This is a genomic window from Stutzerimonas sp. KH-1, from assembly GCF_054483855.1.
On sequence record NZ_CM137011.1, the window covers coordinates 2327532 to 2382718 of the forward strand.

Annotated in this window: 60 protein-coding genes (1 of these 60 only partly in view); 24 read left to right on the forward strand and 36 right to left on the reverse strand. The window is 62.4% G+C overall.

Features of this window, described 5'->3' with window-relative positions; all coding sequences use genetic code 11:
* On the reverse strand, window positions 1–1648 hold the 5' portion of the coding sequence (gene putA, locus ACX1DW_RS11205; RefSeq protein WP_458993364.1) for a bifunctional proline dehydrogenase/L-glutamate gamma-semialdehyde dehydrogenase PutA. The gene continues 1514 nt to the left of window position 1, outside the view; 1648 of the gene's 3162 nt are visible here — the first part of the coding sequence; it begins with the start codon at window positions 1646–1648; its stop codon lies off the left edge, out of view.
* Between the two features lie 263 nt (window positions 1649–1911).
* The gene (locus ACX1DW_RS11210; protein ID WP_102840703.1) at window positions 1912–2667 is read right to left on the reverse strand and encodes a helix-turn-helix domain-containing protein; all 756 of its coding nucleotides are present in this window, start codon (window positions 2665–2667) and stop codon (window positions 1912–1914) included.
* Between the two features lie 125 nt (window positions 2668–2792).
* Between ACX1DW_RS11210 and lon the strand changes: the two genes are divergently transcribed.
* The 4 genes from lon (at window position 2793) to cmoB (ending at window position 7505) form a co-directional block, all read left to right on the forward strand.
* Window positions 2793–5180 carry an endopeptidase La gene (gene lon, locus ACX1DW_RS11215; RefSeq protein WP_458993365.1) on the forward strand — a complete coding sequence of 796 codons (2388 nt, stop codon included), beginning with the start codon at window positions 2793–2795 and terminating at the stop codon, window positions 5178–5180.
* Between the two features lie 147 nt (window positions 5181–5327).
* Window positions 5328–5729, forward strand: coding sequence for a protease inhibitor I42 family protein (locus ACX1DW_RS11220; RefSeq protein WP_133456062.1), 402 nt, complete (start codon window positions 5328–5330; stop codon window positions 5727–5729).
* A gap of 73 nt (window positions 5730–5802) precedes the next feature.
* Window positions 5803–6546, forward strand: a complete 744-nt coding sequence (cmoA, locus tag ACX1DW_RS11225; protein WP_458993366.1) for a carboxy-S-adenosyl-L-methionine synthase CmoA — start codon at window positions 5803–5805, stop codon at window positions 6544–6546.
* On the forward strand, window positions 6543–7505 hold the full coding sequence (gene cmoB, locus ACX1DW_RS11230) for a tRNA 5-methoxyuridine(34)/uridine 5-oxyacetic acid(34) synthase CmoB (protein ID WP_458993367.1): 963 nt from the start codon (window positions 6543–6545) through the stop codon (window positions 7503–7505). The genes cmoA and cmoB overlap by 4 nt, the downstream gene beginning before the upstream one ends.
* Window positions 7506–7520: 15 nt before the next feature.
* Here cmoB and ACX1DW_RS11235 read toward each other — a convergent pair whose 3' ends face one another.
* Window positions 7521–7808: a hypothetical protein gene (locus ACX1DW_RS11235; RefSeq protein WP_458993368.1), complete on the reverse strand. Its 288-nt coding sequence runs from the start codon at window positions 7806–7808 to the stop codon at window positions 7521–7523.
* A gap of 132 nt (window positions 7809–7940) precedes the next feature.
* Here ACX1DW_RS11235 and ACX1DW_RS11240 point away from each other — a divergent pair, with 132 nt between their 5' ends.
* Complete coding sequence (locus ACX1DW_RS11240) at window positions 7941–8894, forward strand: LysR substrate-binding domain-containing protein (protein ID WP_458993369.1); 954 nt, start codon at window positions 7941–7943, stop codon at window positions 8892–8894.
* A complete protein-coding gene (locus tag ACX1DW_RS11245; protein WP_110777849.1) occupies window positions 8879–9085 on the forward strand; it encodes a DUF2905 domain-containing protein in 207 nt (68 codons plus the stop codon). The genes ACX1DW_RS11240 and ACX1DW_RS11245 overlap by 16 nt, the downstream gene beginning before the upstream one ends.
* A 120-nt stretch (window positions 9086–9205) precedes the next feature.
* Here the strand turns inward: ACX1DW_RS11245 and pdxJ are convergent, their stop codons facing one another.
* From pdxJ to rpoE, 12 genes are all read right to left on the reverse strand, one after another.
* The gene (gene pdxJ, locus ACX1DW_RS11250; protein ID WP_038662436.1) at window positions 9206–9952 is read right to left on the reverse strand and encodes a pyridoxine 5'-phosphate synthase; all 747 of its coding nucleotides are present in this window, start codon (window positions 9950–9952) and stop codon (window positions 9206–9208) included.
* The gene (recO, locus tag ACX1DW_RS11255; RefSeq protein WP_458993370.1) at window positions 9945–10634 is read right to left on the reverse strand and encodes a DNA repair protein RecO; all 690 of its coding nucleotides are present in this window, start codon (window positions 10632–10634) and stop codon (window positions 9945–9947) included. The genes pdxJ and recO overlap by 8 nt, the downstream gene beginning before the upstream one ends.
* A 48-nt stretch (window positions 10635–10682) precedes the next feature.
* The gene (gene era, locus ACX1DW_RS11260) at window positions 10683–11594 is read right to left on the reverse strand and encodes a GTPase Era (protein ID WP_102840695.1); all 912 of its coding nucleotides are present in this window, start codon (window positions 11592–11594) and stop codon (window positions 10683–10685) included.
* Window positions 11587–12276 carry a ribonuclease III gene (rnc, locus tag ACX1DW_RS11265; RefSeq protein ID WP_125868374.1) on the reverse strand — a complete coding sequence of 230 codons (690 nt, stop codon included), beginning with the start codon at window positions 12274–12276 and terminating at the stop codon, window positions 11587–11589. The genes era and rnc overlap by 8 nt, the downstream gene beginning before the upstream one ends.
* Window positions 12273–12650, reverse strand: coding sequence for a DUF4845 domain-containing protein (locus ACX1DW_RS11270; protein ID WP_063541164.1), 378 nt, complete (start codon window positions 12648–12650; stop codon window positions 12273–12275). Before ACX1DW_RS11270 ends, rnc begins: the two co-directional genes overlap by 4 nt.
* 92 nt (window positions 12651–12742) lie before the next feature.
* Window positions 12743–13597 (reverse strand): signal peptidase I, encoded by an 855-nt coding sequence (lepB, locus tag ACX1DW_RS11275; RefSeq protein ID WP_063541163.1) that lies wholly within the window; start codon window positions 13595–13597, stop codon window positions 12743–12745.
* 1 nt (window position 13598) lies between these two features.
* Entirely contained in the window at window positions 13599–15398 is a 1800-nt protein-coding gene (gene lepA / locus ACX1DW_RS11280) for a translation elongation factor 4 (protein ID WP_063541162.1), read from the reverse strand.
* A gap of 189 nt (window positions 15399–15587) precedes the next feature.
* On the reverse strand, window positions 15588–17009 hold the full coding sequence (locus ACX1DW_RS11285) for a DegQ family serine endoprotease (protein WP_200600013.1): 1422 nt from the start codon (window positions 17007–17009) through the stop codon (window positions 15588–15590).
* A 35-nt stretch (window positions 17010–17044) separates the two neighbouring features.
* On the reverse strand, window positions 17045–17497 hold the full coding sequence (locus ACX1DW_RS11290) for a SoxR reducing system RseC family protein (RefSeq protein WP_253747674.1): 453 nt from the start codon (window positions 17495–17497) through the stop codon (window positions 17045–17047).
* Window positions 17494–18438, reverse strand: a complete 945-nt coding sequence (locus ACX1DW_RS11295) for a MucB/RseB C-terminal domain-containing protein (protein ID WP_133456068.1) — start codon at window positions 18436–18438, stop codon at window positions 17494–17496. Before ACX1DW_RS11295 ends, ACX1DW_RS11290 begins: the two co-directional genes overlap by 4 nt.
* 8 nt (window positions 18439–18446) lie before the next feature.
* Window positions 18447–19037 (reverse strand): sigma-E factor negative regulatory protein, encoded by a 591-nt coding sequence (locus tag ACX1DW_RS11300; RefSeq protein ID WP_125868370.1) that lies wholly within the window; start codon window positions 19035–19037, stop codon window positions 18447–18449.
* 31 nt (window positions 19038–19068) lie between these two features.
* Window positions 19069–19650, reverse strand: a complete 582-nt coding sequence (rpoE, locus tag ACX1DW_RS11305; RefSeq protein WP_003282114.1) for an RNA polymerase sigma factor RpoE — start codon at window positions 19648–19650, stop codon at window positions 19069–19071.
* A gap of 348 nt (window positions 19651–19998) precedes the next feature.
* Between rpoE and nadB the strand changes: the two genes are divergently transcribed.
* Entirely contained in the window at window positions 19999–21615 is a 1617-nt protein-coding gene (gene nadB / locus ACX1DW_RS11310; protein ID WP_125868369.1) for an L-aspartate oxidase, read from the forward strand.
* Here the strand turns inward: nadB and ACX1DW_RS11315 are convergent.
* Both ACX1DW_RS11315 and ACX1DW_RS11320 read right to left on the reverse strand, forming a co-directional pair.
* Window positions 21584–22039, reverse strand: a complete 456-nt coding sequence (locus ACX1DW_RS11315) for a protein YgfX (protein ID WP_458993371.1) — start codon at window positions 22037–22039, stop codon at window positions 21584–21586. The genes nadB and ACX1DW_RS11315 overlap by 32 nt on opposite strands.
* The gene (locus ACX1DW_RS11320) at window positions 22023–22277 is read right to left on the reverse strand and encodes an FAD assembly factor SdhE (RefSeq protein WP_003293594.1); all 255 of its coding nucleotides are present in this window, start codon (window positions 22275–22277) and stop codon (window positions 22023–22025) included. The genes ACX1DW_RS11315 and ACX1DW_RS11320 overlap by 17 nt, the downstream gene beginning before the upstream one ends.
* 145 nt (window positions 22278–22422) lie before the next feature.
* Between ACX1DW_RS11320 and ygfZ the strand changes: the two genes are divergently transcribed.
* The 3 genes from ygfZ to ACX1DW_RS11335 all read left to right on the forward strand — a co-directional run bounded on the left by ygfZ (window position 22423) and on the right by ACX1DW_RS11335 (window position 24972).
* Window positions 22423–23367, forward strand: coding sequence for a CAF17-like 4Fe-4S cluster assembly/insertion protein YgfZ (ygfZ, locus tag ACX1DW_RS11325; RefSeq protein ID WP_458993372.1), 945 nt, complete (start codon window positions 22423–22425; stop codon window positions 23365–23367).
* A 110-nt stretch (window positions 23368–23477) separates the two neighbouring features.
* Entirely contained in the window at window positions 23478–24314 is an 837-nt protein-coding gene (locus tag ACX1DW_RS11330) for an HDOD domain-containing protein (RefSeq protein ID WP_200594552.1), read from the forward strand.
* Window positions 24315–24453: 139 nt separating this feature from the next.
* Window positions 24454–24972, forward strand: coding sequence for a DUF4142 domain-containing protein (locus ACX1DW_RS11335; protein ID WP_458993373.1), 519 nt, complete (start codon window positions 24454–24456; stop codon window positions 24970–24972).
* A 33-nt stretch (window positions 24973–25005) separates the two neighbouring features.
* Here the strand turns inward: ACX1DW_RS11335 and ung are convergent, their stop codons facing one another.
* Window positions 25006–25701: a uracil-DNA glycosylase gene (gene ung, locus ACX1DW_RS11340; protein ID WP_458993374.1), complete on the reverse strand. Its 696-nt coding sequence runs from the start codon at window positions 25699–25701 to the stop codon at window positions 25006–25008.
* 251 nt (window positions 25702–25952) lie between these two features.
* Here ung and ACX1DW_RS11345 point away from each other — a divergent pair, with 251 nt between their 5' ends.
* Complete coding sequence (locus ACX1DW_RS11345) at window positions 25953–27197, forward strand: ABC transporter substrate-binding protein (RefSeq protein WP_063544743.1); 1245 nt, start codon at window positions 25953–25955, stop codon at window positions 27195–27197.
* Window positions 27198–27348: 151 nt separating this feature from the next.
* Window positions 27349–28167, forward strand: a complete 819-nt coding sequence (locus tag ACX1DW_RS11350; RefSeq protein ID WP_102840686.1) for an enoyl-CoA hydratase — start codon at window positions 27349–27351, stop codon at window positions 28165–28167.
* 109 nt (window positions 28168–28276) lie between these two features.
* On the opposite strand, the gene ACX1DW_RS11355 is transcribed toward ACX1DW_RS11350, so the two are convergent.
* The gene (locus tag ACX1DW_RS11355; RefSeq protein ID WP_133456073.1) at window positions 28277–28711 is read right to left on the reverse strand and encodes a hypothetical protein; all 435 of its coding nucleotides are present in this window, start codon (window positions 28709–28711) and stop codon (window positions 28277–28279) included.
* Between the two features lie 231 nt (window positions 28712–28942).
* Between ACX1DW_RS11355 and rsxA the strand changes: the two genes are divergently transcribed.
* From rsxA to ACX1DW_RS11395, 8 genes are all read left to right on the forward strand, one after another.
* A complete protein-coding gene (rsxA, locus tag ACX1DW_RS11360; protein ID WP_156244461.1) occupies window positions 28943–29527 on the forward strand; it encodes an electron transport complex subunit RsxA in 585 nt (194 codons plus the stop codon).
* Entirely contained in the window at window positions 29524–30099 is a 576-nt protein-coding gene (rsxB, locus tag ACX1DW_RS11365; protein WP_011912393.1) for an electron transport complex subunit RsxB, read from the forward strand. Before rsxA ends, rsxB begins: the two co-directional genes overlap by 4 nt.
* Window positions 30096–32969 carry an electron transport complex subunit RsxC gene (gene rsxC / locus ACX1DW_RS11370; RefSeq protein ID WP_458993375.1) on the forward strand — a complete coding sequence of 958 codons (2874 nt, stop codon included), beginning with the start codon at window positions 30096–30098 and terminating at the stop codon, window positions 32967–32969. Before rsxB ends, rsxC begins: the two co-directional genes overlap by 4 nt.
* A gap of 107 nt (window positions 32970–33076) precedes the next feature.
* Window positions 33077–34105, forward strand: a complete 1029-nt coding sequence (locus ACX1DW_RS11375; RefSeq protein ID WP_063544733.1) for an RnfABCDGE type electron transport complex subunit D — start codon at window positions 33077–33079, stop codon at window positions 34103–34105.
* Between the two features lies 1 nt (window position 34106).
* Window positions 34107–34880 (forward strand): electron transport complex subunit RsxG, encoded by a 774-nt coding sequence (gene rsxG / locus ACX1DW_RS11380; RefSeq protein WP_458993376.1) that lies wholly within the window; start codon window positions 34107–34109, stop codon window positions 34878–34880.
* Window positions 34877–35590: an electron transport complex subunit E gene (locus ACX1DW_RS11385; RefSeq protein WP_200600017.1), complete on the forward strand. Its 714-nt coding sequence runs from the start codon at window positions 34877–34879 to the stop codon at window positions 35588–35590. Before rsxG ends, ACX1DW_RS11385 begins: the two co-directional genes overlap by 4 nt.
* Before the next feature lie 10 nt (window positions 35591–35600).
* Window positions 35601–36239, forward strand: a complete 639-nt coding sequence (gene nth / locus ACX1DW_RS11390) for an endonuclease III (RefSeq protein WP_458993377.1) — start codon at window positions 35601–35603, stop codon at window positions 36237–36239.
* Window positions 36240–36347: 108 nt separating this feature from the next.
* Window positions 36348–36527: a PA3496 family putative envelope integrity protein gene (locus ACX1DW_RS11395; protein WP_013982061.1), complete on the forward strand. Its 180-nt coding sequence runs from the start codon at window positions 36348–36350 to the stop codon at window positions 36525–36527.
* 39 nt (window positions 36528–36566) lie between these two features.
* Here ACX1DW_RS11395 and gloA read toward each other — a convergent pair whose 3' ends face one another.
* The 3 genes from gloA to ACX1DW_RS11410 all read right to left on the reverse strand — a co-directional run bounded on the left by gloA (window position 36567) and on the right by ACX1DW_RS11410 (window position 39248).
* Complete coding sequence (gene gloA, locus ACX1DW_RS11400; RefSeq protein WP_013982060.1) at window positions 36567–36959, reverse strand: lactoylglutathione lyase; 393 nt, start codon at window positions 36957–36959, stop codon at window positions 36567–36569.
* Window positions 36960–37054: 95 nt separating this feature from the next.
* A complete protein-coding gene (locus ACX1DW_RS11405; RefSeq protein ID WP_102840679.1) occupies window positions 37055–38272 on the reverse strand; it encodes an argininosuccinate synthase in 1218 nt (405 codons plus the stop codon).
* Window positions 38273–38354: 82 nt separating this feature from the next.
* Complete coding sequence (locus ACX1DW_RS11410) at window positions 38355–39248, reverse strand: flagellar protein MotY (protein ID WP_200600018.1); 894 nt, start codon at window positions 39246–39248, stop codon at window positions 38355–38357.
* Window positions 39249–39410: 162 nt separating this feature from the next.
* Here ACX1DW_RS11410 and pyrC point away from each other — a divergent pair, with 162 nt between their 5' ends.
* Together pyrC and rnt are read left to right on the forward strand one after the other, a co-directional pair.
* Window positions 39411–40454, forward strand: coding sequence for a dihydroorotase (gene pyrC / locus ACX1DW_RS11415; RefSeq protein ID WP_200600019.1), 1044 nt, complete (start codon window positions 39411–39413; stop codon window positions 40452–40454).
* A complete protein-coding gene (rnt, locus tag ACX1DW_RS11420; RefSeq protein ID WP_200600020.1) occupies window positions 40451–41125 on the forward strand; it encodes a ribonuclease T in 675 nt (224 codons plus the stop codon). Before pyrC ends, rnt begins: the two co-directional genes overlap by 4 nt.
* 102 nt (window positions 41126–41227) lie before the next feature.
* On the opposite strand, the gene thrC is transcribed toward rnt, so the two are convergent.
* The 10 genes from thrC to ffh form a co-directional block, all read right to left on the reverse strand.
* Window positions 41228–42637 (reverse strand): threonine synthase, encoded by a 1410-nt coding sequence (gene thrC, locus ACX1DW_RS11425; protein WP_102840676.1) that lies wholly within the window; start codon window positions 42635–42637, stop codon window positions 41228–41230.
* 71 nt (window positions 42638–42708) lie between these two features.
* A complete protein-coding gene (locus ACX1DW_RS11430) occupies window positions 42709–44013 on the reverse strand; it encodes a homoserine dehydrogenase (RefSeq protein ID WP_063544715.1) in 1305 nt (434 codons plus the stop codon).
* A gap of 104 nt (window positions 44014–44117) precedes the next feature.
* On the reverse strand, window positions 44118–44615 hold the full coding sequence (locus ACX1DW_RS11435) for a GFA family protein (RefSeq protein ID WP_156244443.1): 498 nt from the start codon (window positions 44613–44615) through the stop codon (window positions 44118–44120).
* A 100-nt stretch (window positions 44616–44715) separates the two neighbouring features.
* On the reverse strand, window positions 44716–45441 hold the full coding sequence (locus tag ACX1DW_RS11440) for a disulfide isomerase DsbC N-terminal domain-containing protein (protein ID WP_125868354.1): 726 nt from the start codon (window positions 45439–45441) through the stop codon (window positions 44716–44718).
* A 157-nt stretch (window positions 45442–45598) separates the two neighbouring features.
* Window positions 45599–46495, reverse strand: a complete 897-nt coding sequence (xerD, locus tag ACX1DW_RS11445) for a site-specific tyrosine recombinase XerD (RefSeq protein WP_200600022.1) — start codon at window positions 46493–46495, stop codon at window positions 45599–45601.
* A gap of 175 nt (window positions 46496–46670) precedes the next feature.
* Complete coding sequence (gene rplS, locus ACX1DW_RS11450) at window positions 46671–47021, reverse strand: 50S ribosomal protein L19 (protein WP_015277862.1); 351 nt, start codon at window positions 47019–47021, stop codon at window positions 46671–46673.
* Between the two features lie 44 nt (window positions 47022–47065).
* Window positions 47066–47818 (reverse strand): tRNA (guanosine(37)-N1)-methyltransferase TrmD, encoded by a 753-nt coding sequence (gene trmD, locus ACX1DW_RS11455; RefSeq protein ID WP_133456082.1) that lies wholly within the window; start codon window positions 47816–47818, stop codon window positions 47066–47068.
* A gap of 5 nt (window positions 47819–47823) precedes the next feature.
* Window positions 47824–48360 carry a ribosome maturation factor RimM gene (rimM, locus tag ACX1DW_RS11460; protein ID WP_125868351.1) on the reverse strand — a complete coding sequence of 179 codons (537 nt, stop codon included), beginning with the start codon at window positions 48358–48360 and terminating at the stop codon, window positions 47824–47826.
* 4 nt (window positions 48361–48364) lie between these two features.
* Entirely contained in the window at window positions 48365–48616 is a 252-nt protein-coding gene (rpsP, locus tag ACX1DW_RS11465; RefSeq protein WP_011912373.1) for a 30S ribosomal protein S16, read from the reverse strand.
* A gap of 194 nt (window positions 48617–48810) precedes the next feature.
* Window positions 48811–50187 carry a signal recognition particle protein gene (gene ffh / locus ACX1DW_RS11470; RefSeq protein WP_102840672.1) on the reverse strand — a complete coding sequence of 459 codons (1377 nt, stop codon included), beginning with the start codon at window positions 50185–50187 and terminating at the stop codon, window positions 48811–48813.
* Window positions 50188–50407: 220 nt separating this feature from the next.
* Between ffh and ACX1DW_RS11475 the strand changes: the two genes are divergently transcribed.
* Both ACX1DW_RS11475 and ACX1DW_RS11480 read left to right on the forward strand, forming a co-directional pair.
* The gene (locus ACX1DW_RS11475) at window positions 50408–51208 is read left to right on the forward strand and encodes a cytochrome C assembly family protein (protein WP_063544701.1); all 801 of its coding nucleotides are present in this window, start codon (window positions 50408–50410) and stop codon (window positions 51206–51208) included.
* 15 nt (window positions 51209–51223) lie between these two features.
* On the forward strand, window positions 51224–52510 hold the full coding sequence (locus ACX1DW_RS11480) for an HlyC/CorC family transporter (protein ID WP_458993378.1): 1287 nt from the start codon (window positions 51224–51226) through the stop codon (window positions 52508–52510).
* Between the two features lie 30 nt (window positions 52511–52540).
* Here ACX1DW_RS11480 and purT read toward each other — a convergent pair whose 3' ends face one another.
* Genes purT through ACX1DW_RS11500 form a run of 4 tightly spaced genes read right to left on the reverse strand, consistent with a single transcriptional unit; the run spans window position 52541 to window position 55144 of the window.
* Window positions 52541–53722 carry a formate-dependent phosphoribosylglycinamide formyltransferase gene (gene purT / locus ACX1DW_RS11485; protein ID WP_133456085.1) on the reverse strand — a complete coding sequence of 394 codons (1182 nt, stop codon included), beginning with the start codon at window positions 53720–53722 and terminating at the stop codon, window positions 52541–52543.
* Between the two features lie 45 nt (window positions 53723–53767).
* On the reverse strand, window positions 53768–53959 hold the full coding sequence (locus tag ACX1DW_RS11490; protein ID WP_063544695.1) for a DUF1289 domain-containing protein: 192 nt from the start codon (window positions 53957–53959) through the stop codon (window positions 53768–53770).
* On the reverse strand, window positions 53956–54477 hold the full coding sequence (locus ACX1DW_RS11495) for a gamma carbonic anhydrase family protein (protein ID WP_063544693.1): 522 nt from the start codon (window positions 54475–54477) through the stop codon (window positions 53956–53958). The genes ACX1DW_RS11490 and ACX1DW_RS11495 overlap by 4 nt, the downstream gene beginning before the upstream one ends.
* Before the next feature lie 49 nt (window positions 54478–54526).
* Complete coding sequence (locus ACX1DW_RS11500) at window positions 54527–55144, reverse strand: CoA pyrophosphatase (RefSeq protein ID WP_063544691.1); 618 nt, start codon at window positions 55142–55144, stop codon at window positions 54527–54529.
* Window positions 55145–55187: the final 43 nt, after the last annotated feature.

Genomic DNA, 55187 nt, shown 5'->3' on the forward strand with positions numbered 1-55187 from the left:
CCAGGTCGTTCCATTGGTTCTGGATATTCATGTTGATCCCTTGGGAGTTCTTGCGATTGCCGAACAGCGCCGGCGGCAGCGGAATGCGCGGGTTGCCCAGTGCAGCGAACTTGCGCAGCTGGCTCACCGGGTGATCGATCAGCGATTCGACCGGCACGCGCGGGTCGACCAGCTGGTGGACGAACGACGAGTTGGCACCGTTCTCCAGCAGGCGACGCACCAGATAGGGCAGCAGGTCCTTGTGCGCACCAACCGGGGCGTAGATCCGTACGTTGCGGGTGTACTTTTCGATCACCGTGTCGTACAGCGCATCGCCCATGCCGTGCAGACGCTGGAACTCGAACTCGCGCGGCTGCGAGGTTTCCTCGGCCATGGCCAGGATGCAGCTGACGGTGTGCGCGTTGTGGCTGGCGAACTGCGGGTAGATCACCCCACGGGTGTGTTCGGACAACAGGTAGCGCGCGCAGGCAAGGTAGGAAGTGTCAGTGCCTTCCTTGCGCGTGTAGACGGGGTAGCCGTCCAGCCCCTGGACCTGGCACTGCTTGATCTCGCTGTCCCAGTAGGCGCCCTTCACCAGCCGTAGCGGAATGCGTTCGCCAAGCTCGCGACCGAGCAGCGTCAGCCAGACCAGCACCGGCAGGCAGCGCTTGGAATAGGCCTGGATGACCAGGCCGAACTCGCCCCAGCCGGCGATGGCCGGGTCGCGCAGGAGCTTTTCGTACAGTTCCAGCGACAGCTCGAGGCGGTCGGCCTCCTCGGCATCGATGGTGATTCCGACATTGCGCTGACGCGCCAGCACAGCCAGGTCGCGCACGCTGGAAAACAGCTCGGTGAGCACGCGCTCGCGCTGGGCGACTTCGTAACGTGGATGCAGCGCCGACAACTTGATCGACACCGACGGACGCGGGCCCTTGCCGACCTGCGGCTCGGCGCCGACGGTTTCCACGGCCTGACGGTAGTCGGCCATGTACTTGGCGGCGTCTTCGGCGGTCAGCGCGGCCTCGCCGAGCATGTCGAAGGAATAGGTGTAGCCCTTCTCGCGCTCGGGACGGCCGTTTTTCAGCGCTTCGGAGATGGTACGGCCAAGCACGAACTGCTTGCCCATCAGCTTCATCGCCTGGTTCATCGCGCTGCGGATCACCGGCTCGCCAGAGCGCTTGAGCAGGCGGCCGATGACGTTCTTCGGCCGGCCGTCGGCAGTTTCCGGATCGACCACCTTGCCGGTCATCACCAGCCCCCAGGCGGCGAAGTTGACCAGCACGTTGTCGCTCTGGCCGAGGTGGCGTTCCCACTCGGCGGCGTTGAGCTTGTCGCGAATCAGCGCGTCAGCCGTGGCGGCATCCGGCACGCGCAGCAGCGCTTCGGCCAGGCACATCAGCATCAGCCCTTCCTGGGTGTCCAGGCTGTACTGGCGCAGCAGCGCGTCGAGGGTGTCGACGGCATTGTCGCGTCCGCGCACGGCTTCGATCAGGCTGCGGGCACGCTCGCGAATGGCGGCGATGCCCGCCTCGCCGGGATCGGCGAGCTGCAGCAGTTCGGTGAGATATTGCGCCTCGTCAACGGCGTAGTTGGCGCTGATGGCGGGAAAGAAATCCGCGGCTTTCTGGTTGGCGAAGGCGCCTTCCAGCACGTGACCGGCCTTGAACATGCGCCGCTCCTCTTGTGATTGTGTCTGCTTATAGGTCTAGTCCACGGCCAGGCTGTTGGTGCAGCACAAGACAATGAGCCAGGTCGGGACACGGAATGTAGGGGCAGCGTGACGCGTCGTTCTTGCGCAAAACTACGGAAGTTTTACGAAAAACTACGAAAGCCGGACGCCGAAATACGGCGGCAATGAACGCGCACCAAGATGGCGCAGGAATATGCGCCTGACAGCTGAAGAGCCCGAAAACAGGGCGATCTGAAGAAAGCTCAGGAGTCCGACTTGCGCAATCCGCGAGGGGTCAGACCGAGGTAGCGGCGGGTCGCCGTGGTCAATGCGCTCTGGCTGGAGAAGCCGCACTCCTCGGCAATCCGCACCAGCGGCAGCGGCGTTTCGCGCAGCAGACGAGCGGCACGGTCGAGGCGGGTCTTGAGCAGGTACTGGTGCGGCGTGAGGCCGACGCAATCCTTGAACTGGGCGTGGAAGTGGCTGGGGCTGAGGCAGACCACCTGGGCCAGCTCGGCGACGGTGATGCGCCGCGCCAGGTTGTCCTGGATATGGCTGTCCAGCCGCTGCAGATCGAGCGGACCGGCCGGGCGCTGCTGGGACTCGCCGAACAGTCGCAGGTGCAGCGCCCGCAACAGCACGCCGCCCAGCGCCCGGGCCAGCAGCGGGTCGCTGCCGTAGCGCGCCAGTTCGGCACCGGCGTAGGCCAACAGGTTCTGGAAGTCGGCATCCAGCGCTGGATAGCGCGGCGCCTCGAACAGGCGGGCCAACAGCGCAGGGTCATCGGTGACAACATCCTGCTCGTCGAGATCGATGATCAGCATGCGGTTGTCGCCCATGCCGGCGAAGCCGTGGTCGGCATCGCCCGGCACCAGGCAGGCACGCATCCGGCAGACTTCGCCACCCGAGCCATTGACCTCGAATTCCGCGCGCCCAGAGAGCGACATCACCAGCTGGTGATAGTCGTGGGCGTGCTGGTGAGTCTGGTCATCCAGGCGAAGCAGACGGGCGTTGAGCATGATGGGCACCTGTGCGTGCAAGCACTGTACCTAAGCCGGCATGAAGTGCCCACCCCCACGCGACGGGATTGAAATCATCCGCGCCACCACCCATCTAAGGTGCACGTATTCGCAACGGGTGCCGCATGAACGACGACATCAATCAGGATCATATCGAGCAGGAAATCATCTCCTCCAACGGTCTCGTACTGCCCGATCAACAGCAGCCGGACAAGCTCTACATCATCCCCGTGCACAACCGGCCGTTTTTCCCGGCGCAGGTGTTGCCGGTGATCGTCAACGAAGATCCCTGGGCCGAGACTCTGGAACGCGTGGCGAAGACGCCGCATCAGCGCGTGGCACTGTTCTTCGTCGACTCGCCGGTGCTGGACATGGCCACCTTCGACCCGGACAGCCTGCCGGAGCACGGCACCATGGTCCGCGTGCACCACGCCTCGCAGGAAGGCGGCAAGCTGCAGTTCGTCGCCCAGGGCCTGGCGCGGGTGCGCATCCGCGGCTGGCTGCGGCGCAAGCCGCCGTATCTGGTGGAAGTCGATTATCCGAAGAGCGATGACGACCCGCGTGACGAGGTGAAGGCCTACGGCATGGCCCTGATCAACGCAATCAAGGAGCTCTTGCCGCTCAACCCGCTGTACAGCGAGGAGCTGAAGAACTACCTCAATCGCTTCAGCCCCAACGACCCGTCGCCACTGTCGGACTTCGCCGCCGCGCTGACCACCGCGCCTGGCGTGGAATTGCAGGAAGTACTGGATACCGTGCCGGTCTTGAAGCGCATGGAGAAGGTGCTGCCGCTGCTGCGCAAGGAAGTGGAAGTCGCCAGGCTGCAGAAGGAGCTGACCGGCGAGGTGAATCGCAAGATTGGCGAGCGCCAGCGCGAGTTCTTCCTCAAGGAACAGCTGAAGATCATCCAGCGCGAGCTGGGTATCACCAAGGATGACAAGAGCGCCGATGCCGACGAGTTCCGCGCGCGACTGGAAGGCAAGGTAGTGCCGCCCGCCGCGCAGAAGCGCATCGACGAGGAACTGAACAAGCTGTCGATCCTCGAGACCGGCTCGCCGGAATACGCCGTCACCCGCAACTACCTCGACTGGGCCACCGCCCTGCCCTGGGGGGTGTACGGCCAGGACAAGCTCGACCTCAAGCGCGCGCGCAAGGTGCTCGACAAGCACCATGCCGGTCTCGATGACATCAAGAACCGCATCCTCGAGTTTCTCGCCGTCGGCGCCTTCAAGGGCGAGATCGCCGGCTCCATTGTGCTGCTGGTCGGCCCGCCGGGCGTGGGCAAGACCAGTATCGGCAAGTCCATCGCCGAATCCCTCGGCCGGCCGTTCTATCGTTTCAGCGTCGGCGGGATGCGCGATGAGGCGGAAATCAAGGGTCACCGTCGCACCTACATCGGCGCGCTGCCCGGCAAGCTGGTGCAGGCGCTCAAGGATGTCGAGGTGATGAACCCGGTGATCATGCTCGACGAGATCGACAAGCTCAGCAGCAGCTACCAGGGCGATCCGGCCTCGGCGCTGCTGGAGACGCTGGACCCGGAGCAGAACGTCGAATTCCTCGACCATTACCTGGACCTGCGCCTGGACCTGTCCAAGGTGCTGTTCGTCTGCACGGCCAACACCCTGGACTCGATTCCCGGCCCGCTGCTCGACCGCATGGAGGTGATCCGCCTGTCCGGCTACATCGCCGAAGAGAAGCTGGCCATCGCCAAGCGCCACCTGTGGCCGAAGCTGTTGGACAGGACCGGCGTGCCCAAGCAACGCCTGACCATCAGCGACAGCGCCATGAAGGCGGTAATCGAAGGCTATGCGCGCGAGGCTGGTGTGCGTCAGCTGGAGAAACAGCTGGGCAAGCTGGTGCGCAAGGCGGTGGTCAAGTTGCTGGAAGACCCTCAAGCGGAACTGAAGATCACGCCGAAGGACCTGGAAAGCTACCTCGGCAAACCGGTATTCCGCAGCGAACAGGTGCTCTCCGGCGTCGGTGTGATTACGGGGTTGGCCTGGACCAGCATGGGTGGCGCCACACTGCCGATCGAGGCCACGCGCATCCATACGCTCAACCGCGGCTTCAAGCTCACCGGCAAGCTCGGTGACGTGATGAAGGAATCGGCGGAGATCGCCTACAGCTATGTCAGCTCGAACCTGAAAACCTTCAAGGGCGATCCGGAGTTCTTCGACCAGGCTTTCGTGCACCTGCACGTGCCGGAAGGCGCGACACCCAAGGACGGCCCCAGCGCCGGCATCACCATGGCCAGCGCGCTGCTCTCCCTGGCGCGCAACCAGCCGCCGAAGAAAGGCGTGGCCATGACCGGCGAGCTGACGCTGACCGGCCACGTATTGCCGATCGGCGGGGTGCGCGAGAAGGTGATCGCGGCGCGGCGGCAGAAGATCTTCGAGCTGATCCTGCCGGAAGCCAATCGCGGCGACTTCGAAGAGTTGCCAAACTATCTCAAGGAAGGCCTGACGGTGCATTTCGCCAAGCGCTTCGCCGATGTGGCCAAGGTGCTGTTCTGACGCGGGACAAGATGCAGACCAGCTGTAGTCGAGGGGTGGAAGTCGCGCTGCACTTCCACCCTTCGGGGCGGGCGCAGACCGAGTGCGCGCCTGCGACCAGGCTCTTTTGGGCTATCCTTCCCAACTCATTTCCGACCGGTGCCGATCATGCCTTTCGACATCCCTCGTCTGTTGCTGCCCGCCAGCGTCGCCCTGCTCGCCGCCTGCGCAAGCAACGACAAGGCGGCCTCCAGCGTCGTGCTCAGCGACGACAACCGCTGCCCGCAAACGCTGCAGAGCGGCCAGCAACTCATCGTCAGCCTGCCGAGCAACCCGACCACCGGCTATCGCTGGATTCTGCACGAAGCAGCCGCGGAGCAATTGCGCAGCCTCGGCCCCGAAGTGTTCAGCAATCCAGACGGCGACATGATCGGCGGAGATGGCCTGTCGACCTGGCGCTTCGAGGCACAGGAGTCCGGCAGCGGCAGGCTGTACCTTACCTATCAACGTCCGTGGGAGGCCGACGCCGAGCCAGCGGGCATGTTCGATTGCCGTATCGAGGTACGCTGAGTCGGGCGGAGCCCGCGGTGAGCATGGTTTCAGCTACAATGCCGCCCCGTTTTCACACACGCCGCCCGACACCGTGAGTCACGATCCCGACCGTCTGTTCGCCCAGCCCCTGCCCCGCATTCAGGACTTCGTCTTTAACGAGGACGTGGTGCGGGTGTTTCCCGACATGATCAAGCGCTCTGTGCCCGGTTATCCGACCATCGTCGAGAACATCGGCGTGATCGCCGCCCAGTTCGCACAGCCGCATACTCATCTGTACGACCTCGGCTGCTCGCTGGGCGCGGTGACCCAGGCGTTGCGCCGCCACGTGACTGCCGACAACTGCCAGGTCATCGCCGTGGACAACTCCGCGGCGATGGTCGAGCGCTGCCGTGAATACCTCCACGGGCAGGACTCGATGTTCCAGGAGCTGTTGCCGGTCGAGGTCATTGAGGGCGACATTCTGGCTCTGCAGTTCCAGCCCAGTTCGCTGGTGGCGCTGAACTTCACCCTGCAGTTCATCGCACCGGAACAGCGCCCGGCGCTGCTCAGCCGCATTCGCCGGGCGCTGGTGCCCGGTGGCGCGGTGATCCTGTCGGAAAAACTGCGCTTCGAAGATGAAGACGAGCAACAGTTGCTGACCGACCTGCACATCGCCTTCAAGCGCGCCAATGGCTACAGCGAACTGGAAATCGCCCAGAAACGCAGCGCCATCGAAAACGTGATGAAGCCCGACAGCCTGGAAACCCATCGCCAACGGCTACTGGATGCCGGCTTTTCCAAGGTCGTGCCCTGGTTCCAGTGCCTGAATTTCGCCTCGCTGATCGCCCTGCCATGAATCTCGACCTGACTCCCCTCGCCTGGCGCCTGGCCGGCACTCCGCTGGCCGCCTGGGCCAACGGCGTTCAGCAGCAGCTGGATGCCAAACTCGCGGTCGGTCACGGCGATCTGCCGCGCTGGAAACGTGCCGTCGATGCACTGCCTGCTCTGGCGCCCGTGCAGGTCGAACTGCGTGACAGCTTCCGCCTCGACGCGACCTGTGACGACGCCACGCGCCAGGCCACCTACGACGCGCTGATGGGACTCTCGCCATGGCGCAAGGGGCCGTTCGACGTGTTCGGTGTGCATGTCGATACCGAGTGGCGCTCGGACTGGAAGTGGGACCGGGTTGCGCCGCACCTGAATCTGGTCGGCAAACGCATCCTCGACGTCGGTTGCGGCAACGGCTACTACATGTGGCGCATGCTCGGTGCCGGCGCCGACAGCGTGGTCGGGGTCGACCCGAACTGGCTGTTCTTCTGCCAATTCCATGCAATGAAGCGCTACCTGCAGGAGCTGCCGGTCTGGCATCTGCCGTTCGCACTGGAAGAACTGCCGGCCAGGCTCGAAGGCTTCGAAACGGTGTTTTCCATGGGCGTGCTCTACCATCGCCGCTCACCGGTCGACCATCTACTCGACCTCAAGGACTGCCTGGTACGCGGCGGCGAGCTGGTGCTGGAAACACTGGTGGTCGAGGGCGACGAGAACACCGCCCTGGTACCGGAGGATCGCTATGCGCAGATGCGCAACGTCTGGTTCCTGCCCTCGGTGAGGGCGCTGGAATGCTGGTTGCGCCGCGCTGGCTTTGTCGACGTGCGCTGCGTGGATGTCAGCGTGACCAGCATCGCGGAACAGCGCAGCACCGAGTGGATGCGCTACCAGTCGTTGCCCGACTTCCTCGACCCGCAAGACCACGGCAAAACGGTCGAAGGTCTGCCGGCCCCCATGCGCGCCGTACTCCTCGCCCGCAAGCCCTGACGGCAGGTTGGTCGCTCAACGAGAGGCGCGGGCAGCGCAGCGGTGCTTGCGCCGCTTCGCTACCAACTGACGCAACGGCGTATTAGCCATTTCCCTGAGCCGGCGCCGATCCAGATCGCGCGACGCCAGCTGCCGATCATCCAGCTTCAACAATTGCCGATACAGGCGTCGCTGCCGCCAGGCGCGAAACCAGTCATGCAGGCTGCGCTGCAGATCCAGCGGCCACATGGCCGGCAGGTAGAAGTCCGGTAGCTGCGGCTCGGATTGTTGCCGTACATGGGTATCGCGTCGTTCACCAGACATGCTCACCTCCGCTTCGCTCTCGGTGGCCACGGGCTTGTGGCGCCACCGGTTGCCTACAGGATGAGCGGGCCTCAGTCGTTCAAACAAACGACTAATATGAAAGCCTGTGTTCAGAAAAACTGAAGCCTTCCTATGCCCGAGCCACTTGAGCAATCCACTACCCCTTCGACGCCCCTGCTGGAAAGCGATGTCCTGCGCACCTTTGTCGCCATTGCCGAAAGCGGCAGCTTCACCCGTGCCGCTGGGCAGATCTATCGCAGCACCTCGGCTGTCAGCATGCAGATCAAGCGGCTTGAAGAGACTCTCGGGCGCTCCCTGTTCGTCCGCGAAGCACGGCAGGTGCGCCTGACACCGGCCGGCGAGACACTGCTCGGCTATGCCCGGCGCCTGCTCAAGCTCAACGAGGAGGCCATCGCGCACTTCCTCCAGCCAGCGCTGCAGGGGCGCGTGCGCTTCGGAACGCCGGCGGATGTCGGAACGCGCATCCTGCCCGGTCTGCTGGCGTTGTTCGCCCGCAGTCATCCCGGAGTCGAAGTAGATGTGTCGGTCGCGCGCAGCATCGATATGATCGAGCGCATCGACGCAGGCGAACTGGACCTCGCCCTGGTCACCGTTGGCAACCTCGGCCAGGACGACTCGCGGGGCGAGCCGATCCATAGCGAACCGCTGGTCTGGGCGGGTCGCAGTGGTGGGGTCGCCGCGCTGCGCGCGCCGCTGCCGCTGGCGCTGGCCAGCCCCGATTGCGCCTGGCGACGACAGGCGCTGGATGCCCTCGACCGCGTCGGCCGCAGCTATCGAGTGGCCTACTCCAGCGAACAGACTTCGGGACAGGAGGCCGCGATGATTGCCGATCTCGCCATCGCGCCCTATCCATCAAGCCTGATTCGCCCGCCCCTGCAGCGTCTGGATGGGCAGTATGGGTTGCCACAACTGGGCGAGTATCAGATCAAGCTGCTACGCGGCAGCAATCGAAGCGAAGCCGTTGAGGTGTTGGCCGCACAGGTGACCGCCGCCTTTGTCGAATACCGAACACGACCGGCCACGCGATTGGAGCGAAACGAGGAAATGAAATGGCACGCTGGATGATCGTGGCGGGCGCTGCCCTGCTACTGCTCGGCATCGCCTGGCACTATTTCCCATGGCTGCTGAGCTGGTTCGGTCGATTGCCCGGCGACATCCGCATCGAGTCCGAACGCAGCCGGGTGTTCATCCCGATCACCTCGATGGTGATCCTCAGCGTGGTGCTGACCGTACTGATCAACCTGTTCCGCCGCTAAGGTGGAACACGGCGCCCCGCACTATCGTGGTACCCGGCTTGCCACGGATGACGCCCGGCGAACCTCACCAATCGAAGCCCGCCCGCCGCGTGTCATCTAGGCCGAAACACTCCGATTCCCTCAGCCCCGCGCCGCCGCACTCAGGATCAGATGCTTCATTTCCTTGACCGCCTGCTTGAAGCCGACGAACAGCGCATGGGCGACGATGGCATGGCCGATATTCAGCTCGTTGACGCCACGAATGGCGGCGATGGCTTCGGCGTTGTGGTAATGCAGGCCATGGCCGGCGTTGACGATCAGTCCGTGACTCAGGCCGGCCTCGACACCGTCGCGAATGCGCGCCAGCTCGCAGGCCCGCTCGGCAACGCTGTGGGCATCGGCATAACGGCCGGTGTGCAGTTCGATAGCCGGTGCGCCGACACGAGCGGCCGCCTCGATCTGTCGCGGGTCGGCATCGATGAACAGCGAGACCTCCGCGCCACAGCCACGTAGACGCTCAACGGCCTCGCGAATGCGCGCTTCCTGCCCGAGCACGTCCAGCCCACCCTCGGTGGTCAGCTCCTGACGCGTTTCCGGGACCAGGCAGACGTGCTCCGGACGCAGCTGCTCGGCGAATGCGAGCATCGCCTCGGTGACCCCCATCTCGAAGTTCATCCTCGTCTGCAACGCGTCCTTCATCATCAGCACATCGCGCTCCTGGATATGCCGACGATCCTCGCGCAGGTGCACCGTGATGCCATCGGCACCGGCCTCTTCCGCATCCAGCGCGGCCTTGACCGGGTCCGGATAGCGGGTGCCGCGGGCCTGACGCAGTGTGGCGACGTGGTCGACGTTGACGCCGAGCAGAATTCGATTGGCTTCAGTCACGCGGGGCCTCCTTCAGGTTCATGAACAATTCGCGGCTGACTAGCGGTCGGCCGCCCAGATGCGGTGCCAGAGCCTGGCGCATCAGCCGCTTGGCCGCGGCGAGCGCACCCGGCACCTGCCAATCGGCCTCGGCCATGGCCAAAAGTTCCGCGCCGTTGAACAGCCCAGGCTGGAAGCTCACAACCGGCTCCAGGCCGGCGTCCGGCACCAGCCGATACAGCCGCTGCGCGTCGATCGGCTGGCCGGCGATATCGATGTCGAGGGCAAAACCATAGCCCAGCTCGTCGAGCAGTCGCCATTCGAAGGCCCGCAGCAACGGCTCAAGCGGCCGGTGCTCGGCCAGCGCCGGCAGAGTCGCGACGTAATGCTCGAACAGTGCAGGGTGCGCGTCCTCCGCCGGCAGCAGGCGTATCAGCAGTTCGTTGAGGTACATGCCGCTGAACAGCGCCTGGCCATCGAGCCAGTGGGCGGGCCCGGCGCTTTCCAGGCGGGCAACGGTCTTCAGTTCGGACTTGCCGCGCAGTTCGACTTCCAGCGATACGAACGGGCGGATCAGGCTGCCGGCCTTGCCCCGCGCGGCACGCATGACGGCGCGCAGCCGCCCCTGCGGAGTGAACAGGTCGACCAACGCGCTGCTTTCCTTGTAGGGACGGCTGTGCAGAACGAATGCAGGCTGGTGCATGGCGGGCCAGGGCGTGCGCGATGCGCACGGGTGAGTGCGAAGGTGGTGTTACTGATAGCCCAGCGAATGCAATGCGCGCTCGTCGTCGGACCAGCCACCCTTCACCTTGACCCACAGGTTGAGCATGACCTTGGAGTCGAAGAGGACCTCCATGTCCTTGCGCGCTTCCTGGCCGATGCGTTTGATGCGCTCGCCCTTGTCGCCGATGATGATCTTCTTCTGCCCGTCGCGCTCGACCAGAATCAGCGCGTGGATGTGCAGCACGTGGCCTTCCTGCTTGAAGTCCTCGATTTCGACGGTGATCTGGTACGGCACCTCGGCGCCAAGCTGACGCATGATCTTCTCGCGCACCAGTTCGGCGGCGAGAAAGCGGCTGCTGCGGTCGGTGATCTGATCTTCCGGGAAGAAGTGCTCGCCCTCGGGCAGGCGCTCGGCCACCAGCTGTTCCAGGGTTTCAAGATTCTGCCCGTGCTGCGCGGAGATCGGCACGATCTCGGCATTCGGCAGCTGCTCGGCCAGCCAGCGCAGGTGCGGTAGCAGCTCGGCCTTGTCCTCGATGCGGTCGGTCTTGTTGACGGCGACGATCAGCGGCCCAGTGACGTATTGCACGCGCTCGAGCACGGCCTGGTCTTCATCGGTCCAGCGAGTGCGGTCGACCACGAAGATCACCACATCGACGTCCTTCAGCGCCGAGGCCGCGGTGCGGTTCATATAGCGATTGAGCGCCGTCTCGCCATTCTTGTGCAGACCGGGCGTGTCCACATAGACAGCCTGAACGTTGCCTTCGGTCTTGATGCCAAGCATGTTGTGCCGCGTCGTCTGCGGCTTGCGCGAGGTAATCGCCAGCTTCTGGCCGAGGATGTGGTTGAGCAAGGTGGATTTGCCGACGTTCGGCCGGCCGACGATCGCGACATAACCGCAACGGCTGACGTCTTCGGATTGTTGCTGCTCGTCAGTCATGTCCGTTCTCCACGCCCAGGGCGATCAATGCGGCTGCTGCGGCAACCTGTTCGGCAATGCGGCGACTGGCGCCCTGCCCATGAGTTTTGTCGTTGAGCAAGGCCACCTGGCATTCGACGAAGAAGGTGCGGCAATGCGGTTCGCCCTGGATATCCACCACTTCGTAGCGCGGCAGCTCACAGGCACGCGATTGCAGAAACTCCTGCAGGCGGGTTTTGGGATCCTTATTGGTATCCACCAGGGTCAGGCCCTGAAGTTCGTTGGCCAGCCAGGCGATGACCCGCTCACGAGCGACGTCCATGCCAGCATCGAGATAGATGGCGCCGATCAGCGCCTCGAGGGTATCGGCGAGAATCGATTCACGGCGGTAGCCACCACTCTTGAGTTCGCCGGAGCCGAGGCGCAGATGGTCACCAAGCTCGAAGCCGCGTGCCAGCACGGCAAGCGTCTCGCCCTTGACCAGCCGGGCCCGCAGGCGCGACAGCTGGCCTTCGCGGGCCTGTGGAAAATGGTTGAAAAGTGCCTCGCCGGCAATGAAGTTGAGGATGGCGTCACCGAGAAACTCCAAACGCTCGTTGTTGCGTCCGGCATAGCTGCGGTGCGTCAGAGCCAGGAGCATCAGCTCCTGGTCCTTGAATTGATAGCCGAGCTTGCGCTCGAGGCGGGCTAACGAAGTGCTCACGGCATCCTTAGGCGATATTCTTTGTCGAAGTTCGCCACCAGATCGAGATTGCGGATCAGCGGCTCGCGTTTTTCGTACTTCAGGTGTGCCCTGAATTCATTGTTCTGGATCTCGACCTTCAGCGCTTCCTTCAGATCGATATTCTGGATGCCGTTGACCTGCATCCCCTTGCTGACATGACTATAGAACTCCCCGACGCTGTGAATCTCAAGCGCTTCGTCGGTTTCCACAGACTGGATGATCTTGTCCATGGACATGTAGTCGAAATAGTGCGGGAACATCTTGAACCCGGTGCTGGCTACGAATGCCACAACCGCCAGGACCATGATCCAGCTCAGCATGGACAGCCCTTTCTGCGAACGCGCAAAACTCATGTCGACCTCTATGTCGTAAACGATACCCACCGATCGGGGCCGGACAAATATAGCGAGCCCGGTTCGTTCAGCGGGGGCCGTAATTCACAGCTTCAGTGAATCAGGCCCACGCGGGAGAAATTCGGCAGGTTGCTGAGCTTGGGATCCGGCCAGCTCATCCAGACGGCGAAGGCCTTACCCACGATGTTGCGGTCAGGAACCATGCCGGCCAACTCGGCCGGAATCGACTCGTCCTGCCAGTAGCGGCTGTCATTGGAGTTGTCGCGGTTGTCGCCCATCATGAAGTAGTGGCCGGCAGGAACGGTCCACTGCCGGCTCGGTTCGATCCGATAGCGCCCCATCTCCTTGCGAATCAGGTGCTCGACCTCACCAAGCTTCTCCCGATATAGCACGGCGCTGCCGAGGCTGCCCGGCTCCTCGCCGATCAGCGTCTCCGCCACCGGCTGGTCGTTGATGAACAGCCGACGATCGCTGCTGTAACGCACGGTGTCGCCCGGCAAACCGACGACCCGCTTGATGTAGTTGATGTTCGGTTGACTCGGATAGCGGAAAACCATGACGTCGCCGCGCTTCGGATCGCTGACCTCGATTACTTTGGTGTCCACCACCGGCAGGCGGATGCCATACGCGAACTTGTTCACCAGAATGAAATCGCCGACTTCAAGCGTAGGGATCATCGAGCCGGAGGGGATCTGGAAAGGCTCGACAAGGAACGAGCGCAGCACCAGCACGATGGCCAATACCGGGAAGAAGGATTTGCCGTATTCGATCAGCAGCGGCTCCTTGTTCAGCGCCTCGAGCGTCGATGGATCGATTTCCCCGGTGCGCCCTTCGTAGTTAGCGATCGCAGCCCGGCGCCGCGGGGCGAAAAACAACAGATCGCTCAGCGCCAACAGGCCGCAGACGGCCACGGCGATAACCAGCAACAGCGGGAAATTGATCGACATATCAGCTATCTACCTTCAACACCGCGAGGAACGCCTCTTGCGGAATCTCCACGCTGCCTACCTGTTTCATGCGCTTCTTGCCGGCCTTCTGCTTCTCCAGCAGCTTGCGCTTACGGCTTACGTCACCGCCGTAGCACTTCGCCAGAACATTCTTGCGCAGCGCCTTGACCGTGGTCCGCGCGACGATCTGCCCGCCAATGGCCGCCTGGATCGCCACATCGAACATCTGTCGAGGAATCAGTTCCTTCATCTTCTCGGTCAGTTGTCGGCCCTTGTAGTGGGCATTGTCGCGATGCACGATCAGCGCCAGCGCGTCGACCTTCTCGCCATTGATCAGTACGTCGAGCTTGACCAGATTGGCTGACTGAAAGCGCACGAAGCTGTAATCCAGCGAGGCGTAACCTCGACTGACCGACTTCAGGCGATCGAAGAAGTCCAGCACCACTTCGCTCATCGGCAGGTCGTAACGCACCTGCACCTGCGAGCCGAGGAACTGCATGTCGCGCTGTACGCCGCGCTTCTCGATACACAGCGTGATTACGTTGCCCAGATGATCCTGCGGGACCAGGATGTTGGCCTGCACGATCGGCTCGCGCATGTCTTCAATGGAGGACAGATCCGGCAGACGCGAAGGATTGTCGACATAGATGGTGTCGCCATTCTTGAGTAGCAGCTCGTAGACTACGGTCGGCGCGGTGGTGATCAGATCCAGGTTGTACTCGCGCTCCAGGCGCTCCTGGATGATCTCCATGTGCAGCATGCCGAGGAAGCCGATGCGAAAGCCGAAACCCAGTGCCTCGGAGCTCTCCGGCTCGTACTGCAGCGCGGCGTCGTTGAGCGTGAGCTTCTGTAGCGCCTCGCGGAAGTCCTCGAAATCATCGGAGCTGACCGGGAACAGGCCGGCATACACCTGTGGCTTGATGCGCTGAAAACCAGGCAGCATCTCAACGTCCGGCGTGCTTGAAAGCGTCAGGGTATCGCCCACCGGCGCACCATGGATGTCCTTGATGCCGGCGATGATGAAGCCCACTTCACCGGCTTTGAGATCTGCTGTGGCGGTGTGCTTGGGCGTGAAGACGCCCACACTGTCGACCTGGTGGACTTTGCCGGTGGATTTGACCAGTACCTTGTCGCCTTTCTTGATGCGCCCGTGGCGTACCCGAACCAGCGATACCACACCCAGATAATTATCGAACCAGGAATCGATGATCAGCGCCTGCAACGGCGCTTCGATCTCACCGGTTGGCGGCGGGATGACCTGAACCAGACGCTCGAGCACGTCTTCGACACCCATACCGCTCTTGGCGCTGCACGGGACGGCATCGGTGGCATCGATGCCGATGATGTGTTCGATCTCTTCCTTGACGCGCTCAGGCTCGGCCTGGGGCAGGTCCATCTTGTTCAGGACCGGCATGACCTCAAGCCCCTGCTCGATGGCGGTGTAGCAGTTGGCGACCGATTGCGCCTCGACACCCTGCCCGGCATCGACCACCAACAAAGCGCCCTCACACGCAGCGAGCGAACGGCTGACTTCATAGGTGAAGTCGACGTGGCCAGGCGTGTCGATGAAATTCAGCTGGTAAGTCTTTCCATCATTCGCCTTGTAATGCAGCGTGACGCTGTGGGCCTTGATGGTAATACCACGCTCACGCTCGAGATCCATCGAATCCAACACCTGAGCGGCCATTTCTCGCTCGGACAGGCCACCGCACATCTGGATGAACCGGTCCGCCAGGGTGGACTTGCCGTGATCAATGTGGGCGATGATGGAGAAATTGCGGATATGACTCAGGTCACTCACAGCTCAACACTCGGAAAAGACGCGGGCCGATTGCCCGCCGAAAATAGCCGCGAAGTGTAACTGATCAGTCCCGGCAGTGCCACGTACAAGCCATCCACATGATGACCCGCCGTATCGGCGGGGCATTCAGGCGGCCGGAGCAAAAGAAAGGGCGGCCAAAGCCGCCCTTCATTCACCGCTGCTCCGCGCCTAGTCCGCCAGCTTGAATGTGATGAAGCTGGCACGCCCTTGACGCAGGACGCGCATCGATACCGAACGATTTTTCGGCAATTGCTCGGCAACCTGGGCGAAGGTCTCCGCCGAATTGATAGCCTGATTGTTCAGGTGGGTGATGACATCACCTGGGCGCAGACCGATCATCGCCGCCGGGCCGTTGAGAATCTCCGTGATGACCACACCACCCGGCAGGTCGAGACTCTTTTTCTGCTCGGCGGTCAGCTCAGTCACTTTGACACCCAGGCGGTTATCACTACGCTCCTGACCGCTACCGGAAGCCGCCACCGGCTCACCCTCGTCCGGCATCGCACCGATGTTCACATCGAGCATCTTGCGATCGCCATCGCGCACCACTTCCATCCGAGCCTTGCTGCCAGGTTTCAGCGCTCCTACCAAGTGCGGCAGATCTGCCGACATGACGATCGGCTTACCATCGAGACTGAGGATGACATCTCCTACGCGCAACCCACTTCGTGCAGCAGGACCACCGTCCATCACCTGAGCCACCAATGCACCGGCCGGACGCTCGAGGCCGAACGACTCCGCGAGATCCTTGTTTACCTCCTGAATCACGACACCGAGCCAGCCGCGGCTAACCTTGCCGTCGGTGCGCAGCTGATTGGCCACGTCCATCGCCACGTCGATCGGGATCGCGAACGACAGCCCCATGAAGCCACCGGAGCGAGTGAAAATCTGAGAGTTGATGCCGATCACTTCGCCGTCAAGATTGAACAACGGCCCTCCGGAATTGCCTGGATTGATCGCTACATCGGTCTGAATGAACGGGACATAGCTTTCATTGGGCAGGCTGCGGCCGGTTGCACTGACGATACCTGCGGTCACGGTATGGTCAAAACCGAACGGCGAGCCGATAGCCAACACCCACTCGCCGGCCTTGAGCTCATCGGAGCGACCGATCTTCACGGTTGGCAGACCTTTACCTTCGACCTTCAACACAGCCACGTCGGACCGCGGATCGGCACCGACCAGCTTGGCTTCCAGCTCACTCCGATCCGGCAGCCTGACGATGATTTCATCGGCATCGGCGACTACATGATTGTTGGTGAGCACGTAACCATCTTCAGAGATGATGAAGCCAGAACCGAGAGATTGCGCTTCGCGTTGCTGGCCACGCCCTGGCGCGCCTGGCATCTGCGGAATGCTATGTTCGAAAAACTCACGAAAGATCGGTGGCAATCCCTCCAGCTCCGGCATCTGAGCTGTTGCGCTGCGCACGGGCACCTTCTGCTTGGTACTGATGTTGACCACCGCCGGTGATGCACTTTCAACCAGCGGCTTGAAATCAGGCAAAGCCGTTTGCGCTTGCGCCACCACGGCCTGCCCAAGCAAGGCCAGGCCTGCCATGAAGGCAAAGCAGCTGTTTCGATTGAACATGACTACAAGTCTCCCCACTGACAAAACAAGGAAGCTCAGGGACTCGCTGGCCCCGCGAGCATGGCGCGCAAGATCACTGGCTGCCAATCAGGATTGCTCGCCGTACGCCGAGTCCGCATACGCACCAACAGCCAGGAAGCGAAGAATCCGCCGCACCCTGAGAAGATGATGACCGGCTCGTACGATGAAAACTGGGCGGCCACCACGGCGGCGATCATCAACATGATCAGAGGAAAAAGATAGACAAGGGCGGCACCGCGCAGCAACACATCCTCACGAATGCCAACGATAACGGAATCGCCAACCTGCAGCTGAATGTCCGTCAAAGCGCGAACCAACCCGCGCTTCTCGCGGAGGCCGAGGGTATCCATCAACCCCTGACCACAGCCATTTTTTGCGGAACAACCGGAACAGGTACTCTTGCGCCGCGTCTCGACCCAAACCGCACCCTTATCGAGCGCGACTACCCGCCCCGGCTCTTCAATCATTTTTGCGTCTGTTCCGCATCAGCCCGCATCGAAAGCGCTACTCGCTCGGCAGTCCCTAGCGGCACTTCACCCACAACCGTCACCATGACATCACCATCGGCGGTACTGATGCGCTTGGATACCGCAACCGTTGGTCCCATCTGGCTGCGGGCATCCTCAACCAGCGCCCCTCGCAGCGGCTCGAGAAATACCGAAAACTTGGCAAGGCCATCGCCGTAAGAGAGCCAGGAAACCGTTTCCGATGAAGCGGGGCTAGGACGTTCATGCGCATCGAGCAGCTTGAAACCTGGGGGCAGCCAGTCGGTGCGCCACTTTGATGTAGCGCTTGCCGTGCGCTTTTCTATCGTTACAGGTTTACAGGCCTGACTCGGCGCAAGCTGCTCCGCACTGACCGGACCGGCGGCGAACTGTGTGAACTGAAAACGTTCCAGCAGCTGGCCTTTTTCGTTGAGCATCAGAGACTTGAGCGGTAGCGCAGTGTCCCGATCAAGATGCAGTTCGAAGCCATAGCGATGCTGATCCCTGGGAACCACTGCCAGTGCTACGGAAGTACGCCCGGCAACCCGGGAATCGCCCAGCTCGCGGAACTCATACCATTCGGAAAGCGCTTTTGGATCCAGGCGCTGGCCGGTCCATGCTTGCCCTTCGCGCACCTGCGCAGCCAGGTCATCTGATGCGCACTGTACCTGGCCATCCTTCAGGACAACCTCGGCAGGCTCACCGTCGAGCTGTAACAAACGCTCGCGCACCTGATCTCCGTCCACTTGTTGCCAGACGGAATGACTGGAAAAACTGCCATTCCGTTCGTAGACGAAAGTACCTGTATAGCTCTGATTTTGCTCTGCTGAAGCCAAACGACCCATCCAGGTCTCAGCATCAGCGGCAAGGGCCGGCATAGAAAGCCAGCCCCCCATCACCACATACAGCGGTAATACGCGCATGTTTCTCCCTAACGTTCTTCCATGCTGGCCGCACGAGCGTACGGCAGCGCGCTCTCCGATCCATTACCAAAGGCAGCCTGCTGCGCATGCTGACGAACATAAGAAGGCAGACGCTCCTCATGCCAGCGCTCGATCGGGGCGTTCTCCGCCGCAGTCTGGACAGGCATCTGCGCTTGCTCACTGTAGCCCGCCAGTACCGTCGGCCCCTGATTGGCTTGCGGGACCGAAATACTTGGCTGCGGAGCCTGTTGCGCAAGCTGCGGACCGGCCACTTCGCTCTGATTGTACAACCGCACCCCGGCCAGAACAGCTACCGTAACAGACGCTGCTACAGCAATGCGCCCCAAACTCTTCCAACCACCGCGCTGCTGCGTCTGAACCGGCGCAGCCTCGTCGGCCAGCGCAGCCGACACCGCTGCTGCAATATCCAAACGCGGCTCGATCAGTTCCTTGTGCATTGCGGCACGGGCGAGCTGATAACGTGACCATGTGGCCCGCAGCTCTGGGTTGTCGCCTGCGAGTACGCGACGTAATTCCAACTCGTCCGCTTCGTTATCCATCACCGCGGACAGCGATTCATGCAGGGCTTCACGACTCATGGCGGTTCCTCTCTTGGCTGTCGCCGCTGTCTCAGGATTCATGCAACAAGGGTTGCAACGCTTTATCTATGGCTTCACGTGCCCGGAAAATCCGAGAACGCACTGTGCCCACCGGACACTGCATGACGCTCGCAATGTCTTCATAACTAAGACCATCAAATTCGCGTAGTGTTAGAGCCGTACGCAAATCTTCGGGCAAAAGTTGAATGGTTCGATGAACGGTATCTTCAATCTCATCCCTGAGCAGCGAGCGTTCCGGTGACTCGATGTCCTTGAGGGCGTGATCACCTTCATAGAACTCGGCATCCTCAGAGCTCACATCACTGTCCGGCGGACGCCTTCCACGCGCCACCAGATGATTCTTCGCCGTATTGATGGCGATGCGGTACAGCCATGTATAAAAGGCACTGTCACCGCGAAAATTGGCAAGTGCACGATAGGCCTTGATAAACGCCTCTTGCGCGACGTCTTGAGCTTCGTGGGAGTCATGAACGAACCGCACGATCAACCCAAGGATCTTGTGCTGGTACTTCATCACCAGCAGATCAAACGCCCGCTTGTCTCCACGCTGCACTCGTTCAACCAGTTGCTGGTCCTGCTCCTGAGTCAGCATGAACGCTCCTCCCTATCGGAGTAGCATCGCTCACTCCAGCGAACCGACCTGCCAGAATAGACCCGGGCTTTACGCAAAAGTTCTCCCCCCTCCTAGCAAGCTATCCTGCAATACCTGACGGCGATTGCACCACAGCGAAGCGTCAGATCAGCTGACGACGCCGTCCTGGTGTCCATAGCAAGCCTGAGCCGCCCACGTCGCATGGCCAGCCGGCTTACATCCACAACTGCCTATTGAGTAGCTTGGTGTACTAAAAGTTCCCACCGTTAGAAGCGAACGACACTGCAGTCTATTTTGGCGCGACCTCACGTCTATATACTAGGCCACGTTTTCTCCACGGAACTGGACATGAACCAGGCTCAACTATACGACGTGTTAGTCATTGGCAGTGGCGCTGCCGGCCTGACTCTGGCACTGAATCTCCCCGAGAGCCTTCGCGTTGCGGTGCTCAGCAAAGGTGATCTGGCCAATGGCTCGACCTTTTGGGCCCAAGGCGGCGTCGCGGCAGTTCTGGATACAACCGACACCGTGGAATCACATGTCGCTGACACGCTGATCGCTGGTGGAGGCCTTTGCCACGAGGACGCCGTTCGCTTCACCGTGGAGCATAGTAACGAGGCAATCCAGTGGCTGATCCAGCAAGGCGTGCCCTTTACCCGCGACGACACGCCGAATCGAGAGGACGGCGGCTTCGAATTTCACCTCACCCGCGAAGGCGGGCATAGCCATCGGCGCATCATTCACGCAGCCGATGCAACCGGAGCAGCAATCTTCAATACGCTGCTTGGACAAGCCAGGCAGAAACGCAACATCGAGCTACTGCAACAGCGCGTCGCTGTCGACCTGATCACCGAGCACAAGCTCGGCCGCCCAGGCAGGCGCTGCCTGGGCGCTTACGTGCTCAATCGCAACACCGGCGAAGTGGAAACCTTTCAGGCGCGCTTCGTCGTATTGGCGACCGGGGGCGCTGCGAAGGTTTACCTATACACAAGCAATCCGGACAGCGCCTGCGGTGACGGCATCGCCATGGCGTGGCGCGCAGGCTGCCGCGTCGGCAACCTGGAGTTCAACCAATTCCACCCGACCTGCCTGTATCACCCGCAAGCCAAGAGCTTTTTGATCACCGAGGCCCTGCGCGGTGAAGGTGCGCTACTGAAACTACCGAACGGCGAGCGTTTCATGCCGCGCTTCGATGCCCGGGAAGAGCTGGCTCCACGTGACATCGTCGCACGCGCGATCGACCACGAGATGAAGCGCCTTGGTATCGATTGTGTCTACCTAGACATCAGCCACAAGCCTGCGGAGTTTATCAAGAGCCACTTTCCCACCGTTTACGAACGATGCCTGGAGTACGGCATCGACATCACCAGCCAGCCCATCCCCGTCGTGCCAGCGGCCCACTACACATGCGGCGGCGTGGTCGTTGACCAGGCCGGTCGCACCGACATTCCAGGGCTCTACGCAATAGGCGAAACCAGCTTCACGGGGCTGCACGGCGCCAATCGCATGGCCAGCAACTCACTGCTGGAATGCTTCGTCTATGGTCGCGCTGCAGCGAAGGACATCCTGCGCGAGCTGCCCAATTGCGCAAACACGACGACATTGCCTGCTTGGGACGCCAGCCAGGTCACCGACTCCGACGAGGACGTGATCATCGCCCACAACTGGGACGAGTTGAGACGCTTCATGTGGGACTACGTCGGCATCGTTCGCACCACCAAGCGCCTGATGCGAGCCCAGCATCGGGTGCGCCTGCTGCTCAGCGAGATCGACGAGTTCTACAGCAACTACAAGGTCAGCCGCGACCTGTTAGAACTGCGGAACCTGGCGCTGGTAGCGGATTTGATGATCCGCTCGGCAATGGAGCGCAAGGAAAGTCGTGGGCTGCACTACACCCTCGACTACCCCGAGCTGCTCGCCCACGCCGCAGACACTATCCTGGTACCGCCCACCTACGCCGACTGAATTTAAGACGCACCCTCAGGCGACGATGCTGATCCTGCCGCAGCGCGTCGCAGGGCACGCAGACACTGCCGGCAAAACGGCGTCCCGGCACACGAAAACGCAGCACTATGATCAGCGGCAGCGCCAGGCTGTCCGGCAGCAGTTGTATTGGCTGCCATCCCTGCCCAGCACTCCATAACTGCCAACCGTGTTCGTCGTGGCGCACGCCACGCCAGGCCCCTTCCGCCGACAGCAAAATGGCCTTTGGCAGCACGTACCAAGCATGTACGCCGCACAACAGCCAGCAACCCAGCGACGCCCAGCCAGGCAGGCCGGACAGGGCGATGGCCATCAGTGCGAACGACTGAACAAGCAGGTAGAAGGCGAACAGCAGCCGCGACGGCCGCCAGTGACATTCGAAGTGCTGGCTACTTGGGCTGGACACGATCGAGAATCATGCGGACCATGCGACGCAGGTCCTCGTCTTCTGGTTCGCCTCGCTGCATGAACCAGCCGAACATGTCCTGGTCCTCACAACTCAACAGCTTGCGGTAGCGACGCTGATCCTCTTCATCGAGTCCCGGATAGACTTCCTTGACGAAAGGCACCAGCAGCACATCCAGCTCCAGCATGCCGCGGCGACTTTGCCAGAACAGACGATTGAGTTCGGATTGCTCGGCCATACAACGGCTCCTTTTGAGAAGGCCGGCATTATAACGGCTGTCTCGCACTCATCAGCCGCTTTTTTCACCCGCCAGCAACGGCCACTGCGCAACCGTTTTCAGCGGCCTGCTATGATGTCCGCCCGGATTCAGACGGCGACCGATCATGACCGACACTGCTTATTTCTGCGTTCTGTCGCATGAAGGCGTCCTTGCCGTGCGCGGCCCGGATGCCAGCAAATTTCTCCAGGGTCAACTGACCTGCAATCTCAACTATCTGAATGCTGAAACATCCAGCCTGGGCGCACGCTGCACTCCCAAAGGCCGGATGCAATCGAGCTTCCGCATCGTATCGGACGACGATGGCTTTCTTCTTGCCATGGCCAGCGAGCTGCTGCAGTCGCAACAGGCGGACCTGAGCAAATACGCCGTCTTCTCCAAGTCGCGACTTAGCGATGAGTCATCCCGATGGTGCCGTTACGGGCTGTTTGGAGGCGATGGTGCGCTGGTCAGCCTGGGCCTGGACTTGCCACAAAGTCCCGACAGCGTTGTACGAGGCACCGGCCTGATCGCTATCCGACTGCATGACGGCCGTGCAGAACTCTGGGCTTCTGATGAGGCAGAACAGGTCCGGTCCCGCCTGAGTGCGCAACTGAAAGAGGCAGCACTTGATCGCTGGCTGCTCGACCAGATTCGCGCCGGCATCGGCCAGGTCTTCGCCAGCACCCGCGACCTGTTCATCCCGCAGATGATCAACCTGCAGGCGCTTGGTGGCGTGAGCTTCAAGAAAGGCTGCTATACCGGCCAGGAAATCGTGGCGCGCATGCAGTACCTCGGCAAGCTGAAGCGCCGCCTTTACCGCCTTGCGACCCGCGGCGAGCCAGACGAACTGCCAGCGCCAGGCATCGAGCTGTTCTCCCCCGTTCACGGCTCGAGCGTTGGCGAAGTGGTGCTGGCCGCCACCAGCGCAGACAGAATCGAATTGCTTGCCGTAGTGCAGGAGGATGCTGTCGCGGATGGGCGGCTGTACCTCGGCTCGCCGGACGGATTGCCTTTGGAACTGCTAGAGCTTCCTTACAACCTCGATCCTGATCGGGAAATTCAGCGTTAGTGCGAACCGGAGCCGGCACGCACGAGCCAAGAGGCGCACCATAGGGATTGTATTGCGGCAGTATCTGGACAAGCGCCCGAGCGACACCGACCGACACCTAAAGGAATGACATGAGCACCCTTGCAGAGAAAGTCCAGCGTGAACTGACAGATGCGATCGAGAATGATGAGCTGGTTCTGCCCACGCTCCCCGAGGTCGCGTTGCGCGTACGCGAAGCCGCGGAAGACCCGGACATCAGCATACCGGCACTGAGCAAGGTCATCGGCAACGATGCAGCGCTCACCGCGCGCATCATCAAGGTCGTCAACAGCCCGCTGTTGCGCACCAGCCGGGAAATCGACGACCTGCAGATGGCGGTCAGCCGCCTCGGCATCAACTACACCTGCAACCTGGCGACTGGCCTGGCCATGGAGCAGATGTTCCAGGCCACCACCGATATCGTCGACCGCAAGATGCGTGAGGTCTGGAACAAGAGCACCGAAGTGGCCGCCATCAGCCATGTGCTGTGCCGTCATTACACGCGCCTGATGCCAGACCAGGCGACTCTTGCGGGGCTGGTTCATCAGATTGGTATCCTGCCGATACTGACCTATGCCGAAGAGCACGGCGCACTGCTTGCCGATTCGTTCAGCCTCAACCACGTCATCGACCGGATTCACCCCCTGGTTGGCGAAAAGATCCTGCGCACCTGGGACTTCCCCGACTCGATCGCGTCGGTGGCCGGCCAGTACACCGATTTCCAACGCAACTCCGATAGCGTCGATTACGTCGACATCGTCCAGGTCGCCACCCTGCAGAGCCACCTCGGCAGCCAGCACCCTTATACCCAGCTTGACTGGAACAACATTCCCGCCTTCAGCAAGCTGGGGCTCGACCCAGATACGCTCCTCCAGGAAGACGAAGACCTGTCAGCTGCGATGGACGCAGCAATGACGATGCTTCATTAACCCGGCCCACTCGCTCACCGTTCGCCGAACACGAGGAACCGTCCCTGTGGCGCCTAGTCACAAAAAGGGACGGCAATCTCGCCGCATCGTGCCTCGCACCCCACTGCGCCGACACGAATCAGGTAGAAAGGAGAACGCAATGAGCAGAACAACAACCAAGACCTTCTTCTCGGGCGCCCTTGCCCTGCTGTTCGGCTTCGCCGCGAATATCGCGCTGGCTGCCGAAGGAGATAACTTCGTCGACGAGGCCTCGGCCAAGGGCATCGCCGAAATCGAAACGGCAAAGATGGCGCTGGACAAAGGCACGTCCGAGGATGTGAAGCAGTTCGCCCAGAAGATGATCGACGACCACACCCAGGCCAATCAAAAACTTGCGCAACTGGCCCAACAGAAGAACCTCGAGATGTCCGACGAGGCCACACTGATGGACAAGGCGAAGGCGATGATTCTCCAGCTGCGTGACGGCGAGAACTTCGACGAGGCTTATGCCAACAATCAGGTCGTCGCGCATGAACAAACCATCGAGCTGTACCGGGATTATGTCGAGGGCGGCGACAACCCGGACCTCAAGCAGTTCGCCCAACAGACCCTGCCCAAGCTGGAAGAACATCTCCAGCAAGCGAAGGAACTGCAGGCCAAGCACGGCCAGCAGAACTGAGGCCCGGACCCGATGCCGCAGGCCGGCATCGGGTCACACCCGGTCAGGCAGTTGCCAGTCGATCGGCTGAAGACCTTGCTGTCTCAGAAACTGATTGGCACGACTGAAGTGGCCGTTACCCAGAAAACCACGATGCGCCGACAGTGGCGACGGATGCGCCGACTTGAGCATCAAATGCCGCGTCGGATCGATCAGTCGCGCCTTCGACTGTGCGTGCGCGCCCCAGAGCATGAACACCAGATGCGGGCGACACTCGCCAACCACCTCGATCACTCGGTCGGTGAATTGCTGCCAGCCAGCCTTGGCATGGGATCCTGCCAAGCCCTGCTCCACCGTCAGCGAGGTGTTTAGCATCAGCACCCCCTGCTCCGCCCAGCGCTGCAGATAGCCGTGAGAAGGAACCGGTAGGTTGAGGTCGCGCTTGAGCTCCTTGAAGATGTTCTGCAACGACGGCGGCGGCGCCACGCCAGGCTGCACCGAGAAACACAAGCCATGCGCCTGCCCTGGCCCGTGATAAGGGTCCTGCCCGAGGATGACCACTTTAACCTGCTCGAGGGGCGTCGAGTTGAGCGCATTGAAGATCAGCGGCCCCGGCGGGAAGATCACCTTGCCGGCGGCCTTTTCGCGACGCAGAAACGCGGCCAGTTGCTGCATGTAGGGTTTGTCGAACTCCTCGCGCAGGGCTTCTTTCCAGCCAGCCTCGAGCTTGATGCGATCATCCTGGGTCATGAGCGGTTTCCGGATAGCCAAGCGGCGGAACCCTAAGGAACGCCGGTCGCCCTTGTCAACGCCGAAACGCCTCGACCATTGCGTCACCGCAATATCATCCCCCCTCCTTTAGTCATAATCGCACCTGGCTCACGGACTGATGCGGACAAGGGTTCCGATGCGCACATAAAGAGTGACGCCTACCCCAGCCGCAGGGTAAAAAAGCCAACTGCCGACAAACCAATAACAAAAGCGACAACAAGGAACATGCAATGAACCGGATTACTCTTCTGGCGCTAGGGCTGGGGTTTTGTCTTACGGCTCAGGCTGCCGATCCCATCACACTCGGCCTCAATTACCCCCGCACTGGCAGCTACAAGGAAGAAGGTCTGGCGCAGATGCGGGGCGCTCTGTTGGCCATCGACGAAATCAATGAAGCAGGAGGCGTGCTCGGCCGCCCGCTGCAACTCATCAGCCGCAATACAGCCTCACGCCCCGAGAAGGCGGTCGCCAACGTCGACAAGATGGCCGACGAAGGCGTCGCGATGCTGTTCGGCGGCGTCTCCAGCGCCGTGGCGATCGCAGCGAGCAAGCGCGCCAAGGAAAGAGGGTTGCTCTACTTCGGCACGCTGACGTATTCCAACGACACGACCGGCAAAGACGGCCATCGCTACATGTTCCGCGAGTGCAACAACGCCTGGATGAGTGCGCGCGTGCTGGGGCAGTATCTGAACGAGAACCTGCCGGGCAAGAACTACTTCTATATCACTTCCGACTACACCTGGGGCCATACCAGCGAGAGCTCGTTACGCCAGGCTACGGGCACGGTCGACCAGAACAGGCATCCAGGGATCAAAACGGCATTTCCGGGCGCTCGCCTGTCCGACTACCGGGCAGCACTGGAGAAAGCCGCCAGCAGTAACGCCGACGTCCTGGTACTGGTGCTGTTCGGCGAGGACATGGTGCGTGCCATGCGCATCGCCGATGACCTGGGCCTGAACAAGAGGATGCAGATCGCTGTTCCCAACCTGACGCTGTCGATGGTCGAACTGGCCGGCCCCGACATCATGCACGGCGTTCTTGGCACGGAGCCCTGGACCTGGCGAGTTCCAGACCTGGAGGGCTCCGAGCGCGGCAAGGCCTTCGTCCGGGATTTCGGCGAGCGCTACCAGACCCACCCGTCGAGCTCCGCTGCCTCGGCCTACAGCATCGTTCATCAGTGGGCGGATGCAGCCAAACGGGCCAGGAGCATCGGCAGCGAGCAGGTCATCGCGGCGATGGAAGACCACAGCTACACCCTGCTCAAGGATCGCCAGCAATGGCGCGCGTTCGACCATCAGAACGTGCAGTCGGTCTACGCAGTGCGCGTGAAGCCGCGCGAGGAAGTTCTCAAGGACCGCTTCAAGCAGGACTATTTCGAGATCGTCCATCGTCTGTCCGGCGAGCAGGCCGCCCCTTCGCTGACCGAGTGGCAGGAAGAGCGCCGTGCCGGCGGGCAGCCGACTAGGCTACAGTGATCTGCAACGGCAGCGCCTGACGCGAGCAGGCGCTGCCAACGGGACTATTCTGGGACCGGTGTCCACTGCAACCTCGGCGCGTTTGGGATACAGGCCGGGAGGCAGATTCAGGCGCCGGCCGGCAGCCCTGACCCGTCACGAGGATCTCGATATGACTACCGCACTAGAGCCCTATCAAGCCGGCGTCTTCGACCTGACTCACAAGCTGACCGTGGAAAAACACGGTCACACCGCCCTCATCACCATCAATCACCCACCGGCCAATACCTGGGACCGAGAGTCGCTGATCGGCCTCAAGCAAGTGGTGGAGCATCTCAACCACGACGATGATATCTATGCTCTGGTGATCTGCGGCCAGGGCGAGAAGTTCTTCAGCGCCGGCGCCGACCTCAAGCTCTTCGCCGACGGCGACCGAAATCGAGCGCGGGAGATGGCCCGGCGCTTCGGCGAAGCCTTCGAAACGCTGCGCGATTTCCGCGGTGTCTCGATCGCCGCAATCAACGGTTTCGCCCTCGGTGGTGGGCTTGAGTGCGCGCTGGCTTGTGACCTGCGCATCGCTGAGCAGCAAGCGCAGCTGGGCCTACCGGAAGCCTCGGTCGGACTGTTGCCCTGCGCTGGTGGCACTCAAGCCCTTGCCTGGCTCGTCGGCGAAGGCTGGGCAAAACGCATGATCCTCTGCGGCGAGCGCATCACCGCGGAGACAGCACTACGCATCGGCCTGGTCGAGCAGGTGGTCGAACCTGGCCAGTCGCGCGGTCATGCCCTGCTCCTTGCCTCCCGTGTGGCACGCCAGAGCCCAGTGGCGGTACGCGCCATCAAACCCCTGATCGACGGAGCACGACTACGGGTTCCCGCCACGTTCGCGGCGGCAGAGCGCGAGGCGTTCGTCGGATTGTTCGAAGCCGAAGACACGCTCGAGGGCGTCAACGCCTTTCTCGAAAAGCGCGATCCGCGCTGGCGCAACCGCTGACGCATCCATAGCGGGACTTGTGCAGGTCGTTCAGGTGCCGCGGAAGACCTTCGGCGCAGCGAAGCGCGTTCCGACTGAACGACACCGGCCCTGTCTGAATAATGCGGTATCAACGCCGGTAGGGTCGGTACTGCTGCTGGTAGCGGCCGTCCCGGTTGTAATGAGGCCGCAGCCGATGATCGCGGCCGTCGCGAATGATGTGCGGGCGTTGCTGACGATGATCCGGGCGCCAGTGCTCGCGGCGCTCGAAACCGCGGTGACGATCGTAGTACTGCGGTGGGAGCTGGCTCTGATAGCGCGGCGGCAGGTTACGAGGATACTGCGGATAGTGCGAATAAGGGCTGCGCGGATCGTACTGACGGGGACGGCTGTCATGCCGATAGCCACGGTTGTAGCCCTGGCCGTAGCCGGCACTATAACCATGGTTGTAATAGCGTGGGCTTTCAGCCTGGAACACCCAGACGCCGTCTCGCCGATCCGCCTGCGCCTGCAGGCTCGCCCCCAGGCCGAGGCACAGCAGGACCAACAATGATCGAATGCTCATGGGAACACCTCCGATGGTGTCATGGACCCCAGCTCATCAGACCACAACCAGCGGCCAGCTGCTGAAACGGCGGACAACCGGCAGCCATGTAGCGTCTGGGCCTGCTCCAGATGTCGTCAGATCAGCGCGACGGGCTGCCGCAGCTTGTATGGCCGCGGCCGCTTCCCGATAATAGCGGCCCTTTAGCCCCACGGCTCTCGCAGAGCGCGACGGAACGGGAACAGACCCTAGATGACCGAACTCGCCCTGATCATGGTTAGCGCCATCCTGGTCAACAATTTCGTGCTGGTGCAGTTCCTCGGTCTGTGCCCGTTCATGGGCGTGTCGAAGAAGATCGAGACGGCCATCGGCCTGTCGCTGGCGACCACCTTCGTGTTGACCCTGGCGGCCATGTGCAGCTACCTCGTCCAGCAATACGTGCTCAAGCCGCTGGACCTGGAGTTCCTGCGGACCATCAGCTTCATTCTGGTAATCGCCGTGACGGTACAGTTCACCGAGATGGTCGTGAACAAGACCAGTCCGCTGCTCTATCGTGTACTCGGTATCTTCCTGCCGCTGATCACTACCAACTGCATCGTCCTCGGCGTGGCCCTGCTCAATGCCAACAAGGCCGAGTTCACCTTCCTCACCGCTACCGTCAATGGCTTCGCCGCTGGCCTGGGCTTTTCCCTGGTGCTGGTGCTATTCGCAGCCATGCGTGAGCGCATCGCCATCGCCGACGTGCCCAAATCGTTCCAGGGCGCGGCGATCGGCATGATCACCGCCGGCCTCATGTCGCTGGCCTTCATGGGCTTCACCGGGCTGATCAAGCTATGAGCGCCGTTCTCATCGCAGTACTTGCACTGCTCGCCCTGTGCCTGCTTGGCGGTGCCATCCTCGGTTTCGCCGCCGTGCGCTTTCGCGTCGAGGGCGACCCCATCGCCGAGCAGATCAATGCCCTGCTGCCGCAAACCCAGTGCGGCCAGTGTGGCTACCCGGGCTGCAAGCCCTACGCCGAGGCCATTGCCGGCGGCGACAAGATCAACAAGTGCCCGCCGGGGGGCGAAGCGACCATCCAGGCGCTGGCCGACCTGCTCGATGTCGAGCCGGAACCGCTGGATGCCGAAGGCGGCGAGAAGCCGCAGATGGTCGCCTACATCCGCGAAGCCGAGTGCATTGGTTGCACCAAGTGCATCCAGGCCTGCCCGGTGGACGCCATCGTCGGTGCCGCACGGCAGATGCACACCGTCATCATTTCCGAGTGCACCGGCTGCGATCTCTGCGTCGAGCCCTGCCCGGTAGATTGCATCGACATGATCGAGGTCGGCAGCAACCTGCAGAGCTGGAAGTGGAACCGGCCGCTGGCGCCCGGCCAGCTTATCGCGACCGACCGGGAGCAAGCCGCATGACCTCGTTGAAGATCTGGGACATCCACGGCGGCATCCACCCGCCGGAGCACAAGGAGTTGTCCAACCGCATCCCGATCCAGCCTGCGCCACTGCCCAAGCGCCTGGTCCTGCCCTTGGCGCAGCACCTGGGCGCACCGGCCGAACCCTGCGTGACGCTCGACGAACGCGTGCTCAAGGGCCAGCAGATCGCGCTCGCCAGCGGTTTCGTCAGCGCCGCGCTGCACGCGCCGACATCCGGCGTGGTCAGCTTCATCGGCCCACAGCCCTACCCGCATGTCTCCGGCATGCTCGTCGACGCGATTGTCATCGACAGCGATGGCGAGGACTGCTGGCTCGAACTCGAGCCCCACCCCGATTACCGTGCGCTGGAGCGTCCGGTGTTGCTCGAACTGATCCGTCAGGCCGGAATCAGCGGCCTCGGCGGCGCCGGCTTTCCCACTGCGGTCAAACTGACCCCACCGCCGACGCAAAGCATCCGCACACTGATCATCAACGGCACCGAGTGTGAGCCGTACATCACCGCCGACGACCTGCTGATGCGCGAGAAAGCCGCCGAACTGGTGGCGGGCATCGAAATCCTCGCGCACCTGATCCAACCGCAGGAGGTACTGATCGGCATCGAGGACAACAAGCCCGAGGCCATCGCCGCGGTCCGCGCGGCCATCGGTGAACGGCCCTTCGTGCTCAAGGTCTTTCCGACCAAGTACCCCTCCGGCGGCGAGAAGCAGCTGATCCAGATTCTGACTGGCGAAGAGGTGCCCAGCGGTGGCCTGCCCGCGGATATCGGCATGCTCTGCCAGAACGTCGGCACCTGCGTTGCTATCCATGACGCCGTGCTGCTCGGCAAACCGCTGATCTCGCGAATCACCACCCTCACCGGCGAAGCACTGGCGCGCCCGATGAACGTCGAGGTGCTGATCGGCACGCCAGTCGAAGAACTGCTCGCGTTCGCCGGACTCGAGCAGAGCCGGCTCAACCGCCTGATCATGGGCGGCCCGATGATGGGCTTTACCCTGCCGTCCCTCGACGTGCCGGTGATCAAGACCACCAACTGCCTGCTCGCCAGCACGCTCGAAGAACTGCCTCCGCCGCCGCCAGCGCTGCCCTGCATCCGCTGCGGCGAGTGCGCCGAGGCCTGCCCGGTCAGCCTGCTGCCGCAGCAGCTGCATTTCTTTGCCCTCGGCCAGGAGCACGAGCAGCTCAAGGCCCATAACCTGTTCGACTGCATCGAGTGCGGAGCCTGCGCCTACGTCTGCCCGTCGAGCATCCCGCTGGTGCAGTACTACCGCGCCGCCAAGGGCGAGATCCGTGAGCTGGAGCAGAAGCAGCAGAAAGCCGAGCACTCCAAGCAGCGCTTCGAATTGCGCCAGGAGCGTCTGCGCCGTGCCGAAGAACAGAAGGAAGCCGAGCGCAAGGCCCGCGCCGAGCGCGCCGCACGCGCCAAGGCGGCGCAGGGCGAAAGCGCGCAGACGGCCTCCGATACCGCCGCTGCAACCCCGAGCTCAGCGCCCAAGTCGGGGCTCTCGGAAAGCCAGAAGAAATTGAAGATCGAAGCCAGCATGGCCCAGGTCGCCCTGAAGAAGGCCGAAAAGCAGCTCGCCGCACATGACACGCCCGAACTGCAAGCCCAGGTTGCCGATCTGCGCAAAGCCGCCGAAGCGGCGCAGCAGGCACTCGATTCCGCCATGCAGGAGAGCGCCAGCGCCGCGCCTACCGCCAAGCCAGCGGATGACGAGGTGCTGAAAAAGGCCAAGATCGAAGCCGCCATGCTCAAGGCGCAGATCCGCAAGCTGGAAAAGCTCGAAGCGCCGGACGACGACCAGCAGGCCGAGCTCGCGCGTCTTCGTCAGCAGCTACGCGAAGCCGAACAAACCTTGGCCGCCGCCCAGAACACTGCCCCCGCTCCCGTCGCCAAACCAGCGGACGACGAGGCGCTGAAAAAGGCCAAGATCGAAGCCGCCATGCTCAAGGCGCAGATCCGCAAGCTGGAAAAGCTCGAAGCACCGGACGACGACCAGCAGGCCGAGCTCGCTCGTCTGCGTCAGCAGCTGCACGAAGCTGAACAGGCCTTGGCAACCGCGCAGAGCGCCGCGCCCGCCCCAGTCGCCAAACCAGCGGACGACGAGGCGCTGAAGAAGGCCAAGATCGAAGCCGCCATGCTCAAGGCGCAGATCCGCAAGCTGGAAAAGCTCGAAGCGCCGGACGACGACCAGCAGGCCGAGCTCGCGCGTCTGCGTCAGCAACTGCACGAAGCCGAACAAGCCTTGGCAGCCGCCCAGAGCGCCGCTCCAGCTCCCGCCGCCAAGCCGGCGAACGACGAGGCGCTGAAAAAAGCCAAGATCGAAGCCGCCATGCTCAAGGCGCAGATCCGCAAGCTGGAGAAGCTCGAAGCACCGGACGACGACCAGCAGGCCGAGCTCGCGCGTCTGCGTCAGCAGCTGCACGAAGCCGAACAAACCTTGGCAGCCGCCCAGAGCGCCGCGCCCGCTCCCGCCGCCAAGCCAGCGGATGACGAGGCGCTGAAAAAGGCCAAGATCGAATTGGCGATGAAGCGCGCCGAATTGAAGAAGGCCGAGAAGGCCGGCGCGCAAGAGGCGGAACTCAGCCGCCTGCGCGACGCGCTGCAGGCGGCCGAACAAGCCCTGCATGCGGCCGAAGAAGCCTCGCACAAGCCCGCCCCGGAACTGGTGCGCACCAGCAAGCCCGGTGTCGATGAGCGCCAGCGCGAACTGAAGACCGAGGTTGCCTTCGCCCGCGCCGATCTGCGCAAGCTGGAGCGAGACGAGCAGACCGAGCCCATGACACTGGAGGCCGCTCGCCTGCGACTCAGCGAAGCCGAACGGCAGCTGGCGGACTATCAGCAATCGTGAGAAATGACCGCTGCACCGGTGTGCTGGTGTAGTCGCTCGACAATTCAGAGAGATTCGAGGAAGTGGCCCAGGCCACGCCCCAAGACAACGCCTTCACCGGAGAGCCAATGGCCCTGCCCCGCATCACCTCGCCCCACGCCAAGGGCGCCAACCGTACCCAGCGGGTCATGCTGCTGGTGCTCGCGGCCACCCTGCCCGGCGTGGTCGTGCTGACCTGGCTCTACGGCGCCGGCACGCTGATCAACCTCGCCTGGGCATCGCTCGCCGCGCTCGCCTTCGAAGCGGCGATTCTCCGCCTGCGGCAGCGGCCGGTGGGCTTCTTTCTGCGCGACGGCAGCGTGCTGGTCACCGCGGTGTTGCTGGCCTTGGCGCTGCCGCCCTATTCGCCCTGGTGGCTGACGCTGATCGCCACCGGCTGCGCTGTGGTGTTCGGCAAGCAGCTGTATGGCGGCCTGGGCCAGAACCCCTTCAACCCGGCGATGATCGGCTACGTGGTGGTGCTTATCTCCTTCCCGGTGGAGATGACCACCTGGCCGGTGCCGCACAGTGTCGGGCTGAGCGCCGGTCTGCAGCATATTCTCGGTATCGCCTCGCTTCCCGACGGCTGGACCCAGGCCACCGCCCTGGATGTGCTCAAGGTGAACAAGAGCCTGACCATCGACGAGCTCTGGCGCAATCCGGCCTTCGGCCACTTCGGCGGCATCGGCTCGGAAGTGGTGAACCTCGCGTTTCTTGCTGGTGGCCTGTTCCTGCTACACAAGCGGCTGTTTAGCTGGCACGCGCCGGTCGGCATGCTCGGCGCGCTGATGCTGATGAGCCTGCTGTTCTGGAACGGCTCGGGTTCGGATAGCAACGGTTCGCCGCTGTTTCACCTACTCAGCGGCGCCACCATGCTCGGCGCCTTCTTCATCGTCACCGATCCGGTCAGCAGCGCCACCAGCCCACGCGGACGCCTCATTTTCGGTGCTGGTGTCGGTGTGCTGGTATACGTCATCCGCGCCTGGGGCGGCTATCCGGACGGCGTCGCCTTTGGCGTGCTGCTGATGAATCTCGCCGCTCCCACCATCGATTACTACACCCGCCCGCGCACCTACGGCCACCGCAAGGCCGAGCGCGGCTTCAAGCTGGGCGAATGACATGATAGTTCCGGAAATCAGCCGTTCGATGCTGAAGAACGCCACGGTGCTGGGCTTGTTCGCCATCGTCACCGTGGGCGCGGTGACCCTGCTGCAGCAGGGCACTGCCGAGCGCATCCAGGCCGCTGAACGCGCCGCCCAGGTACGTGCGCTGGGCGAGATCCTCCCGGCCGGCAGCTACGACAACCATCTGCTCGATGACAGCGTGCTGGTTCAGGATCGCCTGCTTGGCAACCGAAGCCCATTGCCCGCCTATATCGCCATCAAGGATGGGCGCCCCTCCGCAGTGATCCTCCAGGCCATCGCTCCGGACGGCTACAGCGGCGCCATTCATCTGCTGGTGGGCATCCATGCCGACGGCCGGGTGGCTGGCGTGCGAGTCATCGGCCACCGGGAAACACCCGGGCTGGGCGACAAGATCGAGCTCGCAAAGAGCCCCTGGATTCGAAGTTTCGACGGCAAGTCGCTAACGAACCCGGCGGCCGATGGCTGGGCGGTGAAGAAGGATCGCGGTGAGTTCGACCAGTTCGCGGGCGCCACCATCACACCACGCGCGGTGGTCGGCGCAGTGCATCGTGCCTTGCAGTACTTCGATGCACACAAGGCCGAACTGCTGGCAGCCGAAGGCGCGACGGCCGACGCGGCCGGGAACGCCCTGGAAGGCCGCAGCGAACCAGACGAAGCCACCGTGCATTCCCGGGCCGGCAGCGCCGCCACGCGCGACGATTTGCGCACCACCGAGCCGGCCGCCAAGCCGCAAGGGGATCAGCCATGAGCACACCCAGCTACCGCGAACTGACCGTCAACGGCCTGTGGAAGAACAATCCGGCGCTGGTGCAACTGCTCGGTCTCTGCCCGCTGCTCGGCGTCAGCAACTCGGCGGTCAACGCACTCGGCCTCGGCCTGGCGACCATGCTGGTGCTGACGTGCTCGAACATCGGCGTATCGCTGGTGCGCGGCGTGGTCAACACCGCCGTGCGCCTGCCGGCGTTCGTGATGATCATCGCCGCGCTGACCACCTGCATCGAGCTGCTGATGCAGGCCTTCACCTACGAGCTGTACCAGATCCTCGGCATCTTCATCCCGCTGATCACCACCAACTGCGTGATCCTCGGCCGCGCCGACGGCTTCGCTGCGAAGCACAATCCGCTGATCGCCGGCTTCGACGGCCTGGTGATGGGCATCGGCTTCTGTCTGGTGCTGGTGGTGCTGGGCGGTCTACGCGAGCTGTTCGGCACCGGCGCGCTGTTCGCCAACATGCACCTGCTGTTCGGGCCGGTCGCCAGCGACTGGCAGATCACCCTGTTCAGCGACTACAAGGGCTTTCTGCTGGCCATCCTGCCGCCTGGCGCCTTCATCGTGCTCGGCCTGCTGATCGCCCTGAAGAACCGCATCGACCAGCACCTCGCCGAACGCGCCCACGCCGCGCAGCCAGTCGCGCCTGCGGCCAGCCGTCGAGTGCGGGTGACCGGTGTGATCGAGTGAGTGCACCGCGATGAATGCCGAGAAACGCCGGGAAATCTTTCGCCGCTTTCATGAAGACAATCCGGAGCCGAAGACCGAGCTGGCCTACAGCACACCCTTCGAGCTGCTGATCGCGGTGATCCTCTCGGCTCAGGCCACCGACGTCGGCGTGAACAAGGCCACCGCCAAGCTGTTCCCGGTGGCCAATACCCCGGAAGCCATCTATGCCCTCGGCTACGATGGCCTGTGCGAGTACATCCGCACCATCGGCCTGTACCCGAGCAAGGCGAAGAATGTCATCGAAACCTGCCGCATCCTGATCGAGCAGCATGGCAGCCAGGTACCGGACAACCGCGAGGCGTTGGAAGCATTACCCGGAGTGGGTCGCAAGACCGCCAACGTGGTGCTGAACACCGCCTTCCGCCAGTTCACCATGGCAGTGGATACACATATCTTCCGGGTCAGCAACCGCACCGGAATCGCCCCCGGCAAAAACGTGCTGGAGGTGGAGCGCAAGCTGATCCGCTTCGTGCCGAAGGAGTACCTGCTGGACGCGCATCACTGGCTGATCCTGCATGGTCGCTATGTCTGCAAGGCGCGCAAACCGCAGTGCGGCAGCTGCCGGATCGAAGACCTCTGCCAATACAAGCACAAGACGTCTGACGATTGAGCGGATAGCGAAAAAGCTGGCTGCACGATTGAAAAAAACTTTTTTACCGCCTCCAGATTTGCCGCTATAAGGTGCGCCAAGAGCGCCCCGTAGCCTTGGAGTGAACAAGTGGCCGAGAAAGAAGATATCCAGATCGAAGACGATTTCATCGCCGAAGATGACGACGAGAGCAGCGAAGCCCCTGTCGAGGTCGCCAAGACCAATCTGACCAAGCGCCGGATCATCGACAACCTGCTCGAGGAACGACGCCTGCAGAAAGAGTTGAACGACTTCGACTTCGATCTGTAAAAGAAAAAGCCCCGAAAGGGGCTTTTTCATGCCTGCCGCTCAGTCGGCCCGAGTCGGCGATAGAAGCTCGATCTTGTAGCCGTCCGGGTCTTCGACGAAGGCCAGGATGCTGGAGCCATGCTTCATCGGCCCAGGCTCACGGGTGATCTTGCCGCCACGGGCGCGGATGTCTTCGCAGGCCTTGTAGACATCTTCGACTTCCAGGGCGATATGCCCGTAGCCGTCGCCCAGCTCGTATTTTTCCACGCCCCAGTTGTGGGTCAGCTCGATCACGCTGTTGTGCGCCTCGTCGCCGTAGCCGACGAAGGCCAGGGTGAATTTGCCTTCCGGATAATCCTTGCGGCGCAGCAGGGTCATGCCCAGCACCTCGGTATAGAAGGCGATGGATTTTTCCATGTCGCCGACGCGCAGCATGGTATGCAGCAATCTCATGTTCGGGTTCTCCTCATCGGCAGTGCTTGTGGCCATGCAGAAAGCAAGACCCCGGCACAGGGCCGGGGTCGGTCAGGCTCGGGTACGCCAGCTTATCAGAACTGGGTACGGCCCTTGCCCGCAGCGATGCGCATGCGCAGCGCGTTGAGCTTGATGAAGCCACCGGCGTCGGCCTGATCGTAGGCGCCGCCATCTTCCTCGAAGGTCGCGATATTGGCATCGAACAGCGAATCATCGGACTTGCGGCCGACCACGATGACATTGCCCTTGTACAGCTTCAGGCGCACCACACCGTTCACGTTGACCTGAGAGGCGTCGATCATCTGCTGCAGCATGCTGCGCTCCGGGCTCCACCAGTAGCCGTTGTAGATCAGGCTGGCGTACTTGGGCATCAGCTCGTCTTTCAGATGAGCCACTTCGCGGTCCAGAGTGATCGACTCGATGGCGCGGTGGGCCTTGAGCATGATGGTGCCACCGGGGGTTTCGTAGCAGCCGCGGGACTTCATGCCGACGTAGCGGTTCTCGACGATATCCAGGCGACCGATGCCGTTCTCGCCACCGATGCGGTTGAGTTCGGTGAGTACCTGAGCCGGGGTCATGTCCTTGCCGTCGATGGCAACGATGTCACCCTTGCGGTAGGTCAGCTCGATGTAGGTCGGGGTGTCCGGCGCGGCTTCCGGGGACTTGGTCCAGCGCCACATGTCCTCTTCGTGCTCGGTCCAGGTGTCTTCCAGCACGCCACCCTCGTAGGAGATGTGCAGCAGGTTGGCGTCCATGGAGTACGGCGACTTCTTCTTGCCGTGGCGCTCGATCGGGATGGCGTGCTTCTCGGCGTAGTCCATCAGCTTCTCGCGGGACAGCAGGTCCCACTCGCGCCAGGGGGCAATGACCTTGACGCCCGGCTTGAGCGCGTAGGCACCCAGCTCGAAGCGCACCTGATCGTTGCCCTTGCCGGTCGCACCGTGGGAGATGGCGTCGGCGCCGGTCTCGTTGGCGATCTCGATCAGACGCTTGGCGATCAGCGGACGGGCGATGGAGGTACCCAGCAGATACTCGCCTTCGTAAACGGTGTTGGCGCGGAACATCGGGAACACGAAGTCGCGAACGAACTCTTCGCGCAGATCATCGATATAGATTTCCTTGACGCCCAGGGCCTGTGCCTTGGCACGCGCTGGCTCGACTTCCTCGCCCTGGCCGAGGTCAGCGGTGAAGGTCACCACTTCGCAGTTGTAGGTGTCTTGCAGCCACTTGAGAATCACCGAGGTGTCCAGGCCACCGGAATAGGCCAGAACTACCTTCTTAACGTCCGCCATGCCATCAGCTCCACGGGTTGTACGGAAAACCTGCGATTCTACCGGTCGCGGGGCTGCTTTTACAGGGGCGGCGGACGCGCAGTCAGGAAGATGGCGCACTTGCTTCGGTCGAGGCCGTAGCGGCCGCAGCTTCGCGCTGCAGACGCAGGGTAACCCGCCGGTTCTTGGCCCGATTGGCTTCACTGTTGTTGGCCACCAGGGGATAGCGTTCGCCATGGAAGCGCACGGTGATCTGCTCCTGTGGCACGCCACTGGCGACCAGGTACTCCTGCACGGCCAGCGCACGGCGTCTCGACAGATCGCGATTGACCAGTCGATTGCCGCTATTGTCGGAGTGACCGTCGAGCTCGATGCGATTCACGCTGGGGTCGGCACGCAGGTACTGCAGAATGATGTCGAGCTTGGCACGTCCCAGCGCGTCGAGCGCCACATCGCTGCTGGGAAAGCCGATCTGCGATTGGCGCACCTGATCAAAGTTGACCGGCAACAGTTTCGCCGTGCAGGCGCGATAGTCCTCGTAAGCCTTGGTGAAACGTGCCGGTAGCAGGCGGATCTCCAGTGTTTCGCCGCCATGCTGCGTACGATGGCGCACCACCGGGCTGCGCCCTTCGAGCAGTCCGCTGAGCAGGCGACCGGCCTGCGCTTGCGTGCTGTTGAACGGAACATCGCCACCACCAATCGACACCACGCCCAGGTTGATATCGCTGCGTGACGGCTGCCACGGCGCGGCAGCGGCCAGCAGCGTGGCCGAGCCCGCGCCCAACCAGCGTTCCGGGGAATGCAGGCTGAAAATTGCCTGCTCGCCGGCCCGACGCACGAACTGGCCGCTGCCAAAACCGGCGATGGGCTGGATCAGCCGACACTCGAACTGGTCGCCCTCCACTTGCCATTGCACGCGCTCCAGCCGCGTCTGAAAGGTCAGCGCGTTGGCCGGTGAAGCGAGCAGGCACATCAGTACGAGGGGGCGCAGGCGCACGGTGGGCTCCGGGAGGATGCTGGTTCCAACTAGGTATCGGTGTCCAACCAGCAAACTTGAGCACGGTGCAGTCAGCGATCCAGCTCGCAGACGAAGGCAAGATGCCGCGACCGCCCTTTTCCGGTAGCATTCGCGCACGTTTCACCCGCCTGGAAAGCCCGCATGTCCGACCGACTCACCCTGCTGCGCCCCGATGACTGGCACATTCACCTGCGTGACGGCGCCGTCCTGCCGCATACCGTCGCGGACGTTGCGCGCCAGTTCGCCCGCGCCATCATCATGCCGAACCTGGTGCCACCGGTACGTACCGCCGATGAGGCAGAGGCCTACCGTGAGCGCATTCTGGCCGCTCGCCCAGCCGGCAGCCGTTTCGAGCCGCTCATGGTGCTCTACCTCACCGACAGCACTACGCCGGACGACATCCGTCGCGCCAAGGCCAGCAGCTTCGTCCATGCGGTCAAACTCTACCCGGCCGGCGCCACTACCAACTCGGCCTCCGGCGTGACCGCCATCGACAACGTCTTCGACGTGCTGGAAACCATGGCCGAAGTCGGCATGCCGCTGTTGGTTCACGGAGAGGTCACGCGCGGCGAGATCGATATTTTCGATCGAGAGAAGTACTTCATCGACGAGCAGCTGAGCCGGGTCACCGCGAAGTTCCCAACGCTGCGGGTGGTCTTCGAACACATCACCACCCGTGACGCGGTGCAGTTCGTCCAGGCAGCTGGAGCCAATGTCGGCGCCACCATCACCGCCCATCATTTGCTGTACAACCGCAACCACATGCTGGTCGGTGGCATTCGCCCACATCTGTTCTGCCTGCCGGTGCTCAAGCGCAACCTGCATCAGGAAGCCCTGCTGGACGCTGCCACCAGCGGCAACCCGAAGTTCTTCCTGGGTACCGACTCGGCGCCCCATGCCCAGCATGCCAAGGAAGCCGCTTGCGGCTGTGCCGGCTGCTACACCGCCCATGCCGCCATCGAGCTGTACGCCGAAGCCTTCGAGCAGCGTCAGGCGCTGGACAAGCTGGAACCCTTTGCCAGCCACTTCGGTCCTGATTTCTATGGCCTGCCGCGCAATACCGACCAGATCACGCTGGTACGCGAGGAGTGGGAAGTCCCAACCAGCCTGCCGTTCGGCGAGCAGCTCGTCATACCGTTGCGAGCCGGCGAACGCCTGCACTGGCGCCTGGAGACGAACGCATGAGTGAGGAGCAGTTCGAAGACGAACTCGAAGAACACCTGCCCGGCAAGCCCCGCTCGCCCATGGCACGGCGCTTCCGTGGTTTTCTTCCGGTGGTGATCGATGTCGAATGCGGTGGCTTCAACAGCGCGACCGATGCCCTGCTTGAAATCGCCGCCGTGACCATCGGCATGGACGAACAAGGTCTGCTCTACCCGCAGGACATGCTGTTCTATCGCGTCGAGCCCTTCGCCGGCGCCAACATCGAGCCTGCCGCGCTGGAATTCACCGGCATCAAGCTCGACCACCCACTGCGCATGGCCGTCCCCGAGCTGCAGGCGATGACGGACATCTGCCGCAGCGTGCGCAAGGCGGTGAAATCGGCAGGCTGCAAACGCGCGATCCTTGTCGGGCACAACAGCAGCTTCGACCTGGGCTTTCTCAACGCGGCCATCGCCCGCTGCGAGATCAAGCGCAACCCGTTCCACCCCTTCTCCAGCTTCGATACCGCCACCCTCGCCGGCCTCGCCTATGGGCAGACCGTGCTGGCCAAGGCCTGCCAGGCGGCGGGCATCGATTTCGACGGCCGTGAAGCCCACTCGGCCCGCTACGACACCGAGAAGACCGCTGAACTGTTCTGCGGCATCGTCAACCGCTGGAAGGAAATGGGCGGCTGGGAAGAGTTCGACGAATAGCAGAGCCAGCCCGAGGAGCCGAGGCGACGCTCTGTCTCGCCGCCTCCACGCCAGAACGAAAAAGGCCAGTCGCATGACTGGCCTTTTTCGTTTGACCGCAGCTTAGAGCGGCTTGCCGCGGTTGCCGTGCTGGCCGACGAAGGCCTGCACCGCTTTGAGCTCGTTCGGCAACACCGTGCAACGCTCGCTGCGCTCGAACAGATCGGCAAGGTGCGCCGGCAACGCAAGCGCCTGACCTATGCCCGCCTTCTCCACTGCATCCGGGAATTTCACCGGATGCGCAGTGCCGAGGGTCACCATCGGGATGTTCAGGCTACGACGGCATTCACGGGCCGCATGCACGCCGATGGCAGTATGCGGATCGAGTACCTCGCCGGTTTCCTTGAACACCTGGGCGATGGTCGCACAGGTTTGTTCGTCGTCCACGGCCAGCGAGTCGAAGAGCCGGCGTGCTTCGGTCCAGCGATCCTCCTCAACCGACAGCTTGCCGCTGGCACGGAAGCCATCGAGCAGATCCGCCACGGCCTTGCCGTTACGTCCGTGCAGGTCGAAGAGCAAACGCTCGAAGTTCGACGACACCATGATATCCATCGAAGGCGACAGCGACGGGTGCAGGGTGTCCTTGTCGTAGCGGTTGCCGGACATGAAGCGATGCAGGATGTCGTTGCGGTTGGTGGCGACGATCAGCTGATTGATCGGCAGCCCCATATTGCGCGCCAGGTAACCGGCAAAGATGTCGCCGAAGTTGCCGGTCGGCACCGAGAAGGCGACCGAACGCGCCGGACCGCCCAGCTGCAGCGCGGCATGGAAGTAGTAGACGATCTGGGCCATGATCCGCGCCCAGTTGATCGAGTTGACCGCTACCAGACGGGTGCCCTTGAGGAACCCCTGATCGGCGAAGCTGGCCTTGACCATCTCCTGGCAGTCATCGAAGTTGCCTTCGATGGCGATGTTGTGAATGTTGTCGCCGAGGATGGTGGTCATCTGCCGGCGCTGCACTTCCGACACGCGCTGGTGCGGGTGCAGGATGAAGATGTCGACGTTCTCGCAACGGCGGCAGCCCTCGATGGCCGCCGAGCCGGTATCACCCGAGGTGGCGCCCATGATCACCACGCGCTCGCCACGCTTGGCCAGCACGTAGTCGAGCAGACGGCCGAGCAGCTGCAGGGCGAAGTCCTTGAACGCCAGGGTCGGGCCATGGAACAGTTCGAGCACCCATTCATTGCCGTTCAGCTGGCGCAGCGGGGCGATGGCACCATGGGCGAAGACGCCGTAGGTTTCCTCGAGGATTCGCTTGAAATCCGCATCTGGAATGCTGCCAGCCACAAACGGGCGCATGACCCGGAAGGCCAGCTCGTGATACGGCAGGCCAGCCCAGGAGGCGATTTCCTCGACGGTGAACCGCGGCAGGTTCTCCGGAACATAGAGACCACCATCGGTGGCCAGACCCGCCAGCAGGACGTCTTCGAAGTTCAGGGCCGGCGCTTGGCCACGGGTGCTGATGTAACGCATGATTCAAACCTTCGGTGTTGGCTGCGGGCGACGGGCAGGCAAACCACCTGCGCCGGCCCGCCGATGCCGGATTAGTTCAGCTGTTCGACACGGATACGCACGACCTGCCCGACCACGTCCTCGAGCGCTTCCAGCGCCGCGATGGCGTCGTCGATACGCTGCTCGACCACTCGATGGGTAACGAGTATGACCGGAACCAGGCCATCCTGAACCTCGGCCTCCTTTTGCATGATCGACTCGATATTGATGCCACGCTCGGAGAGGATGGTCGCCACCTGAGCGAGAACACCCGGATGGTCCTTGGCCTGGATGCGCAGGTAGTAGGCACTTTCACAGGCGCTGATCGGCAGAATCGGGTGGTCGGACAGCGAGTCAGGCTGGAACGCCAGGTGCGGCACGCGGTTGTTCGGATCGGTCGTCAGCGCCCGTGCAACGTCCACCAGATCGGCCACCACTGCCGAAGCAGTCGGCTCCATTCCGGCGCCGGCACCGTAGTAGAGTGTGCTGCCAACCGCATCGCCGTTGACCATCACGGCGTTCATCACCCCGTTGACGTTGGCGATCAGGCGATCAGCCGGAATGAGCGTGGGATGGACGCGCAACTCGATGCCGCTATCGGTGCGTCGGGCCACACCCAGATGCTTGATGCGATAACCCAGCGCCTCGGCATAGTTCACATCGGCCGTGGTCAGGCGCGCAATACCTTCGGTATAGGCCTTGTCGAACTGCAGCGGAATCCCGAAAGCGATGGAGGCCAGGATCGTCAGCTTGTGCGCCGCGTCGATGCCTTCTACGTCGAAGGTCGGGTCGGCCTCCGCGTAGCCGAGCTCCTGGGCTTCTTTGAGCACGTCTTCGAAGGTGCGTCCCTTCTCGCGCATCTCGGTGAGGATGAAGTTGCCCGTGCCATTGATGATGCCGGCCAGCCAGTTGATTCGATTGCCGGCCAGCCCCTCGCGAATGGCCTTGATTACCGGAATCCCGCCCGCGACGGACGCCTCGAAGGCAACGATGACACCCTTCTCGCGCGCCTTGGCAAAGATCTCGTTGCCATGCACCGCGATGAGTGCCTTGTTAGCCGTGACGACGTGCTTGCCGTTCTCGATGGCTTGCAGTACCAGCTCCTTGGCAAGGGTATAACCACCGATGAGCTCGACGACAATATCGATTTCCGGGTTGTTCACGACGTCGAGGACGTCGGCGGTAATAGATGTTGCGCCAGTGTCGCACTTGGGGTTCGGATGCCGGGTGGCAATCTGCGCAACCTCGATTCCGCGCCCGGCACGGCGGGCAATCTCCTCGGCGTTGCGTTTGAGCACGTTGAAGGTACCGCCACCGACGGTCCCCAGCCCACAGATGCCAACTTTCACCGGTTTCAAGCTGAACTCCCCATTCACAGCGAAACGACCGGACCTGCCGGTCGACAAAAGAGTCGCACATTACGAAGGGAGCCGCCGTTAGTCAATCGGCCGCGGCCGCGCGGCTAAGGCGCCGACCCACCGAGCCCGAGCCGTTGATGCCATTGCGCAAGCGATTCATCAGGGTACTCGGCATAACAGCGATCCTGCGTCTGTATCTGCGGCTCCACCCAGCCGGCCTTGGAGCCGAGCATGAGATGCGTATGCTCGGGCGGCACGGGCAGATCGCTATCGATCGCCGAAGCGAAAGGATGGACCAGATCCGGCCAGTTTGGATCCCACAACCACAGCGCACTGGCGCAGATTCGACAGAAGTGTCGGCGGCCGTCACTGACCTTGACCTCTCCGGTTTCGGCATCGACGAGACGCGCCTGGTAGACACCCAAATGCTCGCGCCCTTCGACCTTCAGGGTTCGATAGTCGCCACCCAGATTGATGGCATAACCGCCCCCGCCCGCAGTCTTGCGGCAGATCGAGCAGTAACAGCGCATGAATGGATATGGCTGCGCCGACTCAAGGGTGAATCGCACAGCCTGGCAATGGCAGGAACCTTTCAGCTTCATTACGACGACCTCGTTCAGAGCCCTCAAGCTTTGAACGCAGCATGCCGTCCAGTTCCTGCCTTCCCCGGTCGAGGCGGCACATTCGGACCGCCGGCCAGACTTACTCCGCCTTGAGCGCCACGTCAGCCAGCTGCGCAGCCGGCTGATAGCCCGGGATCATCTGCCCATTGGCGAGAATAATGGCGGGAGTGCCCTGCACGCCGATCATCTGGCCGAGCTGATACTGCTTGGCGATCGGCGTCTCGCAACTGGCTGCCGGCAGCTCCTCACGGGCCTTGGCCTTGTTCATCGCATCCTGGCGATCCTTGGCGCACCACACACTGGTCAGCGTATTGGCACCATGGCTACCCATGCCTTGGCGTGGAAAGGCTACATAGCGCACCTCGACGCCGAGGCGGTTCAGCTGCGGCACTTCGCTGTGCAGCTTCTGGCAGTAGCCGCAGTCGGTATCGGTGAACACGGTGATATGGGTCTTCGGTTCTTTTGGCGAAAACACCACCATCTCGCTTTGCGGGATCGAGTTGATCTGCTTGGCCACCGACTTGCTCTGCGCCAACTCGGTGAGATTGACAGCCTGACCATTCTGGAACTGATAGAGATAGCCCTGAATCACGAATTGCCCGTCCGGGCTAGCATAGAGCTGGCGCCCGCCTTCCAGCTGAACCTGATAGACACCCGGCATCGGACTTTCCGCTACGGCCTCGATCGGCATGTCCGGCTGAATTTTCTGCAACGCCTGGCGAATCGCCTGATCAGGGTCGGCAGCAGTGGCAAGAGTGCTGGCCAGGCCGATAGAGGCGGCAGCGAACAAACGAATCACGCCCATGGAAACTCCTGGCAGCGGCGATCTAAGGGAAGGGGCAAAGACTACCATAGGCATCGCGCTCAAACTGCTAGCCGCTTCTCCCACCGGCCTGCCGGCAGTTGATGCAAACGAGGCACGCATCGACTGATGCGCGATCGGCGGCAGGCATGTGACCCGGCTAGCCACGTGGATGATGGGCCGCGTGCAGCTCCTGAAGCCGGGCGCGGGCGATATGGGTATAGATCTGCGTAGTGGACAGATCGCTATGCCCGAGCAACATCTGCACGGTCCGCAAATCCGCACCATGGTTGAGAAGGTGTGTGGCGAATGCGTGGCGCAGGGTATGCGGCGAGATAGAGGTAGCGATTCCGGCCGCCTTGGCGTGCAGCTTGACCCGGTGCCAGAAGGTCTGCCGCGTCATCTGATCGCCACGCTGACTGGGAAACAGCACATCGCTGGCCTTGCCGACAAGCAACAGGCCGCGCGCATCGCGCTGATAGCGCTCCAACCAATGCAGCGCCTCGTCACCCAGCGGTACCAGGCGCTCCTTGTTGCCCTTGCCGAAGGTTCGCAACACGCCCTGACGCAAGCTGACCTGCTCCAGCGTCAGGCCGATCAGTTCGGTTACGCGCAACCCACACGCATACAGCACCTCGAGCATCGCCCGGTCGCGCAATCCCAGCGGATCCTCGACATCGGGTGCTGCCAGCAGCGCCTCCACGTCAGCCTCAGACAGCGCCTTGGGCAAGGGACGCCCAAGGCGCGGCAGATCCACACGCAATGTCGGATCCAGCGATATGTCGCCCTCGCGCAGCAGGTAGCGATAGAAGCCGCGCAACCCAGACAGGAAGCGCGCCGTGGAACGCGCCTTGTAGCCATTGTCCAGACGCCAGGCGAGGTGATCGAGGATGACCTCACGACCCGCGGTCGACAACCGGCCCCCGCGCTCATGCAACCATGCGTTAAACAGTGCCAGATCGCTGCGGTAGGCTTCCCGGCTGTTGTCGGCCAGGCCTTTTTCCAGCCACAGCGCATCGAGGTAGCGGTCGATAATGGGATCGTCGAGAGCGGGCATGGCGACTTCGAGACGGAATGGGAGGTACCAGTTTTCCACACGCCACTTAGCCAGTGCCAGTGCCAGTGCCGTCGACGGTTACCGCTCGCTGCGAGCAGACTGCGGCCCGAGGGGAGGTGCGCTTAAAAAAAAAGCAGCCCGGAGGCTGCTTTTCTTCGAAGCGGGAAAAGCGGTCTTAGACCAGCTTTTCCTTGATGCGGGCGGCCTTGCCGGACAGCGCGCGGAGGTAGTACAGCTTGGCCTTGCGCACGTCACCGCGACGCTTGACGCTGATGCTGTCGACCATCGGGCTGTAGCTCTGGAAGGTACGCTCGACGCCAACGCCGTTGGAAATCTTGCGAACGGTGAAAGCGCTGTTCAGGCCGCGGTTACGCTTGCCGATCACGACGCCTTCGAAGGCCTGCAGACGCTGACGCTCGCCTTCCTTCACCTTCACCTGAACGATAACGGTGTCACCCGGCGCGAACGGCGGGATTTCCTTGGTCATCTGCTCGGCTTCGAGCTGCTGAATGATCTTGTTGGTCATGCTGTGTGCTCCTAAGGTCAACCCACCGGGTTGCCATCGATACGTTAACTATCGTTCCGCTGACGGATGTATTCCGCCAACAGCTTTTGTTCTTCTCCAGAAAGCGAGCGGCTATCCAGAAGATCGGCGCGGCGCTCCCAGGTCCGACCAAGGGACTGCTGCAAGCGCCAGCGCCGGATGTGTTCGTGGTTGCCGCTGAGCAGCACCTCAGGAACACATTTACCCGCATACACCTCAGGTCGCGTGTAATGCGGACAGTCGAGCAGGCCGTCGGTAAACGAGTCCTCCTCGGCGGAACCAGCATGACCCAAGGCGCCCGGAAGCAACCTGGTCACGGCATCGATCAGCACCATCGCCGGCAGCTCGCCGCCGGACAGTACGTAGTCACCGATCGACCATTCCTCGTCTACGTGCGCTTCAATGAAACGCTCGTCGATACCTTCATAGCGACCGGCGATGAGAATCAACGCATCCTCATTCGCCAGCTCGCGGACATCCGCCTGTTTCAGCTGACGCCCTTGCGGCGAAAGGTAGATCACCTTCGCCTTGCCGCCCGCGGCGCGTTTGGCATCGACCAACGCCAGCTCGAGCGGTTTGATCTTCATCACCATGCCGGGGCCGCCACCGAATGGGCGGTCATCCACCGTCTGATGACGGTCTTCGGTGTAGCTCCTGGGATTCCAGCAGCTCAACTGCAACAACCCTTGCTTCACCGCACGACTGGTAATCCCATACTCGCTGATGGCTGCGAACATACCCGGGAACAGACTGATGACTTCAACGCGCAATGCGGCCATGCCGTTCAGAAGTCCGCATCCCAGTCGACCTGCATCTCGCCCGATTCCAGATCGACCTTCAAGACGCAGTGATCCGTATAGGGCAGCAGTCGCTCACGATCATCGAGGCTTCCAGCGCAAGGCTTCACGACCAGAACATCGTTGGCTCCGGTCTCGAGCAGGTGATCGACCTGACCAAGCAACTGCCCGGCCTGATTGAGCACCTTCAAACCTTGAAGCTGATACCAGTAGTACTCACCGTCATCCAGCGCGGGCAGTTCGCTGCGTGGAACGCAAATCTCAAAGTCGGCGTAGGTACGCGCCACCTCTCGATCGGTCAGTCCTTTCAGCGAAGCCACCAGAACCTTGCCCTGGAGGCGCCCCTTGACCAACTCGACCTGCTTGACTTCGTCACCTCGCCTCAGCGTCCAGCGACGATAGTCCAGCAGATTGTCGATCGGATCGGTGAAGGAATAGACCTTCACGTCACCGCGCACGCCATGCACCGAAACGATCTTGCCGATGACGACCAGATCATCGCTCGGGGCAGACATTGCGCTCATAGACTCAGGCAGCGGCCTTGGCAGCTTCCTTCAGCAGCTGAGCAACGCGCTCAGACGGCTGTGCGCCCTGGCTCAGCCAGTAAGCAGCGCGCTCCTGATTGACAGAGAGCTTCACTTCCGCACCAGTGGCGATCGGATTGAAGAAACCGATGCGCTCGACGAAGCGACCATCACGCGGGTTGCGGCTGTTGGTCACGGTCAGGTGGTAGAAAGGGCGCTTCTTGGAGCCGCCACGGGCGAGACGAATAGTTACCATGTGAACATCGTTCCTGTAGTCGGTGCTAACTTAAGGCACACACTTAAAATGGGCCTGGGCCCGAAAGGCCGCACATTTTAAGGAATACCGGGAATTTTGCAAACTCTTTTGCTAGAGGCGCGCAGCCGTCCAGCGCGCCGGACGCGGGCGTGCGCCAGCGCTGGCGCCAACCTTGCGCAATCGCAGCCACAGACCTAGAACTTGGGCATCCCGCCGCCGGGGAACATGCCGCCCATACCGCGCATCATTTTGGCCATGCCGCCCTTGCCGGTGACCTTCTTCATCATCTTCTGCATCTGCTTGTGTTGCTTGATGAGACGACCGATGTCCTGCACCTGAGTGCCGGAGCCCATGGCAATACGTCGCTTGCGCGAGCCACTGATGATGTCCGGGTTGCGCCGCTCGGCTGGCGTCATCGAGTTGATGATCGCTTCCATCTGCTTGAACTGCTTCTCCGCCGCGCCCTGGGCATGCCCCATCTGTGACAGGTTGACGCCGCCGATGGATGGCAGCTTGTCCATCAGGCCGCCCAGCCCGCCCATGTTTTTCATCTGCTGCAGCTGATCGCGGAAGTCTTCGAGATCGAAGCCCTTGCCCTTCTTCAGCTTCTTGGTGAGCTTCTCCGCCTTCTCGCGATCCAGTGTCTGCTCGGCCTGCTCGATAAGGCTGAGCACGTCGCCCATACCGAGGATGCGGGAGGCGATTCGATCTGGATGGAAGGGCTCCAGCGCGTCGCTCTTTTCACCCATGCCGAGGAACTTGATCGGCTTGCCGGTCACATGACGCACGGAAAGCGCTGCACCACCACGGGCATCGCCATCGACCTTGGTCAGCACGACACCGGTCAGCGGCAGCGCATCGCCGAACGCACGGGCGGTGTTCGCCGCGTCCTGACCGGTCATGGCGTCGACCACGAACAATGTCTCGGCCGGCTTGATCGCGGCGTGGACGGCCTGGATCTCCGCCATCATCTCGGCATCGATTGCCAGACGACCCGCGGTATCCACCAGCACCACGTCGATGAACTTGAGCTTGGCTTCGCGAATCGCCGCCTGGGCGATATCCACCGGCTTCTGGCTGGTGTCGGACGGGAAGAAGGTCACGCCGACTTCGCCCGCCAGCGTCTCGAGCTGCTTGATCGCCGCTGGGCGATAGACGTCGGCCGAGACCACCAGCACCGACTTCTTCTTGCGCTCCTTGAGGAAGCGCGCCAGCTTGCCCACTGTCGTGGTCTTGCCCGCGCCCTGAAGGCCGGCCATGAGCACCACCGCCGGCGGCGCGACATTCAACGCCAGATCCTCATTGGCGGCGCCCATCAGTTCTTCCAGCTCGGCGCGGACGATCTTCACGAACGCCTGCCCCGGCGTCAGGCTCTTCGATACCTCGGTGCCGACTGCGCGCTCCTTGACCCGATTGACGAACTCCTTGACCACCGGCAGCGCGACGTCGGCCTCGAGCAGGGCCATCCGCACCTCACGCAGGGTGTCCTTGATGTTGTCCTCGGTCAGCTTGGCCTTGCCCGTGACGTGGCGAAGCGTTTGTGAGAGGCGATCGGTTAGGTTTTCGAACATGAGCCATTCCACGCTGGATGTGCTGAAGGGCGCGATTATAGAAGGTGGAAGCATCGGGCCGGTACCCCGATCGCCGCGGTTTTCGATAATGTGGCACCCGCTGCAGCCTGCTGCGAATGAAACAGTGACGCCAGCTGCGGCGATCCGTACCCCGACGCGACTTTTGTGCCCCCGACGTTTGTGCCACACTCACGACCTTTCGAGCTCGTTACCGGAACCTATGCTTCCTCTGCTACCCAGCCTCGCTGCGGCCGTTCTCTACGCTGGCGCCGCGGGTTACCAAAGTCTGCGTCTGGCGCAGCGTGCGGTCCCGGACAAACGGCTGCTGCTGGCCGCCGGCGTACTCGCCTTGCTCGCCCATAGCGTCAGCCTGTTCGTCCAGCTCATCTCCCCCAGCGGCCTGCATCTGGACTTCTTCACGGCTTCGAGCCTGATTGCCGCCGCCGTGATCCTACTGATCCTTCTGGCTCTCCACCGGATGCCGGTGGAGAACCTGCTCCTGCTGCTCTTTCCCCTGGGTTGCCTGACCGTACTCTTTGCCCAGTTCGCGCCATCCGGCACTGCGCCAGCGATCGCCGAAGAACCGGGAATACTGGCGCACATCCTCCTTTCGATACTCGCGTACGGCATGCTGACCATTGCCGTGTTCCAGGCCTTGCTGCTGTTACTGCAGGACCACCATCTCAAGCACAAGCACCCGTCAGGACTGATCCGTAACTTCCCTCCCCTGCAGACCATGGAAAGCTTGCTGTTCGGTTTTCTATGGGCGGGCTGGGGGCTGCTGTCCGCCTCCCTGGTGTCCGGCTGGCTGTTTCTCGACGATCTTTTCGCTCAGCATCTGGTCCACAAGACACTGCTCTCGGTGGTCGCCTGGGTGGTTTTCGGGCTGCTGCTGTGGGGACGACACCAGCTCGGCTGGCGTGGCTACAAGGCGATCCGCTGGACACTGGCTGGGTTCTGCCTGCTGATGCTGGCGTATTTCGGCAGCAAGCTGGTCCGCGAATTCATCCTGCACATCTGACGAACAGGCCAACTCGTGGAAGATCTACATCCCGGCTTTCTGCTCGGCCTACTGGTATTTCTGCTGCTGTGCTCGGCGTTCTTCTCCAGCTCCGAGACCGGCATGCTCAGCCTCAACCGCTATCGACTGAGGCATCAAGCCAAGGAAGGACACAAGGGCGCACGTCGCGCCAGCAGCCTGCTGGCCCATCCAGACCGCCTGCTTGGCACCATCCTGGTCGGCAACAACTTCGTCAACATCCTCGCCTCCTCCATTGCCACCGTGCTCGCCATGCAGTTGTGGGGGGAAGCCGGCATCGCCATCGCCACCATCGGCCTGACCATCGTTCTGTTGGTATTCGGAGAAATCACACCCAAGACCCTGGCCGCATTGCGCCCGGAGATCATCGCCTATCCGGTCAGCCTGCCGCTGCTGATGCTGCAGAAGGTCCTCTATCCGCTGGTCGCCTTGCTCGGCTGGGTAAGCAATGGACTGCTCCGGCTGCTTGGCGTAGACCTGTCCAACAAGGGCAATGACAGCCTTTCCACCGAGGAATTGCGTAGCGTGGTGCGCGAATCCGGCAGTGACCTGCCGCTGAACCGCCAGAGCATGCTGCTGGGCATTCTCGATCTGGAGCGGGTGACCGTCGACGACATCATGATCCCGCGAAACGAGGTCACCGGCATCGATCTGGACGATGATCTGGAAGCGATCATCAGCCAGCTGCGCACCACCCCACACACCCGCCTGCCGGTCTTCTGCAACGACATCAATCAGATCGAAGGCATCGTCCATATGCGACAGATTGCTCGCCTGCTCAGTCATGATCAGCTGACCAAGGAGAGCCTGCTCGCCGCCTGCACCGAACCCTATTTCGTGCCGGAGAACACGCCGCTGTCGACTCAACTGCTGAACTTCCAGAAACAGAAGCGACGGATCGGCATCGTCGTGGATGAGTATGGCGATGTCCGCGGCGTCGTCACGCTCGAGGACATTCTCGAAGAGATCGTCGGCGAGTTCAGCAATCAGGACGCCTTGCGCAGCCCGGACATCCATCCTCAGGATGACGGCACGCTGGTGATCGATGGCGCGGCCTACATCCGCGAGGTGAACCGAGCGCTGGATTGGCAACTACCCTGCGACGGACCCAAGACGCTCAACGGCCTGATCACCGAAGCACTGGAACACATCCCCGACAGCGGCATCTGCCTGCAGATCGGCGACTATCGCCTGGAGATCCTCCAGGCGGCCGACAATCGGGTGAAAAGCGTGCGCGCCTGGACCATCAACGCGACGCCATCGACCGAGCAGCAAACAGACTAAGGAGGCGGCGCAAAGCCGGCTCCGCCGTACTCAGAGATCGACCTTCACCGCTGCTGCCGCGCGCAGTGCCTTCTGCCGAGCCGCATCGATGGCGACGTCTCGTGCCAGCGCCACGCCCATGCGGCGCTGACCGCTGACGCCAGGCTTGCCAAACAGACGCAGCCCGGTATCCGGCTCGGCCAGCACCGCCGCGAGGTTACCGAAGCTCACCTGAGTCGACTCCCCTTCCACCAGCACCACAGCCGACGCTGCCGGACCCAGCTGGCGAATGACCGGAATCGGCAGGCCGAGGATCGCGCGTGCATGCAGCGCAAACTCGGACAAATCCTGCGAGACCAGCGTGACCAGCCCGGTGTCGTGAGGCCGCGGTGATACCTCACAGAACCACACCTGGTCGCCCTTGACGAACAGTTCGACACCGAAGATCCCGCGGCCACCGAGCGCATCGGTCACGGCCAATGCGATGCGCTGCGCCTCGGCCAGCGCCGCCGGCGCCATGGGCTGCGGTTGCCAGGACTCCTGATAGTCGCCTTTTTCCTGTCGATGCCCGACCGGCTCGCAGAAGCTGGTGCCGCCGGCATGCCGCACCGTCAGGAGGGTGATCTCGTAATCGAAATCGATGAAACCCTCGACGATGACCCGACCGCGCCCCGCGCGACCGCCGGCCTGCGCATAGTCCCAGGCCGCCTCGATATCCTCGGCACTGCGCAGCACGGACTGCCCCTTGCCCGAAGAGCTCATTACCGGCTTGATCAGGCATGGAAAGCCCAGCGCCTGCGCCGCGGCACGGCACTCATCCAGCGAGTCGGCAAAGCGATAGGGCGAGGTAGGCAGCCCCAGCTCCTCGGCGGCCAGACGACGAATCCCCTCACGGTTCATCGTCAGCTGCGCCGCCCGGGCCGTCGGGATCACCGTATAGCCTTCGCCCTCCAGCTTCACCAGCGTGGCGGTTGCGATAGCCTCGATCTCCGGCACGATGTAATGCGGCCGCTCCTGTTCGATCACGGCACGCAGTTTTGCGCCATCGAGCATGTCGATCACATGGCTGCGATGCGCAACCTGCATCGCCGGGGCATTGGCATAGCGATCCACGGCGATCACTTCAACGCCGAGACGCTGCAATTCGATGACCAGCTCCTTGCCCAACTCTCCACAGCCGCAGAGCAGGATGCGCGTGGCGCTGGGAGACAGCGGGGTGCCTATCGTTGGCATGGAGTTCCTCGTCGTTTGTGAAGGTCGATCAACGCCATCGGCGTCCTACATCAGCTGGCCACCGAGGCGGGCCCGCTCGTTGCAACGGCGCAGCACCTGGCGCCGCTCTTCATTGTCCATCAGCCCCCAGCGGCGAATCTCATCGGAACTGCGCTGGCAGCCGACGCACAGATCGTCGTCATCCAGCGCACAGAGGCTGACGCAGGGGGAGGCTACCGGTTTTTCCTGAAGACTCACTCATCCGGCTCCAGATCGCGCGCGTAGCGTTGCGCGTTGTGCACGTAATGAGCGGCGCTGGCCTCGAGCATCTTCTTCTGCTCCTCGGTCAACTCCCGCACAACCTTGCCTGGTGAACCAACCACCAGCGAGCCATCGGGGATTTCCTTGCCTTCAGGAATCAGGGTGTTGGCGCCAATGATGCAATGCCTGCCGATCTTCGCTCCGTTGAGCACCACGGCGTTGATGCCGATCAGGCTGTAGTCACCCACCGTACAGCCATGCAGCATGGCGTTGTGCCCCACCGTCACGCCAGTTCCCAGCGTCAGCGGATGGCCCATGTCCGTGTGCATCACGCTGCCGTCCTGGACGTTGCTGTTTTCGCCGATGTGAATCAGCTCGTTGTCGCCGCGCAACACCGCGCCGAACCAGACGCTGGCGCCGGCATCGAGCCGGATCTTGCCCACCAGCGTAGCGTTCGGTGCCACCCAGCTCTGCGGATGGGCATCCACACGCGACTCTCCCAGACGGTATTTCACGGCATTACCTCTCAGTCAGCTTGAATAGTCGGCCCGCACCGGGGCCGGGTCAGGGCCTGCTGCGTCCGGACAGATCGACGAACGCCGCCGGCGCGCGGCGCATCTCGATACCGGCGTCGTAAACGACGTTCACCAGTTCGACGATCATGATCGCCGTCAGTCCCCATATCTGATATTCGCCAAAACGATAGGACGGGATGTACCAGCTCTGCCCCTGATAATCGATCCGGTGAGTGACCTCGCGCGGGTCCTGGCAGAAGAACTCCAGCGGCACCGAAAAGACCGAGGCGATTTCAGCATCGTTGGCCCGATACTCGACATAATCCGGTACCAGTCCGACATACGGCGTGACATGGATTCCATGCACCGAAACCAGACTGCTGAGTGGCCCGACCACCTCCACCATACCGGGAGCAAGCCCCACCTCCTCCTCGGCTTCGCGCAGCGCCGTCTCTAGCAGATCACGGTCCTCCGGATCACGGCGCCCGCCGGGGAATGCCACTTCACCGCCGTGGGTGGAGAGGCCCGCGGCTCGAAGCGTCAGCACAAGTTCCGGCGATTCGCTGCGAGTGATCGGCATCAACACGGCCGCCTCGGGCAGGCGACCCTCCGGCGCCAAGAGATGCGGAGAATAGCCACGCACCCGTCGGAGTATTGTGTCCAGCATGAATAGTCTCGTTTCGTCTTTGACCGGCATCATGGCATGAAAG

Bases quoted from the DNA above. Each gene is read 5' to 3' on its own strand.
- ACX1DW_RS11210 (WP_102840703.1), bottom strand. From the start codon at position 2,667: ATGCTCAACGCCCGTCTGCTTCGCCTGGATGACCAGACTCACCAGCAC.
- lon (WP_458993365.1), top strand. From the start codon at position 2,793: ATGAACGACGACATCAATCAGGATCATATCGAGCAGGAAATCATCTCC.
- ACX1DW_RS11220 (WP_133456062.1), top strand. From the start codon at position 5,328: ATGCCTTTCGACATCCCTCGTCTGTTGCTGCCCGCCAGCGTCGCCCTG.
- cmoB (WP_458993367.1), top strand. From the start codon at position 6,543: ATGAATCTCGACCTGACTCCCCTCGCCTGGCGCCTGGCCGGCACTCCG.
- ACX1DW_RS11235 (WP_458993368.1), bottom strand. From the start codon at position 7,808: ATGTCTGGTGAACGACGCGATACCCATGTACGGCAACAATCCGAGCCG.
- ACX1DW_RS11240 (WP_458993369.1), top strand. From the start codon at position 7,941: ATGCCCGAGCCACTTGAGCAATCCACTACCCCTTCGACGCCCCTGCTG.
- ACX1DW_RS11245 (WP_110777849.1), top strand. From the start codon at position 8,879: ATGGCACGCTGGATGATCGTGGCGGGCGCTGCCCTGCTACTGCTCGGC.
- recO (WP_458993370.1), bottom strand. From the start codon at position 10,634: ATGCACCAGCCTGCATTCGTTCTGCACAGCCGTCCCTACAAGGAAAGC.
- era (WP_102840695.1), bottom strand. From the start codon at position 11,594: ATGACTGACGAGCAGCAACAATCCGAAGACGTCAGCCGTTGCGGTTAT.
- ACX1DW_RS11270 (WP_063541164.1), bottom strand. From the start codon at position 12,650: ATGAGTTTTGCGCGTTCGCAGAAAGGGCTGTCCATGCTGAGCTGGATC.
- lepB (WP_063541163.1), bottom strand. From the start codon at position 13,597: ATGTCGATCAATTTCCCGCTGTTGCTGGTTATCGCCGTGGCCGTCTGC.
- ACX1DW_RS11285 (WP_200600013.1), bottom strand. From the start codon at position 17,009: ATGTTCAATCGAAACAGCTGCTTTGCCTTCATGGCAGGCCTGGCCTTG.
- ACX1DW_RS11290 (WP_253747674.1), bottom strand. From the start codon at position 17,497: ATGATTGAAGAGCCGGGGCGGGTAGTCGCGCTCGATAAGGGTGCGGTT.
- ACX1DW_RS11295 (WP_133456068.1), bottom strand. From the start codon at position 18,438: ATGCGCGTATTACCGCTGTATGTGGTGATGGGGGGCTGGCTTTCTATG.
- ACX1DW_RS11300 (WP_125868370.1), bottom strand. From the start codon at position 19,037: ATGAGTCGTGAAGCCCTGCATGAATCGCTGTCCGCGGTGATGGATAAC.
- rpoE (WP_003282114.1), bottom strand. From the start codon at position 19,650: ATGCTGACTCAGGAGCAGGACCAGCAACTGGTTGAACGAGTGCAGCGT.
- nadB (WP_125868369.1), top strand. From the start codon at position 19,999: ATGAACCAGGCTCAACTATACGACGTGTTAGTCATTGGCAGTGGCGCT.
- ACX1DW_RS11320 (WP_003293594.1), bottom strand. From the start codon at position 22,277: ATGGCCGAGCAATCCGAACTCAATCGTCTGTTCTGGCAAAGTCGCCGC.
- ygfZ (WP_458993372.1), top strand. From the start codon at position 22,423: ATGACCGACACTGCTTATTTCTGCGTTCTGTCGCATGAAGGCGTCCTT.
- ACX1DW_RS11330 (WP_200594552.1), top strand. From the start codon at position 23,478: ATGAGCACCCTTGCAGAGAAAGTCCAGCGTGAACTGACAGATGCGATC.
- ACX1DW_RS11335 (WP_458993373.1), top strand. From the start codon at position 24,454: ATGAGCAGAACAACAACCAAGACCTTCTTCTCGGGCGCCCTTGCCCTG.
- ung (WP_458993374.1), bottom strand. From the start codon at position 25,701: ATGACCCAGGATGATCGCATCAAGCTCGAGGCTGGCTGGAAAGAAGCC.
- ACX1DW_RS11345 (WP_063544743.1), top strand. From the start codon at position 25,953: ATGAACCGGATTACTCTTCTGGCGCTAGGGCTGGGGTTTTGTCTTACG.
- ACX1DW_RS11350 (WP_102840686.1), top strand. From the start codon at position 27,349: ATGACTACCGCACTAGAGCCCTATCAAGCCGGCGTCTTCGACCTGACT.
- ACX1DW_RS11355 (WP_133456073.1), bottom strand. From the start codon at position 28,711: ATGAGCATTCGATCATTGTTGGTCCTGCTGTGCCTCGGCCTGGGGGCG.
- rsxA (WP_156244461.1), top strand. From the start codon at position 28,943: ATGACCGAACTCGCCCTGATCATGGTTAGCGCCATCCTGGTCAACAAT.
- rsxB (WP_011912393.1), top strand. From the start codon at position 29,524: ATGAGCGCCGTTCTCATCGCAGTACTTGCACTGCTCGCCCTGTGCCTG.
- rsxC (WP_458993375.1), top strand. From the start codon at position 30,096: ATGACCTCGTTGAAGATCTGGGACATCCACGGCGGCATCCACCCGCCG.
- ACX1DW_RS11375 (WP_063544733.1), top strand. From the start codon at position 33,077: ATGGCCCTGCCCCGCATCACCTCGCCCCACGCCAAGGGCGCCAACCGT.
- rsxG (WP_458993376.1), top strand. From the start codon at position 34,107: ATGATAGTTCCGGAAATCAGCCGTTCGATGCTGAAGAACGCCACGGTG.
- ACX1DW_RS11385 (WP_200600017.1), top strand. From the start codon at position 34,877: ATGAGCACACCCAGCTACCGCGAACTGACCGTCAACGGCCTGTGGAAG.
- nth (WP_458993377.1), top strand. From the start codon at position 35,601: ATGAATGCCGAGAAACGCCGGGAAATCTTTCGCCGCTTTCATGAAGAC.
- gloA (WP_013982060.1), bottom strand. From the start codon at position 36,959: ATGAGATTGCTGCATACCATGCTGCGCGTCGGCGACATGGAAAAATCC.
- ACX1DW_RS11405 (WP_102840679.1), bottom strand. From the start codon at position 38,272: ATGGCGGACGTTAAGAAGGTAGTTCTGGCCTATTCCGGTGGCCTGGAC.
- pyrC (WP_200600019.1), top strand. From the start codon at position 39,411: ATGTCCGACCGACTCACCCTGCTGCGCCCCGATGACTGGCACATTCAC.
- rnt (WP_200600020.1), top strand. From the start codon at position 40,451: ATGAGTGAGGAGCAGTTCGAAGACGAACTCGAAGAACACCTGCCCGGC.
- thrC (WP_102840676.1), bottom strand. From the start codon at position 42,637: ATGCGTTACATCAGCACCCGTGGCCAAGCGCCGGCCCTGAACTTCGAA.
- ACX1DW_RS11435 (WP_156244443.1), bottom strand. From the start codon at position 44,615: ATGAAGCTGAAAGGTTCCTGCCATTGCCAGGCTGTGCGATTCACCCTT.
- ACX1DW_RS11440 (WP_125868354.1), bottom strand. From the start codon at position 45,441: ATGGGCGTGATTCGTTTGTTCGCTGCCGCCTCTATCGGCCTGGCCAGC.
- xerD (WP_200600022.1), bottom strand. From the start codon at position 46,495: ATGCCCGCTCTCGACGATCCCATTATCGACCGCTACCTCGATGCGCTG.
- rplS (WP_015277862.1), bottom strand. From the start codon at position 47,021: ATGACCAACAAGATCATTCAGCAGCTCGAAGCCGAGCAGATGACCAAG.
- trmD (WP_133456082.1), bottom strand. From the start codon at position 47,818: ATGGCCGCATTGCGCGTTGAAGTCATCAGTCTGTTCCCGGGTATGTTC.
- rimM (WP_125868351.1), bottom strand. From the start codon at position 48,360: ATGAGCGCAATGTCTGCCCCGAGCGATGATCTGGTCGTCATCGGCAAG.
- rpsP (WP_011912373.1), bottom strand. From the start codon at position 48,616: ATGGTAACTATTCGTCTCGCCCGTGGCGGCTCCAAGAAGCGCCCTTTC.
- ffh (WP_102840672.1), bottom strand. From the start codon at position 50,187: ATGTTCGAAAACCTAACCGATCGCCTCTCACAAACGCTTCGCCACGTC.
- ACX1DW_RS11475 (WP_063544701.1), top strand. From the start codon at position 50,408: ATGCTTCCTCTGCTACCCAGCCTCGCTGCGGCCGTTCTCTACGCTGGC.
- purT (WP_133456085.1), bottom strand. From the start codon at position 53,722: ATGCCAACGATAGGCACCCCGCTGTCTCCCAGCGCCACGCGCATCCTG.
- ACX1DW_RS11500 (WP_063544691.1), bottom strand. From the start codon at position 55,144: ATGCTGGACACAATACTCCGACGGGTGCGTGGCTATTCTCCGCATCTC.